The sequence below is a fragment of the Variovorax sp. GW460-12-1-14-LB1 genome (assembly GCF_059423605.1).
This window is the reverse complement of the sequence record NZ_JBWKYF010000030.1, coordinates 1-55,155: the sequence shown is the minus strand read 5'-3', so window position 1 is coordinate 55,155 and position 55,155 is coordinate 1. Positions and strand designations below refer to the sequence as shown.

Annotated in this window: 54 protein-coding genes (1 of these 54 only partly in view); 34 read left to right on the top strand and 20 right to left on the bottom strand. The window is 69.2% G+C overall.

Translation table 11 applies throughout. From position 1 onward, the window contains the following. The 7 genes from AC07Y4_RS16880 to AC07Y4_RS16850 all read left to right on the top strand — a co-directional run. Positions 1-730: the end of an Ig-like domain-containing protein gene (locus tag AC07Y4_RS16880; RefSeq protein ID WP_495274832.1), read on the top strand. 3,992 nt of this gene lie to the left of the window's left edge; the window shows 730 of its 4,722 coding nt (coding positions 3,993-4,722); its start codon lies off the left edge, out of view; the stop codon is at positions 728-730. Positions 731-875: 145 nt separating this feature from the next. Next, positions 876-1,115, top strand: coding sequence for a F0F1 ATP synthase subunit C (atpE, locus tag AC07Y4_RS16875; RefSeq protein WP_062476044.1), 240 nt, complete (start codon positions 876-878; stop codon positions 1,113-1,115). Positions 1,116-1,272: 157 nt separating this feature from the next. Beyond that, on the top strand, positions 1,273-2,478 hold the full coding sequence (locus AC07Y4_RS16870) for an ABC transporter substrate-binding protein (protein WP_487848796.1): 1,206 nt from the start codon (positions 1,273-1,275) through the stop codon (positions 2,476-2,478). A gap of 16 nt (positions 2,479-2,494) precedes the next feature. Continuing rightward, a complete protein-coding gene (locus AC07Y4_RS16865; protein WP_062476050.1) occupies positions 2,495-3,415 on the top strand; it encodes a branched-chain amino acid ABC transporter permease in 921 nt (306 codons plus the stop codon). After that, positions 3,412-4,407 carry a branched-chain amino acid ABC transporter permease gene (locus tag AC07Y4_RS16860; protein ID WP_487848797.1) on the top strand — a complete coding sequence of 332 codons (996 nt, stop codon included), beginning with the start codon at positions 3,412-3,414 and terminating at the stop codon, positions 4,405-4,407. Before AC07Y4_RS16865 ends, AC07Y4_RS16860 begins: the two co-directional genes overlap by 4 nt. Then, positions 4,404-5,159, top strand: a complete 756-nt coding sequence (locus AC07Y4_RS16855; RefSeq protein ID WP_095743273.1) for an ABC transporter ATP-binding protein — start codon at positions 4,404-4,406, stop codon at positions 5,157-5,159. Before AC07Y4_RS16860 ends, AC07Y4_RS16855 begins: the two co-directional genes overlap by 4 nt. Next, on the top strand, positions 5,156-5,884 hold the full coding sequence (locus AC07Y4_RS16850; RefSeq protein WP_070063431.1) for an ABC transporter ATP-binding protein: 729 nt from the start codon (positions 5,156-5,158) through the stop codon (positions 5,882-5,884). The genes AC07Y4_RS16855 and AC07Y4_RS16850 overlap by 4 nt, the downstream gene beginning before the upstream one ends. A gap of 22 nt (positions 5,885-5,906) precedes the next feature. Here the strand turns inward: AC07Y4_RS16850 and AC07Y4_RS16845 are convergent, their stop codons facing one another. From AC07Y4_RS16845 to gtdA, 12 genes are all read right to left on the bottom strand, one after another. After that, positions 5,907-6,515 carry a class I SAM-dependent methyltransferase gene (locus tag AC07Y4_RS16845; protein ID WP_487848798.1) on the bottom strand — a complete coding sequence of 203 codons (609 nt, stop codon included), beginning with the start codon at positions 6,513-6,515 and terminating at the stop codon, positions 5,907-5,909. Positions 6,516-6,532: 17 nt separating this feature from the next. Beyond that, a complete protein-coding gene (locus tag AC07Y4_RS16840; RefSeq protein WP_062476065.1) occupies positions 6,533-7,237 on the bottom strand; it encodes an SDR family oxidoreductase in 705 nt (234 codons plus the stop codon). Between the two features lie 33 nt (positions 7,238-7,270). Beyond that, entirely contained in the window at positions 7,271-7,909 is a 639-nt protein-coding gene (locus AC07Y4_RS16835; RefSeq protein WP_062476068.1) for an SMI1/KNR4 family protein, read from the bottom strand. A gap of 3 nt (positions 7,910-7,912) precedes the next feature. Next, positions 7,913-8,521, bottom strand: coding sequence for a glutathione S-transferase (locus AC07Y4_RS16830; protein WP_095743269.1), 609 nt, complete (start codon positions 8,519-8,521; stop codon positions 7,913-7,915). Between the two features lie 43 nt (positions 8,522-8,564). Then, positions 8,565-9,479 carry an acyl-CoA thioesterase gene (locus AC07Y4_RS16825; protein WP_062476073.1) on the bottom strand — a complete coding sequence of 305 codons (915 nt, stop codon included), beginning with the start codon at positions 9,477-9,479 and terminating at the stop codon, positions 8,565-8,567. A 95-nt stretch (positions 9,480-9,574) separates the two neighbouring features. Further along, the gene (locus tag AC07Y4_RS16820; RefSeq protein WP_487848799.1) at positions 9,575-10,270 is read right to left on the bottom strand and encodes a hypothetical protein; all 696 of its coding nucleotides are present in this window, start codon (positions 10,268-10,270) and stop codon (positions 9,575-9,577) included. A 215-nt stretch (positions 10,271-10,485) separates the two neighbouring features. Beyond that, the gene (locus tag AC07Y4_RS16815; protein ID WP_487848800.1) at positions 10,486-11,847 is read right to left on the bottom strand and encodes an FAD-dependent oxidoreductase; all 1,362 of its coding nucleotides are present in this window, start codon (positions 11,845-11,847) and stop codon (positions 10,486-10,488) included. Further along, positions 11,847-12,824, bottom strand: a complete 978-nt coding sequence (locus AC07Y4_RS16810) for a Bug family tripartite tricarboxylate transporter substrate binding protein (RefSeq protein ID WP_487848801.1) — start codon at positions 12,822-12,824, stop codon at positions 11,847-11,849. Before AC07Y4_RS16810 ends, AC07Y4_RS16815 begins: the two co-directional genes overlap by 1 nt. Before the next feature lie 85 nt (positions 12,825-12,909). Next, positions 12,910-13,890 carry a Bug family tripartite tricarboxylate transporter substrate binding protein gene (locus tag AC07Y4_RS16805; RefSeq protein ID WP_159273553.1) on the bottom strand — a complete coding sequence of 327 codons (981 nt, stop codon included), beginning with the start codon at positions 13,888-13,890 and terminating at the stop codon, positions 12,910-12,912. Between the two features lie 55 nt (positions 13,891-13,945). Beyond that, positions 13,946-15,160 carry a 3-hydroxybenzoate 6-monooxygenase gene (locus tag AC07Y4_RS16800; RefSeq protein WP_487848802.1) on the bottom strand — a complete coding sequence of 405 codons (1,215 nt, stop codon included), beginning with the start codon at positions 15,158-15,160 and terminating at the stop codon, positions 13,946-13,948. A gap of 16 nt (positions 15,161-15,176) precedes the next feature. Further along, positions 15,177-15,881 (bottom strand): fumarylacetoacetate hydrolase family protein, encoded by a 705-nt coding sequence (locus AC07Y4_RS16795; RefSeq protein ID WP_062476089.1) that lies wholly within the window; start codon positions 15,879-15,881, stop codon positions 15,177-15,179. Positions 15,882-15,951: 70 nt separating this feature from the next. Beyond that, a complete protein-coding gene (gene gtdA / locus AC07Y4_RS16790) occupies positions 15,952-17,034 on the bottom strand; it encodes a gentisate 1,2-dioxygenase (protein ID WP_487848803.1) in 1,083 nt (360 codons plus the stop codon). Positions 17,035-17,165: 131 nt separating this feature from the next. On the opposite strand from gtdA, the gene AC07Y4_RS16785 reads away from it, so the two are divergent. From AC07Y4_RS16785 to AC07Y4_RS16760, 6 genes are all read left to right on the top strand, one after another. Then, entirely contained in the window at positions 17,166-18,062 is an 897-nt protein-coding gene (locus AC07Y4_RS16785) for a LysR family transcriptional regulator (RefSeq protein WP_062476092.1), read from the top strand. A gap of 85 nt (positions 18,063-18,147) precedes the next feature. Continuing rightward, on the top strand, positions 18,148-18,597 hold the full coding sequence (locus AC07Y4_RS16780; protein WP_062476095.1) for an acyl-CoA thioesterase: 450 nt from the start codon (positions 18,148-18,150) through the stop codon (positions 18,595-18,597). An 88-nt stretch (positions 18,598-18,685) separates the two neighbouring features. After that, complete coding sequence (locus AC07Y4_RS16775; RefSeq protein ID WP_487848804.1) at positions 18,686-19,162, top strand: phasin family protein; 477 nt, start codon at positions 18,686-18,688, stop codon at positions 19,160-19,162. A gap of 126 nt (positions 19,163-19,288) precedes the next feature. Then, entirely contained in the window at positions 19,289-19,996 is a 708-nt protein-coding gene (locus tag AC07Y4_RS16770; protein ID WP_070063441.1) for a TetR/AcrR family transcriptional regulator, read from the top strand. A gap of 7 nt (positions 19,997-20,003) precedes the next feature. Beyond that, positions 20,004-20,852, top strand: a complete 849-nt coding sequence (locus tag AC07Y4_RS16765) for a tetratricopeptide repeat protein (protein WP_172438466.1) — start codon at positions 20,004-20,006, stop codon at positions 20,850-20,852. Between the two features lie 81 nt (positions 20,853-20,933). After that, entirely contained in the window at positions 20,934-21,194 is a 261-nt protein-coding gene (locus AC07Y4_RS16760) for an acyl-CoA-binding protein (protein WP_487848805.1), read from the top strand. A 93-nt stretch (positions 21,195-21,287) separates the two neighbouring features. Here AC07Y4_RS16760 and AC07Y4_RS16755 read toward each other — a convergent pair whose 3' ends face one another. Further along, entirely contained in the window at positions 21,288-22,535 is a 1,248-nt protein-coding gene (locus AC07Y4_RS16755) for a CaiB/BaiF CoA transferase family protein (protein ID WP_487848806.1), read from the bottom strand. A gap of 307 nt (positions 22,536-22,842) precedes the next feature. Between AC07Y4_RS16755 and AC07Y4_RS16750 the strand changes: the two genes are divergently transcribed. From AC07Y4_RS16750 to AC07Y4_RS16720, 7 genes are all read left to right on the top strand, one after another. Further along, positions 22,843-23,736 (top strand): helix-turn-helix domain-containing protein, encoded by an 894-nt coding sequence (locus AC07Y4_RS16750; protein ID WP_487848807.1) that lies wholly within the window; start codon positions 22,843-22,845, stop codon positions 23,734-23,736. 118 nt (positions 23,737-23,854) lie between these two features. Beyond that, complete coding sequence (locus AC07Y4_RS16745; protein ID WP_062476114.1) at positions 23,855-24,775, top strand: ABC transporter substrate-binding protein; 921 nt, start codon at positions 23,855-23,857, stop codon at positions 24,773-24,775. A 48-nt stretch (positions 24,776-24,823) separates the two neighbouring features. After that, entirely contained in the window at positions 24,824-26,341 is a 1,518-nt protein-coding gene (locus tag AC07Y4_RS16740; RefSeq protein WP_487848911.1) for a sugar ABC transporter ATP-binding protein, read from the top strand. Continuing rightward, entirely contained in the window at positions 26,338-27,318 is a 981-nt protein-coding gene (locus AC07Y4_RS16735) for an ABC transporter permease (protein ID WP_354345382.1), read from the top strand. Before AC07Y4_RS16740 ends, AC07Y4_RS16735 begins: the two co-directional genes overlap by 4 nt. 47 nt (positions 27,319-27,365) lie before the next feature. After that, positions 27,366-28,502 carry an alcohol dehydrogenase catalytic domain-containing protein gene (locus tag AC07Y4_RS16730; protein WP_487848808.1) on the top strand — a complete coding sequence of 379 codons (1,137 nt, stop codon included), beginning with the start codon at positions 27,366-27,368 and terminating at the stop codon, positions 28,500-28,502. Next, positions 28,499-30,025 carry an FGGY-family carbohydrate kinase gene (locus AC07Y4_RS16725; protein WP_487848809.1) on the top strand — a complete coding sequence of 509 codons (1,527 nt, stop codon included), beginning with the start codon at positions 28,499-28,501 and terminating at the stop codon, positions 30,023-30,025. The genes AC07Y4_RS16730 and AC07Y4_RS16725 overlap by 4 nt, the downstream gene beginning before the upstream one ends. A 294-nt stretch (positions 30,026-30,319) precedes the next feature. After that, entirely contained in the window at positions 30,320-31,057 is a 738-nt protein-coding gene (locus tag AC07Y4_RS16720; RefSeq protein ID WP_487848810.1) for an SDR family oxidoreductase, read from the top strand. An 18-nt stretch (positions 31,058-31,075) separates the two neighbouring features. Here AC07Y4_RS16720 and AC07Y4_RS16715 read toward each other — a convergent pair whose 3' ends face one another. Genes AC07Y4_RS16715 through AC07Y4_RS16705 form a run of 3 tightly spaced genes read right to left on the bottom strand, consistent with a single transcriptional unit; the run spans position 31,076 to position 34,582 of the window. Beyond that, positions 31,076-31,390 carry a polyhydroxyalkanoic acid system family protein gene (locus tag AC07Y4_RS16715; RefSeq protein WP_062476134.1) on the bottom strand — a complete coding sequence of 105 codons (315 nt, stop codon included), beginning with the start codon at positions 31,388-31,390 and terminating at the stop codon, positions 31,076-31,078. Next, on the bottom strand, positions 31,383-32,522 hold the full coding sequence (locus tag AC07Y4_RS16710; RefSeq protein ID WP_487848811.1) for an aminopeptidase: 1,140 nt from the start codon (positions 32,520-32,522) through the stop codon (positions 31,383-31,385). The genes AC07Y4_RS16715 and AC07Y4_RS16710 overlap by 8 nt, the downstream gene beginning before the upstream one ends. Continuing rightward, a complete protein-coding gene (locus tag AC07Y4_RS16705) occupies positions 32,522-34,582 on the bottom strand; it encodes a molybdopterin-containing oxidoreductase family protein (protein WP_487848812.1) in 2,061 nt (686 codons plus the stop codon). Before AC07Y4_RS16705 ends, AC07Y4_RS16710 begins: the two co-directional genes overlap by 1 nt. A 58-nt stretch (positions 34,583-34,640) precedes the next feature. On the opposite strand from AC07Y4_RS16705, the gene AC07Y4_RS16700 reads away from it, so the two are divergent. Continuing rightward, positions 34,641-35,774: an ABC transporter substrate-binding protein gene (locus tag AC07Y4_RS16700; protein WP_082818036.1), complete on the top strand. Its 1,134-nt coding sequence runs from the start codon at positions 34,641-34,643 to the stop codon at positions 35,772-35,774. 294 nt (positions 35,775-36,068) lie between these two features. Here AC07Y4_RS16700 and AC07Y4_RS16695 read toward each other — a convergent pair whose 3' ends face one another. The 3 genes from AC07Y4_RS16695 to AC07Y4_RS16685 are packed head-to-tail and all read right to left on the bottom strand — an operon-like array spanning position 36,069 to position 39,617. After that, positions 36,069-37,163, bottom strand: coding sequence for a M14 family metallopeptidase (locus AC07Y4_RS16695; RefSeq protein WP_495274831.1), 1,095 nt, complete (start codon positions 37,161-37,163; stop codon positions 36,069-36,071). Beyond that, positions 37,160-38,368: a M20 aminoacylase family protein gene (locus AC07Y4_RS16690; protein WP_487848814.1), complete on the bottom strand. Its 1,209-nt coding sequence runs from the start codon at positions 38,366-38,368 to the stop codon at positions 37,160-37,162. Before AC07Y4_RS16690 ends, AC07Y4_RS16695 begins: the two co-directional genes overlap by 4 nt. Before the next feature lie 55 nt (positions 38,369-38,423). Continuing rightward, positions 38,424-39,617, bottom strand: coding sequence for a glycerophosphodiester phosphodiesterase (locus tag AC07Y4_RS16685; protein WP_487848815.1), 1,194 nt, complete (start codon positions 39,615-39,617; stop codon positions 38,424-38,426). 110 nt (positions 39,618-39,727) lie between these two features. Between AC07Y4_RS16685 and argE the strand changes: the two genes are divergently transcribed. The 10 genes from argE to AC07Y4_RS16635 all read left to right on the top strand — a co-directional run bounded on the left by argE (position 39,728) and on the right by AC07Y4_RS16635 (position 52,618). After that, positions 39,728-40,894, top strand: coding sequence for an acetylornithine deacetylase (argE, locus tag AC07Y4_RS16680; RefSeq protein ID WP_095950723.1), 1,167 nt, complete (start codon positions 39,728-39,730; stop codon positions 40,892-40,894). A gap of 28 nt (positions 40,895-40,922) precedes the next feature. Beyond that, on the top strand, positions 40,923-42,146 hold the full coding sequence (locus tag AC07Y4_RS16675) for a DUF445 domain-containing protein (RefSeq protein ID WP_487863327.1): 1,224 nt from the start codon (positions 40,923-40,925) through the stop codon (positions 42,144-42,146). Positions 42,147-42,286: 140 nt separating this feature from the next. Beyond that, positions 42,287-43,945, top strand: coding sequence for a Vgb family protein (locus AC07Y4_RS16670; protein WP_487848817.1), 1,659 nt, complete (start codon positions 42,287-42,289; stop codon positions 43,943-43,945). 118 nt (positions 43,946-44,063) lie between these two features. Further along, complete coding sequence (locus tag AC07Y4_RS16665; RefSeq protein ID WP_062472795.1) at positions 44,064-44,840, top strand: MHYT domain-containing protein; 777 nt, start codon at positions 44,064-44,066, stop codon at positions 44,838-44,840. 73 nt (positions 44,841-44,913) lie between these two features. Then, positions 44,914-46,524 carry an acyl-CoA carboxylase subunit beta gene (locus AC07Y4_RS16660; RefSeq protein WP_159273536.1) on the top strand — a complete coding sequence of 537 codons (1,611 nt, stop codon included), beginning with the start codon at positions 44,914-44,916 and terminating at the stop codon, positions 46,522-46,524. Next, positions 46,521-48,470 (top strand): acetyl/propionyl/methylcrotonyl-CoA carboxylase subunit alpha, encoded by a 1,950-nt coding sequence (locus tag AC07Y4_RS16655; protein ID WP_487848818.1) that lies wholly within the window; start codon positions 46,521-46,523, stop codon positions 48,468-48,470. Before AC07Y4_RS16660 ends, AC07Y4_RS16655 begins: the two co-directional genes overlap by 4 nt. A 31-nt stretch (positions 48,471-48,501) precedes the next feature. Further along, complete coding sequence (locus AC07Y4_RS16650) at positions 48,502-49,398, top strand: SDR family NAD(P)-dependent oxidoreductase (protein WP_487848819.1); 897 nt, start codon at positions 48,502-48,504, stop codon at positions 49,396-49,398. A gap of 24 nt (positions 49,399-49,422) precedes the next feature. Next, entirely contained in the window at positions 49,423-50,583 is a 1,161-nt protein-coding gene (locus tag AC07Y4_RS16645) for an acyl-CoA dehydrogenase family protein (RefSeq protein WP_062472787.1), read from the top strand. Positions 50,584-50,594: 11 nt separating this feature from the next. Next, complete coding sequence (locus tag AC07Y4_RS16640) at positions 50,595-51,761, top strand: acyl-CoA dehydrogenase family protein (protein WP_487848820.1); 1,167 nt, start codon at positions 50,595-50,597, stop codon at positions 51,759-51,761. 95 nt (positions 51,762-51,856) lie between these two features. Then, on the top strand, positions 51,857-52,618 hold the full coding sequence (locus AC07Y4_RS16635) for a slipin family protein (RefSeq protein ID WP_487848821.1): 762 nt from the start codon (positions 51,857-51,859) through the stop codon (positions 52,616-52,618). 84 nt (positions 52,619-52,702) lie between these two features. Here the strand turns inward: AC07Y4_RS16635 and AC07Y4_RS16630 are convergent, their stop codons facing one another. Further along, positions 52,703-53,980: a DEAD/DEAH box helicase gene (locus AC07Y4_RS16630; protein WP_487848822.1), complete on the bottom strand. Its 1,278-nt coding sequence runs from the start codon at positions 53,978-53,980 to the stop codon at positions 52,703-52,705. A 48-nt stretch (positions 53,981-54,028) separates the two neighbouring features. On the opposite strand from AC07Y4_RS16630, the gene AC07Y4_RS16625 reads away from it, so the two are divergent. From AC07Y4_RS16625 to rbp, 3 genes are all read left to right on the top strand, one after another. Beyond that, a complete protein-coding gene (locus tag AC07Y4_RS16625) occupies positions 54,029-54,409 on the top strand; it encodes a translation initiation factor Sui1 (RefSeq protein WP_062472780.1) in 381 nt (126 codons plus the stop codon). Positions 54,410-54,417: 8 nt separating this feature from the next. Continuing rightward, the gene (locus tag AC07Y4_RS16620; RefSeq protein WP_056584018.1) at positions 54,418-54,654 is read left to right on the top strand and encodes a DUF3820 family protein; all 237 of its coding nucleotides are present in this window, start codon (positions 54,418-54,420) and stop codon (positions 54,652-54,654) included. 182 nt (positions 54,655-54,836) lie between these two features. Further along, positions 54,837-55,155 (top strand): RNA-binding regulator (gene rbp / locus AC07Y4_RS16615; RefSeq protein WP_495274830.1); only part of this gene is annotated, 319 nt, incomplete at its 3' end.

The following is a 55,155-nucleotide window of genomic DNA, read 5'->3' as shown; positions in this document are numbered from 1 at the left end:
CGTGGACGCGGTGCGCGGACAGACCGTGTTCAACACGGCCCAGTGCGCCACCTGCCACACGGGCGCCACCTTCCGCGACGGCCTGCGGCACGACGTGGGGACCATCCAGGCCTCGTCGGGCAAGGGCAGCAACCAGCCGCTGGCGGGCGTGGGCTTCGACACGCCGACCCTGTCGGGCACCTGGAACACCACCGCGTTCTTCCACAACGGCCAGGCGGCCACGCTGCAGGACCTGCTCACGGGCGGCCACGGCAACGCCTCCAGCCTGCCGGCGAACGACGTGGTGGCGCTGCGCGAGTACGTGCGCTCGCAGGACACCGCCCCGGCGGTGGTCACGCGGCTGCGCTCCGACCTCAACCCGACGATGTGCGTGAACATCAAGGGCGCATCGACCACCAGCGGCGCGACGGCGGTGCAATGGCCGTGCGGCAACGCGGGCAACGAGAAGTTCACGATGACGCCCGTCACCGGCGGCTACGTGCAGTTCATCGCCGAGCACAGCGGCCTGTGCCTGGCACAGAACGGCACGGCGACCACGAACGCGGCCGTGGTGCAGGTGGCCTGCTCGTCGGGCAACACGGCGCAGTGGAGCCTGGTGGGCGGCACGGTGCGCAACCGCGCCTCGGGCTCGTGCCTGGACGTGCCGAACGGCTCGACCACGCAGGACACGGCGCTGATCACCTGGACCTGCAACGGCGGCAACAACCAGAACTGGACACAGCTGCCGTAAGCACCCCGCTTCGCGCCTGAGCCCAGGCCGGCCGTTTCGACGGCCGGCCTTTTTTTCGTCTGGCGCATGACCTCCCGCGTCATGGATTCGATGCACCCGTTCTGGAACAGTGGGTCCATCGATTCATCAACCAGGAGAAAAAACCATGACCGGCTTCAACATCCTCCCGCTCGCCGTTGCCCTGCTGATCGGCATTGCCGCACTGGGTTCGTGCATCGGCATCGCGCTGGTGGGCCAAAAGTTTCTCGAAGGGACGACGCGCCAGCCCGAGCTGGTCGACACGCTGCAGACCAAGTTCTTCCTGGTCGCCGGCGTGACCGACGGGGCCTTCATCATCGCGACCGGCATCGGCCTCTGGTTCGCCACCGCAAGTCCGTTCGGTTGACGTTTGCGTAACCTTTCGCGAGGGTCCGGCGCGGCGAAGGCGACACGGTTCACTGGCACCATTCGTGCTAGTACCGTTGACACCGAATTGTTTACGGCTAAAGTATTTAACTATCAACAGTTCAGTTGTCTCAACCCTTCCCTAGCCGGAGAACCCGATGCGCCCCACGTTCCTGAAATCGCCCGCGCTGCCGCGCACCCTGCTCTCGCTGCTGCTGTGCGGCGCCGCCCTCGGGGCCTCGGTGTCGGCCGTGGCCGCACCGGTCAAGGTGGGTTTGGCCCTTGACATCTCGGGGCCTTTCGCGGCGTTGGGCGCCGAGGCGCGTGACGGCTTCGCGCTCGGCATCAAGCAGCTGAACGGCAAGCTCGGCGGGCAGGACGTGGAGTTCGTGCAGGCCGACATGGCCGGCAGCCCCGACCAGGCCAAGCAGCTGGTCGACCGCATGATCCAGCGCGACAAGATCGACATCTTCAGCGGCCCCATCGGCTCCAACGTGGCGCTGGCCGTGGGCCCGACGCTGTTCAACGCCAAGGTGCCGTACCTGTCGGCCAACGCCGGCCCGAGCCAGTTCGCCGGTGCGCAGTGCAGCCCCTACTTCTTCGGCACCGCCTACCAGAACGACCAGTTCCACGAGGCCGCCGGCAAGTTCGCACAGGACCGCGCGTTCAAGAAGATCGTGCTCATCGCCCCCAACTACCCGGCCGGCAAGGACGCCCTGGGCGGCTTCAAGCGCCAGTTCAAGGGCCAGGTGGCCGACGAGCTGTACACCAAGCTGGGCCAGATCGACTATGCCGCCGAACTCGCGCAGCTGCGCGCGGCCAAGCCCGACTCGATCTACTTCTTCCTGCCCGGCGCGATGGGCATCAACTTCATCAAGCAGTTCGTGGGCGCGGGCCTGTCGAAGGACATCACGCTCGTGACCAGCGGCTTCTCGGCCGACGAGGACGTGATCGGTGCCGTGGGCGAGCCCATGCTCGGCCTGTTCAACACCTCGCACTGGGCGCACGACCTGGACAACGCCGCCAACAAGGCCTTCGTGGCTGCGTTCCGCAAGGAATACAACGGCCGCTACCCGTCGGTGTACGCCGCGCAGGCCTATGACGCGATCCTCGCGATGGACGCTGCCGTGAAGCAATCGGGCGGCAACGCGCAGAACCGCGACGCCGTGGTCGCCGCCCTGAAGAAGGCCAACTACGCCTCGACGCGCGGCACCTTCAAGTACGCGAACAACCACTTCCCCATCGAGAACTTCTACCTGCGCGTGATCGGCAAGGACGCGCAAGGCAAGGTGACGAACAAGCTGATCAACACCGTGCTGACAAGCTACGGCGACAGCTACGCCAGCAAGTGCGCAATGAAGTGATGCGGCTCGTCTTTCCATGAGCGGCATCCTCGTCCTCGAGCAATTGCTCAACGGCATCGGCTACGGCCTGATGCTCTTTCTTCTGGCGGCGGGCCTCACGCTGGTGTTCGGCATCATGGACGTGCTGAACCTGGCGCACGGCTCGCTGTTCATGGCCGGCGCCTACGTGGCGGCCGAGGCGCACACGCGCACCGGATCGTTCGCCGCCGCCATCGTCGTGGCGGTGCTCGTCACCGTGGTGGTGGCGCTGCTCATCGAGGTGCTGCTGATGCGCCGCCTCTACAAGCGCGACCACCTGGCGCAGGTGCTCGCCACCTTCGGCGTGATCCTGGTGGCCGACGACATCGTCAAGATGATCTGGGGCCCCTCGCCCGTGATGGCGCCCACGCCGGCCGCGCTCTCGGGCCCGGTCGAGCTGATGGACGGCCTGCCCTACCCCTCGTACCGCCTCGTGGTGCTCGCGGGCGGCCTGCTGATGGCGCTGGCGCTGTACGTGCTGGTGAACCACACGCGCATCGGCATGCGGGTGCGCGCGGGTGCGTCCGACCGGCCGATGGCCGAGCTGATGGGCGTGCGCGTGGGCCGCATCTTCAACGGCGTGTTCCTGCTCGGCGCGGCGCTGGCCGCGCTGGCCGGCGCGCTCATGGGCCCGATCGTTGCGGTGCAGGTGGGCATGGGCGAAGCCATCCTGATCCCGGCGCTGGTGGTGCTGGTGATCGGCGGCATCGGGTCGGTGCGCGGCGCCTTCGTGGCCGCGCTGCTGGTCGGCGTGGTCGACACCATCGGCCGCGCCTTCGTGCCGATGCTGCTGCGCGCCACGCTGCCGCCCGCCACGGCGGCCGACCTGGGGCCGCTGTTCGCCGAGGTGGCGATGTACGCGCTCATGGTCGTCGTCCTGATCTTCCGGCCCTCGGGCCTCTTCTCCGCCCGCGCATGAAACCCTCGTCACGCACCTTCGGCCTCGGGCTGCTCCTCGTGGCGCTCGCGGCCTTTCCGCTGGTCGCGCCGCTGTTCGGGCTCGACTTCTACATCGGCTTCGTGCGGCGCGTGCTCGTCGTCGCACTGGCCGCCGCGAGCCTGAACTTCATCCTCGGCTTCGGCGGCATGGTGGCGCTCGGGCACGCGGGCTTCATCGGCATGGGCGCCTACACGGTGGTGGCGCTCAGCGACGCCGGCGTGATGTCGGCCTGGATCCTGTGGCCGATGGCCGCGCTGGTGGCCGGCCTGGTCGCCGCGCTGATCGGCACGGTGGCGCTGCGCACGCGCGGCGTGTACTTCATCATGACCACGCTGGCTTTTGCGCAGATGCTGTACTTCGTCGTCGTGTCGCTGCGCAAGTACGGCGGCGATGACGGCTACACGCTGATGTCGCGCCCCACGCTGCTGCCGGGCCTGGACCTGGGCAACGAATCGACCTTCTACTGGGTGGTGCTCGTGGTGGTGGCGCTCGCGCTGTGGTGGCTGCACCGCGCCACGCAGGCGCGCTTCGGCCATGCGCTGATGGGCATCCGCGACAACGAGACGCGCATGCGCGCGCTGGGCTACCCGGTGTTCCGACTGCAGCTCGTCGCCTTTGCCATCGCGGGCGCGATCGCCGGGCTGGCCGGCGCGCTGCTGGCCGGCGGCAACGGCTTCGTGAGCCCGGCCACGATGCACTGGACGCAGTCGGCCACGCTGGTGGTGATGGTCGTCATCGGCGGCCTGGGCCGCAGCTGGGGCGGGCCGGTGGGCGCCGTGGTCTGGCTGGTGCTCGAGGAAGCGCTCAAGCAGCACACCGAGCACTGGCACATGCCGCTGGGCCTGCTGCTGATCGCCGTCGCCCTCTGGGCCCCGCGCGGCCTGGCCGCACTGTCGACGAAACGCCGCACGGCCGCCGCTGCTGCTGCCGCCGTCACGCCGCAAGGCGCCGCAGGGAGCGCCAAGCCATGAGCCTTTTCAGAATCGAAGGGTTGGTCAAGCGCTTCGGCGGCCTGCTGGCGACCGACCATGTGAGCCTCACGGTGGAGCGCGGCGAGGTGCATGCGCTCATCGGTCCCAACGGCGCGGGCAAGACCACGCTGGTGAACCTCATCACCGGCCTGCTGGAGGCCGACGCGGGCCGGCTGATGCTCGACGGGCAGGACATCACGGCCTACAAGGACCACCAGCGCGTGGCCGCCGGCATGTCGCGCTGCTTCCAGGTGACACGCGTGTTCGCCAAGGAAACGGTGCACGACAACCTGATGCTCGCGGCGCAGGCCCATGCGGGCAGCAGCCTGCGCTTCCTGGCGCCGCGCGCCAAGGAACGCGACCTGGTCGACCGCGCCCACGCACTGGCCGACCGCGTGGGCCTGGGCAGCGAGCGCCACCGCATCGCGGGCACGCTGCCGCACGGCGCACAGCGCGCACTCGACGTGGCCTTGGCGCTGGCCGCCGAACCCAAGCTGCTGCTGCTCGACGAGCCGATGGCCGGCATGGGCCCCGACGAGTCGGCGCGCATGGTCGATCTCATCGAATCGCTGCGCGAATCGATGGCCATCCTGCTCATCGAGCACGACATGGACGCCGTGTTCCGTCTTGCCAACCGGCTCACGGTGCTGGTGCAGGGCAAGGTGCTGATGAGCGGCACGGCCGACGAAGTGCGGGGCCACCCCGATGTGCAAGCCGTGTACCTCGGCACCGAAGCGGAAGGACACGCATGAGCACGACGACCACAAAATCCACCCTGCTCGAGGCCACCGCCATCGAAGCCGGCTACGGCGCCAGCCAGGTGCTGTTCGGCATCGACGTGCGCGTCGGCGCGGGCGAAGTGATGGCGCTGCTGGGCCGCAACGGCATGGGCAAGAGCACGCTGCTGAAGGTGCTGACCGGCACCATCGCGCCGATGCGCGGCGGCGTGCAGTTCTGCGGCGCGGCCATCGGCGGCCACCGGCCCGACGCCATCGCGCGGCGCGGCATGGCCATCGTGCCCGAGGGGCGCCATGTGTTCCCCAACCTCAGCGTGGACGAACACCTGCGCGCCTTCGCACGGCCCCGCCCCGGCAGCGCGCCGCGCTGGACCGTGGAAGCGCTGTACAAGCTCTTTCCGCGCCTGTCGGAACGCAAGGCCAACGCGGGCAACCAGCTCTCGGGCGGCGAGCAGCAGATGCTGGCCATTGCGCGCGCGCTGTCGACGCACCCGCGCCTGCTGATCCTGGACGAAGCCACCGAAGGCCTGGCGCCGGTGATCCGCGAGGAGATCTGGCACTGCATCGCCACGCTGAAGTCCGAAGGCGAAGCGATCCTGGTGGTCGACAAGTACGTGCAGCGCCTGCTGCCGTTGGCCGACCGCCACGTGATCCTCGAGCGCGGACGCGTGGTGTGGCAGGGCGACTCGGCCGCGCTCGACGCCGACCGGTCGCTGTGGACGCGCTACCTGGGCGTGTGAGCCGGCGTTCGTCCGCTCGCTGCTAGCGCGGACGGCACGCCAGGAAGTTGGCCCAGGTCACATCGTCGCGGCCGATCCACTGGCTGTCCCATTGCAGGTCAAGGCCCGCCGCCGCCAGCGCGTCGGCGAACGCGTCTTTCGACCAGTACACGGTCTGGTAGTCGCCGAGGGTCTCGCCTTCGCCGATGCGCATGGCCGCGAGAAAAACCCCGCCAGGCGTGAGTGCGTCGAACACCTTGCGCAGCACCGGCGCGATCTGCGCGCGATCGACATGGATCAGCACGCACATCGCAAGGACCGCGTCGTAGGGCCCGCCCAGCGCATCCGTGACGACATTGAGCAGCTCGCCCTTCTTGCCGCGCTCGGCCTGCAGGTCGAGAAACGCCTGGACCGCATCGGTGCGCCTCACGACGCCGCCCAGGGATTCGACGAAGTCGGCGTCCTGCCCCGACCCCGAACCGATCTCGAGCACGGTGCCGCCCGCGGGCACCAGCTGCATCATCCGGCGCACCGCCTCCTCGATCTCGGGCGGCCGGTGGCCCGCGACGATCGCGTTGTAGTCGCGCGCGGACGCTTCGTAGGACGCGATGGTGCGGTCCATGTGCTGGCGCACCGGGGTGGGGACGGTCATGGGCGCCGTGGCCGGGTTCAGACCGAGCGCGTGATGCCGCCGTCCACGCGCAGGTTCTGCCCCGTGATGTAGCCCGCGCCCTCGGAGGCCAGGAAGCCGATGGTGGCGGCGATCTCGGCGCTGCGGCCGTAGCGGCCCATCGGGATGCGCTCGCGGAACACGTCCTTCTCGGGCAGGCTGTCGATGAAGCCGGGCAGCACGTTGTTCATGCGCACGTTGTGCTTCGCGTACTGGTCGGCGAAGAGCTTGGTGAAGGCCGCGAGGCCGGCGCGGAACACGCCCGAGGTCGGGAACACCGGGTCGGGCTCGAAGGCGGCAAAGGTCGAGATGTTGATGATCGCGCCGCCGCCCTGCTTCACCATGTGCGGCGCCACGAGGCGCGCGGGGCGCACGGCGCTCAGGAAGTAGACGTCCATGCCGCGGTGCCAGTCGTCGTCGCTGATCTCCAGGATCGGCGCGCGCGGGCCGTGGCCGGCGCTGTTCACGAGCACGTCGATGCGGCCCCATTCGGCGATGACCTTGTCCACGAGGCGCTGGATGTCGTCGTTCGACTGGTTGGAGCCGGTGACGCCGAGGCCGCCGAGTTCCTGCGCCAGCGCCTCGCCCTTGCCCGACGAGGACAGGATGGCGACGCGAAAGCCGTCGTCCGCCAGCTTGCGCGCCGCCGCGGCGCCCATGCCGCTGCCGCCGGCGGTGACGATGGCTACTTTCTGATCTGACATGGTGGGTTCCTCCTTCGGATGAAACCCCGTAGCCTACCCCTCGATGTCCCAGCGCGCTTTCACGGGGAAAGGCGCGCTGTCCTGCAGGGTGAAGCGCTTCAGGTCTTCCTCGAACTCGGCCTGCGGCATCAGCGAGGGCACCTGCTCGGGCCTGGCGCGCGGGCCCGTCTTGAAAGGCCGCGAGACCAGCGGCTGCCGGCTCAGCGCCTGCAGGTAGGCGGCGGTTTCCGTGCCGTCCATGAAAGCCGTGACGGTGGCCACGTCGGCCGCGATGCGCTCGGCCATCTCGGGCTCGGACAGGTCCCAGTCGCCGAGGTAGCTCAGGTCGACGAAGGCTTCCAGGAATTTCGCGCAGACGAAATCGGCGAACGAGCCGTGGCCGACGCTGCTTTCCTCGTCGTCGTGCCACACGAAGGCCACGCCCACGGCGCCGCCGTCCAGCGGCACGAGGCAGTAGGCGTCGCCCGCGCCCGATTGCGCAAAGGGCAGGAAGCGACGGCCGTCCTGCCACTTGGCGTCGAGCCACTCATCGAGGTCGTTGGCCGCCTGCTCGGCGTCCAGCCACTCGAAGTCGGGGAAGCCGACCAGATCAGGCGGCCCGCTGGCGAGGAGCTGTTGCAGCAGCGGGGGAATTTCGATGCCGGTGCGGCGCGAGAGATCGTCGAACGTCATCGCTCAGGCCGTCGGCAACGTGGCCTGCATCGACGGCCGGTGGTTGAACACGGCGAACCACTTCGCGCTGTTCGGCGCCTGGGCGCGCCAGTCCACCGAGGGAAAGCGGAAGTCCATGTAGCCCAGCGCGCAGCCGAAGGCGATGGTGCCGATGTCGACGCGATCGCCGAACGACGGCGCCGCCGCTTCCAGCCACTCGAGGCCGGTGCGCACCTTGTCGAGCTGGCCGTCGGTCCAGTCGCTCCAGCGCAGCGCCTCGGGGCGCAGCATGGTCTCGTAGCGCGCGAGCAGCGCGGCGCCGGTCATGCCGTCGGCCAATGACAGCTCGGTCAGGCGCGCCCAGCGCGCGGACCCGACGGCCGGAAACAGGCCGCCGGCGTACGCGGTGTCGAGGTACTCGCAGATCACGCGGCTGTCGAACAGTGCCTGGCCGTCGTCGGTGAGGAAGGTCGGCACCTGGCCCAGCGGGTTGGTCGGAAGGATGCGCGCGTCACGCTTCACCGGGCCGGCGGCGCTCGGGAGCTTCTCGATGCGGTCGGCCACGCCCAGCTCGTGGGCCACGACCATGCACTTGCGCACGAAGGGAGACGCGGGAGAGAAGAAGATCTTCATGGCCGGAGTGAGCGAGTAGGTGTTGAAAAAGGAGGCAGGCCGTTCAGCCCGTGATCGGCGTGCGCGGCGATCCCGGCTTGCGGATGCGCAGCATGCCCTCTTGCGCCGCCGAAGCCACGAGGCGGCCGTCGCGCGTGTAGAGGCTGCCGCGACACAGGCCGCGCGCGCCGCCCGCGCTGGGCGAGTCGACCACGTAGAGCAGCCAGTCATCGAAACGGAAATCGCGGTGGAACCACATCGCGTGGTCCAGGCTGGCGGGGCGCACCTGGCCGCTCATGAAGCTCAGGCCGTGCGGCAGCATGGCGGCGCGCAGCAGGCCGTGGTCGGAGGCGTAGGCCAGCAGCGCGCGGTGCACCGTCAGGTCGTCGGGCAGCGGCGCGATGGCGCGCATCCAGATGGCGCTCTGGTTCTCGGTCGGGCGCACCTCGGGCCGCAGCAGGTCTTCGGGATCGACGCGCCGGTACTCGATGCCGTGCGGCTGGATGGCCTTGGAGCGCCAGGGTTCGGGCAGGCGGTCGCCGAGCGCGATGCGCTGGTCGAGCTCGCTGGTCAGGCCCTCGGGGCCTTCGACGGCGGGCATGGGGAACTGGTGCTCGACGCCCTCGTCCACGGTCTGGAACGAGGCCGACATCTCGAAAATGATGCGGTCCTGCTGGCGCGCCACCACATGGCGCGTGGTGAAACTGCGGCCGTCGCGCACGCGGTCGACGCTGTACTCGATGGGCGCGTGCTCGCCGGGCAGCAGGAAGTAGGCGTGCATCGAATGCACCGGGCGCTCGGCGCCCACCGTGAGGCTGGCGGCCATGAGCGACTGGCCGAGCACCTGGCCGCCGAAGACGGCGGGCGTGCCGATGTCCTCGCTCTGGGCCAGGAAGCGGTCGCCGCCCAGGGGTTCGAGCTGCATGAGGGCGACGAGGTCGGCAACGAGGCGGGCGGCAAGGACGGGTTCGGGGGTCATCGGGGGAAGGGATTCGGTGCAGAAAAGCAATCCACGACGATAGCAAAGGCCGGGCCCGCGCGCTGTCGCGGCCCGGTCAGCAGCGCCCGGCGGGCCTACTTGAAGAAGCAGATGTCCAGCATCAGGCGCAGGCTGCAGCCGTGATCGGTGCCGCCGTCCACCATGCGCACCGGCACACCGCCCAGCAGCATCGCGCCGTCGGCGCCGTACGCCAGCGGCGAACGCGCGGCTTGGGCGAACGGGCCGCTGAGCGTTTCCTGCTCGACGTACTTCAGGTACTGGCGCCGCGAGAAATCGACCGTGTCGGCCGACTTCAGCGCCACCGCCGCGTAGCGCTTGCCGTAGACCGTGCCGAAGTAGCGCAGCACCGGCCCGGTGCGGTCGCCGTACTTCACCTCGGCCTTCGCGAAGCCGGTCTGGACGAGGAAGTTGCGGTCCTCGGGGGTCAGGTCGGCGTCGAAGGCCATCAGCACGTACTGGCCTTCGAAGCTCTGGTTGCGCGCCACCTTCAGTTCGCCGATGAGCGCGGGCGTGACCTTGGTGCGGCCGTCCCAGCGCAGCAACGCGGCCACGGACGGGTCGCCGTCGAACACGTAGTGGTACTTGTCGCCGGCGATGGCGACCTTGCGGCCGTCCTTGGCCGCGACGAAGCTCAGCACGCGGTCCTTGCCGTGGACGGGATCGCCCTCGGGGGTGCTGGCGCAGCCCACCTGCAGCAGGCCGAGGGTGGCGCAGGCCAGCGCCAGGAAGAGCCGACGCGCGGGGGTCGACAGCGAAGAAGAAAGAGGCACGGTGTGTCCGGGGTTCGAGTTCATCCAGCCCCGGACTCTAGCGCCGCGCCGCGCTCAGAAGGTGTGAATGAATCCGGCGTGGCCGAGCAGCCTGCCCAGGCGCGCCCCCTCAAGGCGCAAAGCGCAGCCATAGCCGGGCTATGGCGAGCATTTGCAACGCAGAGGGGGCGTGTCTGGGCGGGATGAGCGGGCATGGCGGATTCGTTCACACCTTCTCAATGGTCCAGGTCGACGCCGTCGGCCACCAGCTTTTTCTGCAGCGCCGCCACGTCGATCGCCGCGAAGCGGCCGCTGCCCAGCGACGCCGCCGCCGTGCCCGCCGCCTGCCCCATGACGAAGCAGCCGCCGCTGGCGCGCGCGGCCGACTGGCCCTCGTGCGTCATCGAGGCGCAGCGCCCGGCCACCAGCAGGTTGTCGAGCGTCTGCGGCACCAGCATGCGCCACGGCAGGTGGTTGTAGGCGTTGGCTTCGTCGCGCGGGAAGGCCCACTCGATGCGACCGTCGGCGTGCATTTCCATCGGCCAGGCATTCAGGCCGATGGTGTCGTCGAAGGTGGCCGAGCCGAGGATGTCCTCGCGGCCCAGCGCGTACAGGCCCTGGATGCGCCGCGTCTCGCGGATGCCGACCTGCGGCGCGATCTCCACGATGGCCGAGGGCGCGAAGCCCGGCACCTCGGCCTGCAGGAACTTGAAGTACGCCGCGATCTGGCGCCGGCCTTCGAGCTCGCCGTCGCTGAGCTCGCGCGCATCGACGCCGTTCATCGCGCGGCCTTCTGCGTTGCGGATCTGCGTGACGTTGGCGCGCCATTCGCGCGGGTCCTTGTTGGGCCGCAGGATCGCGCCTTCGCGCGGAAAGCTGTACTTGCCCGGGTGCTGCTGCTCGGCGCGCGCCATGAAGCCGTTGATGGCCGAGAACTCGCCCACCGCTTCCAGCGCGGCCGGTGCGTCGACCTGGCCGATGCGGAACATGGTGGTCGGGAACAGCCCGCTGCCGTGGCCGTCGCCCACTTCGAAGGGCACGCCCGCGAAGGCCGCCACGTCGGCGTCGCCGCTGGCGTCGATGAAGGCATTGGCGCGGATCGCCTGGCGGCCCGACTTGGTCTCGACCACCAGCGCGGCAATGCGCGCGCCGTCGTGCAGCACCGCCGCGGCATACGCGTGGAACAGCATCTGCACGCCGGCCGCTTCGAGCAGCTGGTCGGCGGCCAGCTTGTAGGCCGAGGTGTCGTACGAGCGCACGCAGATGCGCCCGCCCATGCCGTTCTGCGGGGCGTTCATGCCGTTGAAGCCGGCGATGCGGTCGATGAGGTCGTCGACCACGCCGCGCACCAGCTGCGTCATCTCGCCGCGGCGCTTGCCGTACAGGCCCGCGAAGTTGGTCACGCCGCCCGCGGTGCCCATGCCGCCGAGAAAACCGTAGCGCTCCACCAGCAGCGTGCGCGCGCCGTGGCGCGCAGCGCTCACCGCGGCGGCGATGCCGGCGGGGCCGCCGCCGACCACGACCACGTCGAAGTCGCCGAACACCGGCAGCGCGCGCGCCGGTTCGGTCAGGGTGTGTGGTTGCTGCGTCGTCGCCATCACTGGAGCTTGATGCCGCGGGTCGAAATGATCTTGCTCATGATCGCCGCCTCTTCCTTCACGCGCGTGCGCATGCCGTCGGGCGAGGTGCCCACGGCCTGCCAGCCTTGCTCGAAGAGCTTGCGGCGCACGTCGGGGTCTTTCATGACGATCTCGATCTCGCGGCTGATGCGGGCCTGCGCGGTCTTCGACATGTTGGCCGGGCCGAGCAGCGCCACCCACACCTCGAGGTTGAAGTCTTTCACGCCGGCGTCGGCCAGCGGGGCGATCTCGGGCACCAGCGCGCTGCGCCCGCCCGTGAGGCCCACGGCCTTGAGCTTGCCGGCGCGGATCTGCGGCATGGCCACGCCCGGCGGGATCAGGCCCATCTGCACCTGGTCGCCCAGCATGCCGGTGACGACCTGCGGGTTGCCCTGGTAGGGCACGTGCTCGGGCTTGAAGCCGGCCACGCGGCTCTTGAGCAGTTCCATGCCCAGATGGCCGACCGAGCCCACGCCCACCGAGCCGTAGTTCCACTTGTCGCCGGCCTGGCGCGCGGCGTCGAAGAAGGCGGTGCCCGAGGGCAGGCTGTTCTGCGCCACGAGCACCAGCGGCGCGGTGGCGATCAGCGACAGGTACGTGAAGTCTTTCGCGGGGTCGTACGGCAGCTTGGGGTACAGCATCTTCGACGACGTGAGGTTGCCGTTGATGACGATGCCCAGCGTGTGGTCGTCGGTGGCCTTGGCCACCTGGTCGGCCGCGATGTTGCCCGAGGCACCGGCCTTGTTGTCCACCACGACCGGTTGGCCCAGCGCGCGGGACAGCGGCTCGGCGATGGTGCGCGCCGCGATGTCGGGCGTGGAGCCGCCCGGGAAACCCACCAGCAGGCGGATCGGCTTGGTCGGCCACGCGGGGGTGTCGGCGCTGGCGGACAGCGGCAGCGCCGCGGTGGCGGCCAGGCCGCAGGCGATCAGGAGGGCTCTCTTGGTGGCTTGCATGGAAAAAGACAGTTAAAAGGTAAACAAAAATGCAAAGAGAGCCAGCTTAACTGGCGCGCCGAGCCCTGGGCAAGGCGCACCCTCGTCAGTCGAGGCTGATGTTGCCCCGGCGCACCAGCTCCCCATACACCTTCGACTTGGCCTCAGCGTTGCGCTCGATCTCCTCGGGCGACCAGGCCAGCGGCTCGAAGGCGAAGGTGTCGAAGCGGGCGCGGATGTCGGGGTCGGCGATGACCTTGGCCACGTCGGCGTTGATCCTGGCCTTCACGGCCGCCGACACGCCCTTGGGCGCCAGCAGCGACACGAAGGAGTTGACCTCCAGCGAGGCCGGGCCGCCGGCCTCGGCCATGGTGGGCACGTCGGGCATCTGCGGGATGCGCTTGGGCGCGGCCACGGCGATGTAGCGCAGCTTGCCGGCCTTGTAGATGCCCTGGCTCGACGGGATGCTCGCGAAGGCCCACGGCACCTCGCCGGTGCCCACGTTGGAATACAGCTGCGACACCTCGCGGTACGGCGCATGCCGCATGCGGATGCCCGTGAGCGCTTCGAGCTGCTGCGCGCCCAGGTGGCCCGGGCTGCCGACGCCCCACGAGCCGTAGACGATGCCTTCGGGGTTGGCCTTGGCGGCGGCGATCAGGTCGCCCATGGTCTTCCACTTCGACTCGGTGCCCACGGCCACGAAGAAGGGCGTGCGGAACAGCGAGGCGACCGGGTCGAAGTGCTGCAAGGTCACGAAGTTGCGCGACTTGTACAGGTGCGGCAGCGCGGCGATGTGCTCGCTGTCCAGCTGCAGCAGCGTGTAGCCGTCGGGCGCGGCGCGGCGCGCCTGGTCGATGGCGATGAAGCCGCCGCCGCCGGGCCGGTTGTCGACCACCACGCGCTGGTTCCACAGGCGCGAGAGCTTGTCGGACACGAGGCGCAGCACCGCGTCGGGGCCGCTGCCGGCCGCGAACGGGGTGATCAGCGTCACCGGCTTGCTCGGGTAGTCGCTGCCCTGCGCCCAGGCGCCGGAGGCGGCGGTCAGGGCCAGGACGGCGGTCGTCAGCAATGCGCGTGGAAAGTTCATGGGTTGTCTCCTGGGCCTTCGGCCTCGTTGGTAGGGATCGGGTGAAAAAACCGTGTCAGCGCGGCGCGGGCGTCTCGCCCAGGCAATGCTCGGGCCGCCAGGCGTACAGCCATTCGACCGCATCGTAGAAGCGTTCAGGCGTGCGCCCGGTCCACAGGCTGTTGCGCACCAGGCGCTCCACGCCGTGGGCGTGGTACAGGCGCCCCATCTCGCGCACCGACAGCACGACGCGCGCGCAGCGTGCGATGCGGGCCTGTTCGTAGCGCTGGAAGGCGGCGGTCATGTCGAAGTCGCAGGCCTTCACGGCCTCGCCGAGCGTCACGGCGTCTTCGAGCGCCATGCAGGCGCCCTGCGCGAGGTACTGCATCATGGGGTGCGCCGCGTCGCCCAGCAGCGTGGCCGGGCCGTCGCTCCAGCGCTCGACGGGGTCGCGGTCGGCGGTGCTCCAGCGGCGCCACGAGGTCGGGCGGTCGAGCAGCTGGCGCGGGCGCGCATGCACGCCTTCGAAGTACGACAGCACTTCGTCCTTGCTGCCGTCGGTGACGCCCCACTCTTCTTCTTCACGGCTGTGGAAGGTGACGACCAGGTTGTACTGCTCGCCGTGGCGCAGCGGGTACTGCACGAGGTGGCAGTTCGGGCCGGCCCAGACCACGGGCGCGTTCCATTGCAGGTCGGCGGGCATGTCGGCCGCGGGCACGACGGCGCGGTAGACCACGTGGCCCGACACGCGCGGCGCGTCGCCGATGAGCTTGGCACGCACCACCGACTTCACGCCGTCGCAGCCGACGATGGCGTCGGCCTGGAAACGGCGGCCGTCGCGCGTGACGGCCGTGACGCCGTGCGCGCCGATGTCGATCGCCTCGACCTGCGCCGAGGTGTGGAAGCGGATCAGCGGATGCTGCTTCACGGCCTCATGGATCGCGCCGTGCAGGTCGGCGCGGTGGCTCACGGCGTACGGATTGCCGAAGCGCGCGCGGAAGGCCTCGCCGACGGGCACCGAGGCGACTTCACTGCAGTCGACCGCGTCCATCATCACGAGCCGGTCGGTGAACACCGCGCTGCGGCGCACGGCCTCACCCACGCCCAGCGCGTCGAGCGCCGCGAAGGCGTTGGGGCCGAGCTGCAGGCCGGCGCCGATCTCGCCGATGACGGCGCTCTGTTCGAGCAGGTCGATGGCCACGCCCAGGCGTGCGAGCGCGAGCGCGGCCGCCATGCCGCCGATGCCGCCGCCGACGAGCAGCACGGAGGGAGGATGCTTCGAGAGGGTCATGCGCGGGCCGGGAAACTCAGTCGATGCGCACGGTGAGGGACGGCAGGCGCTCGATGCTGACCTTGATCGTCTGGCCCGGCTTCACCGCGCCCACGCCTTCGGGCGTGCCCGTGAAGATCAGGTCGCCGGGCTGCAGCGCGAACAGCGTCGAGAGGTTGGCGATGACCTCGTTCACCGACCAGATCAGGTGCGTGATGTCGCTGTTCTGGCGCACCTGGCCGTCGACCTCGAGCGTGATGGCGCCGGCGTTGATCTCGCCCACGTCGGCCAGCGTGCGCAGCGGCGCGATGGGGGCCGAGAAGTCGAAGGCCTTGCCGATCTCCCAGGGGCGGCCGGCTTCGCGCATCTTCATCTGCAGGTCGCGGCGCGTCATGTCCAGGCCCACGGCGTAGCTGTGGATGTGGCTGGCGGCCTGGTCGACAGGAATGTCCTTGCCGCCCTTGCCGATGGCGACCACCAGCTCGGCTTCGTAGTGGTAGTTGCTCGTGAGCGAGGGGTACGGCACGGCGCCGATAGCGCCTTCGGCCACGGGCACGACCGAGGCGTCGTCGTTCGGCTTGCAGAAGAAGAACGGCGGTTCGCGGTCGGGGTCGAAGCCCATCTCGCGCGCATGCGCCGCGTAGTTGCGGCCCACGCAGTAGACGCGGCGCACGGGGAACTGCTGGTCGGAGCCGACGATGGGAAGGCCGACAATGGAAGGGGGCGTGAAGACGAAGGACATGGAAGCTCCTGCCGCGGGGGACGGCACATCAGACAAACAAGAAAAAGAGGAAAAGAAGGTCGCCGCGCTTTCAGGCGTCTTCGAGAAAGGCTTCGCGCAAGATGCCCATGGCCTGCTGCACGGGGCGGTCGGAAAAACTGAAGAGCACGGTGTCTTCGTTCGGTGACGACAGGCGCAGCGGCGCCCACGAGGGCACGACGAAGGTGTCGCGCGGGCCGAAGTCGAAGCGCTGGCCGGCAATTTCGGCCGTGCCGTGGCCTTCGACCACGCTGTAGACGGTGCCGTCGGTGGCGCGGTGCGCCTGGCCCGCGAAGCCCTTGGGCAGCAGCTGCAGCTGGGTCGAGATGGTCGGCATCGGCGAGCCGCCCGTCAGCGGGTTGATGTAGCGCAGCTTGTGGCCGAGCCAGGCGTCGGGCGCCTCCTGCTTCTGCAACTGGGCCAGCGCCTCGCGGCTGCGCAGGTAGGGGTAGTTGAAGATCGGCGAGGTGGCCGAGGTGTGGTCGTGCCGCACCGGCACCATGTTGTGGCCGAAGCGCGCCAGGCTGTGGCCTTCGGGGCGCGCCACGTGCTGCACCTTGGCGTCGTCGTTCTCGGCGAAGCCGGCGTCGAAGAAGCGCAGCATCGGGATGTCGAGCCCGTCGAGCCAGACCACCGGCTCGGTCACGCCTTCGATGCCTTCGTTGCCGTGGTCGTGCCAGGCCCACGAGGGCGTGATGATGAAGTCGCCGGGGTGCATGGTCGTGCGCTCGCCGCCCACGGTGGTGTAGGCGCCCTTGCCGTCCACGATGAAGCGCAGCGCCGACTGCACGTGGCGGTGCGACGGTGCCACCTCGCCCGGCATGATGAGCTGCAGGCCGGCGTAGATCGACTGCGTGATCGACGCGTTGCCGGGCAGCGCCGGGTTCTCGAGCACCAGCACGCGGCGCACGGCCTCTTCGGCGGTGATGAGGTCGGCCGACTCCATGAGCAGCGGGCGGATCTCGTCGTAGCGCCACAGCGCGGGCACGCACGGGCTCTTGGGTTCGCGCGGCACCAGCACGTGCAGCGACTCCCACAGCGGCGAGAGGTTCAGCGGACGGATGCGGGCGTAGTAGTCGCGGCGCTCGGCAGCATTGGCCGGTGCGCCGGCGGCATGGGAAGAAGCGGGGTTCATGGGGTCGGTGTCTCCGTTGGCGGCATTGTTGACCCGCACCACTATTTCCTCAAGACCGCGTGCCAATACACGGAATTCGAAATTTCGATAATGGTGTCTTTCGCCTTCAAGGCTCCCGCCCGCCTCACCCCATGTCCAAGCTCGATCTCGAATGGCTCGCCGTGTTCGACGAGGTCTACAAGACCGGCAACGTCACCAAGGCCGCCGAGCGCCTGGGCATGGCGCAGGCGGCGGCCAGCACGGCGCTGAACAAGCTGCGCGCGCACTTCGACGACCGCCTGTTCACCCGCACCGCGCAGGGCATGCAGCCCACGCCGCACGCCGAGCGCATCTACCCGAACCTGCGCGAGGCGCTGGCGCAGCTGGCGCAGGCGCAGGGCAACCGCAGCAGCTTCGAGCCGGCGCGCGCGCAGCGGCGCTTTCGCATCTGCATGACCGACATCAGCGAGGTGGTGCTGCTGCCCGGCCTGCTCGACCACCTGCGCCATGCGGCGCCGGGCGTGCACATCGAGACCGAGATCATCTCCACCCACAGCGGCCGCCGGCTGCAGGACGGCGACGTCGACCTGGCCGTGGGCTTCATGCCGCAGCTGGACGCGGGCTTCTACCAGCAGGTGCTGTTCATGCAGAACTTCGTCTGCCTGGCGGCGCAGAACCACCCGCGCATCGGCGCCAAGCTCACGCGCAAGCGCTTCGAGGAAGAGGCGCACGCGGTGGTGTCCAGCTCGGGCACGGGGCACGCCATCGTCGACACCACCATCGCGCGCCTGGGCCTGAAGCGCAACGTGGTGGTGCGGCTGTCGAGCTTCCTGAGCGTGGCGCGCATCGTGGCCCACACCGAGCTGATCGTGGTGGTGCCGCGCATCCTGGGCAACGTGCTGGCCACGCAGGAGCCGGTGAAGGTGCTGGCGCCGCCCTTCACGCTGCCGGCCTACGCCGTCAAGCAGCACTGGCACGAGCGCTTTCATGCCGACCCGGGCAACGCCTGGCTGCGCCGCACGCTGGCCCAGCTGTTCAGCGGCAGCTGAACAGCGGCGGGCGAGCGCCAAAGGACGCCCGGGCGCTCGCATAATCGCGGCTCCCCACCCACAGCCCACAGAAAAAAGGCGCCCCATGTCTTCCATCACCCTCCGATTCCTGGCCGAACCCAGCACCGTCAACTTCGGCGGCAAGGTCCACGGCGGCACGGTCATGAAGTGGATCGACGAGGCCGGCTACGCCTGCGCCACCAGCTGGGCCAAGCGCTACTGCGTCACCGCCTTCATCGGCAGCATCCGCTTTCACCGGCCGATCATGATCGGCGACCTGGTCGAGGTCGAGGCCCGCCTGGCCTATACCGGCAAGACCAGCATGAACATCTCGGTCGAGGTGCGCAGCGGCGACATGAAGGGCGGCGTGATGGAAAAGACCACCGAATGCCTGATCGTGTTCGTCTCGGTCGACTCGCACGGCCGGCCGCTGCCGGTGGAAGCCTTCGTGCCCGGCACGCCCGGCGAAATGGCGCTGGCCGAGCGCGCCAAGGCGCACCTGGACGCCAGCCGCGCCGCCGGCGGCACGCCCTGATCACGGGCGCGGGGATAGGCGGCGCGCCCTAACCACGGCGCGCCCGGGCGGCTAGAGTCGTGTGATTGCATCCCAAGGAACACACCGCATGGCCACCTCCCGAGACGACGACAGCAACGACAAGACCGACCGCATCAAGGACTCGGCCCAGCAGATCTGGCTGGCCGGCCTCGGCGCCTTCGCCAAGATGCAGCAGGAAGGCAGCAAGGCCTTCGAGGCGCTGGTCAAGGACGGCGCCGGCATGCAGAAGAAGACCCAGCAGGCCGCCGAGGAAACCCTGGCCCAGGCGCAGCAGCGCATGGCCGGCTTCGCCAGCGAGTTCGGCACCAAGGCCGCCGGCCAGTGGGGCAAGCTCGAGAACATCTTCGAAGACCGCGTGGCGCGCGCGCTCGAAAAGCTCGGCGTGCCCTCGGCCGCCGACGTGGCCGCACTGCAGGCGCGCGTCGAGGCGCTCGAGGCCCAACTCAAGCAGCGCGATGCCAAGACCTCGCCCGTGCGCGCCTCGCGCAAGACCGCGCCGGCCCCCGCCGCCAAGAAGACCCTGCGCCGCACCAAGGCCGGCTGACATCGTTCTGTAATTGCGGCACTGCACAAAAATTCAGCGCCGCAAAACATGTCCCGCACCGTTCATGGTGCAGCGCACATGCGCTAGAGTGCCCCCAAGACCAAGAGAAACCACGGGGGCACCGACATGGCAAAGAAGGCGCCACGCCGCACTGCGCAACGCATCCTCGAAGCCGCATTGGATTTGTTCAACCGCTTCGGGGAACCGAACGTGTCGACCACGCTGGTGGCCGGCGAGCTGAACATCAGCCCCGGCAATCTCTACTACCACTACCCCGCCAAGGAAGAGCTGATCAACAAGCTCTACGAAGGCTACGAAGCCGAGCTCAACGAGCTGCTGCACGCCAGCGAAGGCGTGCACGACGTGGAGGACGCCTGGTTCTTCATGCACAGCCTGTTCGAGCTGATCTGGCGCTACCGCTTCCTGTACCGCGACCTCAACGACCTGCTGAGCAAGAACCGGCACCTGGAGACCCAGTTCCAGCTCGTGCTCAAGAACAAGGCACGCGCCATCCGCCAGCTGATCGCCGGCCTGAGCCGCGCCGGCCACCTGGACATCGACGCGCACGAGGTCGACACGCTGGCCCAGAGCATGGTCGTCGTGCTGACCTACTGGCTCAGCTACGAGTACGTGCGCAACCCGCGCCAGGCGCTGGAGCCCGCGCACGCGCAGGGCGCGCTGATGCGCGGCGGCCACCACACGCTGCACCTGCTCGCGCCCTACCTCGCACGTGACCAGCGTCGCCACTTGCTGGCGCTGAGCAATGCCTACAACGGCGAAAGCGCCGCCAGCAACCCCAGCCCCGTGCCACCGACTGTCGATATGGCGGCCTAGAACATCCATGCCCCACTCCGATTTCAAACCGCTCTCGCTGCTGTCCGCCGGCCCTGCCGCGGCCACTGCCACCGCCGGCACCGAACCCTGGACGCCCCTTCCCTACCCCGACGTGCCCCGCTACGACGCGCGCAGCCTGCTCGCCCACTGGCAGCGCCTGCACGCCGGCCACGCACTGCCGCCGCCCGCGCCCGACGCGCCGCTGGCCGAAGGCTGGGCGCTGTACCACAGCGGCGAGTTCGAACGCGCCGCCGCCCTCGGCTTGCGCCACGGCCCCGACGGCCTGGCGCTCGCCAACCAGGCGACCGCGATCTACGCCAACTACCTGGAGCCGCGCGAGGCCGTGCGGCTCGCCATGTTCCGCCAGGTGATCGAGCGCGCCGGCGCGCAGGTCGCGGCCGAACCCGACAACTGCCAGGCACTGTACTGGCAGGCCTACGCGCTGGGCCGCTACAGCCAGGGCATCAGCGTGGCGCGCGCCCTGGCGCAAGGCCTGGGCACCAAGCTCAAGGGCGCGCTGGAGCACGTGATCGAGCTGCAGCCCGAGCACGGCGACGCGCACCTCGCGCTGGCCGCCTTCCACGCCGAAGTGATCGACAAGGTCGGCGCGCTGGTCGGGCGCATGACGTACGGCGTGCGCGCCGAAACCTCGATCGAGCTGTTCGAGCGCGGACTGGCGCTGCACCCGCAGTCGGCGGCCGGAATGATGGAGTACGCGCGTGCGCTGCTGATGCTGCACGGCGAGTCGCGACTTGGCGAGGCGAACGGGCTGTACGAGAAGGCGGCCGCGCTGACGCCGGCGGATGCGCGCGAGCGGTTGGATGTGGAGCTGGCGCGCGCCGGCCTGACGGACTGAAGGGCCTGAACGCTTGCTATTGGTACCACTTGGTACCAACCCATTTAAGATGCGCGGTTTCCGACCTTCTTCCCGACCGCCATGTCCGACCTCAACACCCAATTCGAAGCCGCCCAGGCCAACTCCAAGCTGCTGGCCGAGCGCCCCGACAACCCGACCCTGCTGAAGATCTACGCCCTGTTCAAGCAGGCGACCGAAGGCGACAACACCGCCAAGAAGCCCAGCTTCAGCGACATCGTCGCGCGCGCCAAGTGGGACGCGTGGACCGCCCAGAAGGGCGCCACCGCCGACGAGGCGAAGCAAAAATACATCGACCTGATCGAATCCCTGCGCGCAGGCTAGGCTCTCCCCCAGGCTGCGCGCACTTCGTGTCGCTGCGCCAACCCCCTTCCGGGGGCGACACCTGCGGCCCGGCAAAGCCGGTTCCGCGGTGTCTCACGAAGCAGAACCGACGATCCCGCGTTCCTGGAGCGCGGCGATCTGCTCGGCGCTCAAGCCGATCTCCTCCAGCACCGCCTGTGTGTCCGCCCCCAGCGCCGGCGCATTGCGTCGGTGCCCGGCCGGCGTGAGCGACAGCTTGGGCACGAAGCCGGGCACCGCGAGCGCGCTGCCGTCGGGCATCGTCACCTCCTGCAGCATGCCGCGCGCGGCGTAGTGCGGGTCGGCCGCGATGTCGGCGATGGTGTAGATGCGCCCGGCCGGCACGTGCGCCGCATCGAGCGCAGCCAGCACCTCGGTCACCGTGCGCTGCGCGGCCCAGTCGCCGATGGCGGCGTCGAGCATCCCGACCTGCGCCACGCGCCCCGTGTTGCCGGCCAGCGCCGGGTCGGCCGCAAGGTCCGGCCGGCCGATGCAGGCCATGAGCCGCTTGAAGATGCTGTCGCCGTTGCCCGCGACGATGGCGTAGCCGCCGTCCGCGCAGCGGTAGGCGTTGGTGGGCGCAATGCCCGGCAGCGCGCTGCCGGCGGCCTCGCGCACCGCGCCGAATTCGGCGTACTCGGGCAGCAGGCTTTCCATGCAGTTGAAGACCGCCTCGTACAGCGCGACGTCGACCACCTGGCCCCGCCCCTTCGGAAATTCGGCGCTCACGGTGGCGTGGCGGTGCTGCATGGCCATCAGCACGCCGATCACGCCATGCAGTGAGGCCAGCGTGTCGCCGATCGACACGCCCACGCGCACCGGCACGCGGCCCGGTTCGCCCGTGAGGTGGCGCAGCCCGCCCATGGCCTCGGCCACCACGCCGAAGCCGGGGCGGTCGCGGTAGGGGCCGGTCTGGCCGTAGCCGCTGATGCGCAGCATCACGAGCGCGGGGTTGGCGGCCAGCAGCTCGTCGGGCCCGAGGCCCCAGCCCTCCATCGCGCCGGGGCGGAAGTTCTCGACCAGCACGTCGGCCTCGGCCGCGAGCCGGCGCACGATGGCCTGCGCCTCGGGCTGGCGCAGGTCCAGCGCCAGCGAGCGCTTGTTGCGCGACTGCACCTGCCACCAGACGGAGGTGCCGTCCTTCAGCAGCCGCCAGGTGCGCAGCGGGTCGCCTGCGCCGGGCGGCTCGATCTTGACCACGTCGGCGCCGAAGTCGGCCAGCGTGCGCGCCGCGAAGGGGCCGGCGATCAGTTGCCCGAGTTCGACGACCTTGAGGCCGGCCAGCGGACCCGCGGCCGGAAGGGAAAGAGAGCTTTGCGTCATGGCCTGCGAGTGTGCCGTGCCGCCCCGGACACCGCGTCGGGCCGGGAAAACACCTATGAAATCTTGACACGGCGCGACGCGGCTCTTTTGCACTGCAGCAATTGCGCTCCCACACGCGCCACACCCCGAGGAGAAAGGGGTTTGCTGCAGCGCAGCGCGTCGTCGCGCCCTTCACTACCAGGCAGGACCGCGACTCAAAAAAGTATCAGTTGCGCACCCCAACGCTGGTTGTTGGCATCCGGAGCGATTCGTACAGTCCGCCTCACCCCACCCCGGGGCCACCACCACAGAGGAAAGACCGCCGGCCATGCAACCCGATCTGGAAATCGTCGAAGTCCAAGGTGACGAATCGTTCACCGCCTGGGCGCACGGCTATCCGTATCGCACGGTGCGCTGGCACTTCCATCCCGAGTACGAGATCCAGCTGATCGTCGAGACCCAGGGCGTGTACTTCGTGGGCGACCACGTCGGCCACTTCGAGCCGGGCAACCTCGTGTTCATGGGCCCCGACCTGCCGCACAACTGGATCAGCGACGTGCCCGCCGGCCAGAGCGTCGAGCGCCGCGGCATCGTGATCCAGTTTCCGGCCGCGCTGGTGCGCAACATGGCGGCCACCTTCCCCGAGTTCCGCCGCATCGAGCCGCTGCTGGCCGAGTCGGCCTCGGGCCTGCTCTTCTCGGCCGCCACCGCCGCCGCGGCCAAGCCGATCATGGAAGGGCTGCTCGAGGCGCGCGGGCTGCGCCGCGTGGTGCTGCTGCTGTCGCTGTTCGAACTGCTGGTGGCCAGCGACGACCGCCAGCGGCTGGCCAGCCCCGCGTTCACGCCCGACCCGAAGGCCTTCATGTCGCACGCGATCAACAACGTGCTGGCGCACATCGCCGCCAACCTGGGCGACGAGCTGCGCGAACCGATGCTGGCCGAGCTGGTGGGCCAGAGCCCGAGTGCGTTCTCGCGGTCGTTTCGCAAGCACACGGGGCAGTCGTTCGTGCGCTACGTGAACCGGCTGCGCATCGGCCGCGCCTGCGAACTGCTTGCCAACAGCGACAAGCCCGTGCTCGACGTCTGCATGGACGTGGGCTTCAACAACGTGTCGAACTTCAACCGGCAGTTCCTGCTGCACAAGCGCATGCCGCCGACCAAGTTCCGCCATTTCCATCGCATGCAGCTCGCTGCATCGCGCGCCGCCAACAGCCCGCCGTAGCGCCCCCCCCGTGTTCCCCGCGTCGTTCCTGGCGCGGCGCACTCCGCGCCGCGCAGGGCGCCCCTTTGCCCGCGTTTTTTGCAGACCGTCACACAACCAACCTCAAGGAGACAACCCAATGAAGAGCCTTCTCAAAGCCACCGCCCTCGTCGCCGCCCTCGCCTGTGGCACCACCGCCGCACTGGCACAGGCGCCCAAGCAGCCGCTGCGCATCGGCATGACCTTCCAGGAACTGAACAACCCCTACTTCGTGACGATGAAGCAGGCATTGGAAGAAGCCGCCGCCAGCATCGGCGCCACCGTGGTCACCACCGACGCGCGCCATGACGTGGCCAAGCAGATCGGCGACGTGGAAGACATGATCCAGAAGAAGATCGACATCCTGCTGCTGAACCCGACCGACTCGGCCGGCGTGCAGTCGGCGGTGCGCTCGGCCAAGAAGGCCGGCGTGATCGTGGTGGCGGTCGACGCCAACGCGCAAGGCCCGGTCGATTCGTTCGTGGGCTCCAAGAACCTCGACGCCGGCCGCCTGGCCTGCGAGTACCTCGCGAAGAACATCGGCGAGAAGGGCGACGTGGCCATCCTCGACGGCATCCCGGTCGTGCCGATCCTGGAGCGCGTGAAGGGCTGCCGCGAGGCGCTGGCCAAGTACCCCGGCATCAAGGTCGTGAGCACGCAGAACGGCAAGCAGGAACGCGCCACCGCGCTCACCGTGACCGAAAACATCCTGCAGGCCAACAAGAACCTCAAGGGCGTGTTCAGCGTGAACGACGGCGGCTCGATGGGCGCCCTCGCCGCCATCGAAGCCAGCGGCAAGGACGTGAAGCTCACCAGCGTGGACGGCGCGCCCGAAGCCATCAAGGCGATGCAGAAGGCGGGCTCGAAGTTCATCGCCACCACCGCGCAGTACCCGCGCGACCAGATCCGCCTGGCCATCGGCATCGCCCTGGCGAAGAAGTGGGGCGCCAACGTGCCCGCGGCCGTGCCGGTCGACGTGAAGCTCATCGACGCCGAAGGCGCCAAGACCTTCAGCTGGTAAGCCCCACAGGCACCGCCCGTGACCGTCACGTACGAACCACCCCGGGAGATGCTGCGGCTGGAAGGCGTGTCCAAGCGCTTCCCGGGCGTGAAGGCCCTGTCGAGCATCGACCTCTCGGTGCGCCAGGGCGAGGTGCACGCGCTGCTCGGCGAGAACGGCGCGGGCAAGTCGACGCTGATGAAGATCCTCGGCGGCATCCACCAGGCCGACGAGGGCCGCATCGTCATCGACGGCACCGAGTGCCACTTCGCCGGCTACGGCGACGCCATCGCGGCGGGCATCGGCATCATCTTCCAGGAGTTCAGCCTGGTGCCGTACCTGAACGCGGTGGAGAACATCTTCCTGGGCCGCTACCTCACGAATCGCTTCGGCCTCATGGACCAGGCGGCGATGCAGCGCGAAGCCCGAGCGGTGTTCGACGAACTGGGCGTGCAGATCGACCTCGGCGTGCCGATCTGCCAGCTCTCGGTAGCCCAGCAACAGTTCGTCGAGATCGGCAAGGCGCTGTCGTTGAAAGCGCGGCTGCTGGTGCTCGATGAACCCACCGCCACGCTCACGCCCAACGAGGCCGAGCACCTGTTCAAGGTGATGCGCGCGTTGCGTGCCAAGGGCGTGGCGATGATCTTCATCTCGCACCATCTCGATGAAATCTTCGAGGTCTGCGACCGCATCAGCGTGCTGCGCGACGGCGCCAACGCCGGGCATGCCGAGGTGGCCGCCACGACCGTGGACGCACTGGTCGAGATGATGGTGGGCCGGCGCATCGAACAGAGCTTTCCGCCCAAGCCGCAGCCCGCACCGAACAGCCGCAAAGTGCTCGAGGTGCCCGAGATCCAGCTCGTGAAGGACGGCCCGGTCAATCGCTTCGACCTGCACGCGGGCGAGATCCTCGGCTTCGCGGGGCTGGTGGGCTCGGGCCGCACCGAGCTCGCGCTGGGCATGATGGGCGCCGACCGCGCGCACCGCAAGACGGTGCTGCGCAACGGCCGGCCCGTGCGCCTGGACGACCCGACGCAGGCACTCGCGCACGGCATCGGCCTGCTGCCCGAAAGCCGCAAGGTCGAAGGGCTGATCACCGACTTCACGATCCGCTTCAACATCTCGCTGAACAACCTCGGGCGGCACCGCCGCGCGGGCGTGGTCGACACGGCATCGGAGAAACGCTCTGCCGATGAACTCTCGCGCCGCGTGGGCGTGAAGGCGCCGGGCATCGACACCCGCGTGGCCACGCTGTCGGGCGGCAACCAGCAGAAGGTGGTGATCGCGCGCTGGCTCGGCCACGATTGCGATGTGCTGATCTTCGACGAGCCCACGCGCGGCATCGACGTGGGGGCGAAGGCCGAGATCTACCAGCTGATGCGCGAACTCACGCGCCAGGGCAAGTCGATCCTGATGATCTCCAGCGAGCTGCCCGAGATCGTCGGCCTGTGCGACCGCGTCACCGTGTTCTCGGGCGGCGCCATCGTGGCCACGCTCACGGGCGACGCGATCAACGCGGGCGAAATCATGCGCCACGCGACGTCTTCTTCTCCCTCCCTTCCCTCTTCCTCCGGGAGCCCCCCATGACTGCCACCGCCACCCATCCCACGCCGCCGGCACCCGCGGGCGGGTTCTTCACGCAGCTGCGCCGCTCCACGGCCTTCCTGCCGCTGGTTGGCCTTATTGCCATCTCGGTCTTCATGATCGTGGCGACCGACAACTTCCTCTCGGTGAGCAACCTGCAGAACATCGCGCTGCAGTCGTCCATCAACGCGATCATCGCGGTGGGCATGACGGCCGCGATCCTCACGGGCGGCATCGACCTCTCGGTGGGCGCGGTGGTGGCGCTGTCGGGCACGCTGGCCTCGGGGCTGATGGTGCACTTCGGCCTGCCGCCCGTGCTCGCCGTGCCGCTCGGGCTCGGCGTGGGCGCGGTGATCGGCCTGTTCAACGGCTACTGCGTGGCCTACCTGCGCATGCCGCCGATCATCGTGACGCTGGCCACCATGGGCATCGCGCGCGGCATCGCCCTGATCTACACCGGCGGCTACCCGATCGACGGCCTGCCCGAGTCGTTCGCCTTCCTGGGCAGCGGCACGCTCGCGGGCCTGAAGGTGCCGATCCTCATCATGCTGGCCACCTACCTCGTGGCCTACGTGCTGCTCAACATGGCGCCCTTCGGCCGCTACGTGTACGCCATCGGCGGCAACGAGGAAGCCACGCGGCTGTCGGGCGTGCGCGTGTCGCGCTACAAGCTGCTGGTGTATGTGCTCAGCGGTCTCACGGCCGCCATCGCGGGCATCGTGCAGGCCGCGCGCGTCACCAGCGGCCAGCCCGGCGTGGGCGTGGGCTTCGAGCTCGACGCCATCGCGGCGGTGGTGATGGGCGGCACGTCCATCGCGGGCGGCCGCGGCGCCATCGTGGGCACGCTGGTCGGCGCGCTGCTGCTGGCCGTGCTCAACAACGGTCTCAACATGATCGGCGTGTCGCCGTACCTGCAACTGATCATCAAGGGCGGCATCGTCCTCCTTGCGATCTTCATCAGCCGCGAAGCCCGTCGCTGACCTCTTCTCCTCCGCTTCTTCGCACCCCTCCTGATCTCAAGGAATCCATGTCTTATCAAAAGCTCCAACCCGGTGCCACGGGCGCCATCGGCGAACTCGCCGCCATGCAGGCCGTCGTGTGCCACGGCCCGAAGGACTACCGGCTCGAGACCGTCGCGATGCCCGTCATCAGCGCGAACGAACTGCTCATTTCCATCGCGGCCTGCGGCATCTGCGCCTCCGACTGCAAGTGCCACTCGGGCGCGAAGATGTTCTGGGGCGGCGACGGCCAGCCCTCGTGGGTCAAGGCGCCGGTCATTCCCGGCCACGAGTTCTTCGGCTACGTCGAAGCGCTGGGCGAAGGCGCGGCCGAACACTTCGGCGTGGAGAAAGGCGACCGCGTGATCGCCGAGCAGATCGTGCCCTGCGGCAAGTGCCGTTTCTGCACCTCGGGCAAGTACTGGATGTGCGAAGTGCACCACATCTTCGGCTTCCAGCGCGTCGTGGCTGATGGCGGCATGGCCGACTACATGCGCCTGCCGCCGACCTCGCGCGTACACAAGATCCCCGACGGCATCTCGCTGGAAGACGCGGCCATCATCGAACCGCTGGCCTGCGCGATCCACACCGTGAACCGCGGCGAACTCCAGCTCGACGACGTGGTGGTGATCGCCGGCGCCGGCCCGCTCGGCCTGATGATGACGCAGGTGGCAGCACTCAAGACACCGAAGAAGCTCATCGTGATCGACCTCGTGCCCGAGCGCCTGGCACTCGCGAAGCAGTACGGCGCCGACGTCGTCATCAACCCGAAGACCGAAAACGCCGACGCCATCGTCAAGGGCCTCACCGAAGGCTACGGCTGCGACGTGTACATCGAGACCACCGGCGCGCCCATCGGCGTGACGCAGGGCCTGGACATGATCCGCAAGCTCGGCCGCTTCGTGGAGTTCAGCGTGTTCGGCTCGGAGACGAGCGCCGACTGGTCGATCATCGGCGACCGCAAGGAACTCGACGTGCGCGGCGCGCACCTGGGCCCGTATTGCTACCCGGTCGCCATCGACCTGCTGGCGCGTGGGCTCGTCACCTCGAAGGGCATCGTGACGCACGACTTTCCGCTGACCGAATGGGAGCACGCCTTCGCGCTGGCCAACTCGCTCGACTCGATCAAGGTGCTGCTCAAGCCGCAGCCCCGCGCAGTGTCATGAAGTACGTCGTCGGCGTCGACATCGGCACGCAGAGCACCAAGTGCCTGCTGGTCGGCATCGACGGCAAGGTGCACGCGCAGGCGAGCGTGGCCTACCAGCCCGAGACGCCGAAGCCGCTGTGGGCGCAGCAGGACTGCGAGGTCTGGTTCGACGCCGTGTGCGAGAGCGTGCGCGCCTGCGTGGCGCAAGGCGGCATCGCGGCCACCGACATCGCTGCGATGTGTGTGAGCAGCCTCTACGGCGGCGCTGGCATCCCGGTCGACGAGGCCATGCGCCCGCTGCACCCCTGCCTGATCTGGATGGACCGCCGCGCCACCGCCGAAGTCGATGCAGTGAACGCAACGGTCGACGTGGCGCGGCTGCAGGCCATCACCGGCAACGGCGTCGACAGTTACTACGGCTTCACCAAGATGCTGTGGCTGCGCGAGCACCGCCCCGAGGTGTGGGCGAAGACGCACCACTTCCTGCCGCCCAACAGCTACATCAACTGGCGGCTGACGGGCCAGCTCGCGGTCGACCACAGCTCGGCCGGCAACATCGGTGGCGTGTACGACGCGGCGCGGCGGCGCTGGTCGGCGCAGGCGCTCGACATGCTCGGCATTCCGGCGCGCATGATGCCGCCGCGGCTCGTCGAATCGAGCGAGGTGGTGGGCCACCTGAGCGCCGAGTGGGCCGCGCAGTTGGGCCTGCGCGAAGGCATGCCGCTGATGGCCGGTGGCGTCGATGCGGCGGTGGCCACCTTCTGCGCGGGCGTCACCGGCAGCGGCGACCATGTCGCAATGATCGGCACCAGCATGTGCTGGGGCTTCGTGAGCCCGACGGTGGACGCGCGCCACCAGCTCATCACGATGCCGCACGTGTACCGCGGCGCGGACCGCAGCTACGTGTTCGGCGGCGCGATCACGGCCGGCGCGGCCGTCACCTGGTTCCGCGAAGCCTTCTGCCAGGCCGAAGTGGCCGAGGCCGCGCGCACCGGCGAAGACGCACACGCCCTCATCGAACGCCGTGCGGTCGACGTGCCGCCCGGCGCCGATGGCCTGGTCTTCCTGCCCTACCTGATGGGCGAGCGCAGCCCGATCTGGGACGCGCAGGCCAAGGGCGCCTTCCTCGGCCTCTCGCTCGCGCACAGCCGCGCCCACCTGTACCGCGCCGTGCTCGAAGGCGTGAGCTTCGCGCTGCAGCACAACATCGAGGCCGGCCGGCGCAGCGGCCAACCGCTGGACGACCGCCTGATCGTGGTCGGCGGCGCCGCGCATTCCGACCTGTGGATGCAGATCGTGGCGGACGTCACGGGCTACCGCGTGTTCACGATCGAGGAAGAGGTCGAAGCCGCCCTCGGCGCGGCGATGCTCGCGGCGCTCGGTGCCGGGCTGGTCGATGCAGCTACCGCCGAACGCGGCTGGGTCACGCTGGTGGAACGCGCGCGGCCCGAGCCTGCGGCGCAGGCGGTCTACCGGGAGCGCTTCGAGATCTACACCTCGCTGTACCCGGCGTTGCGTGATGCGATGCATCGGTTGGGATGACGCATTCGCCGTTCAGGGCGTCGCTCCCGCCGACGCGGTACCTTGCTCCGCGAATGTCCCCCGGCCTGCGGCCTCCTCCTTAATTTCGCTGCGCAAGGCACCGCATCGACGTGAGCGTGGGCAGTGCGGTCGTTGAGCAGCTGCACACCAGCGCCGCTTCCCGTGCGCAGGACACTGGGTGCTTCCCGCAGCGAAATCAAGGAGGAGGCCGCAGGCCGGGGGACATTCGCGGAGGGAAGTACCCGGTGGCCTGTGCACGCGCCCTGAACCACAACCTTTGATGAGCAGAACACCATGACACCCACCTACGACTTCTCAGGCAAGCGCGCCCTCGTGACAGGCGCCAGCAGCGGCATCGGCCGCGCGGTCGCCGCACAGCTCACCCAATCAGGCGCACAGGTCACCGCCGTGGGCCGCAACGCCGACGCACTGGAAGCATTGCAGGCCGAGTCCAGCTGCCTGCCTTTGGCACTCGACGTGGCCGACGTCCCCGCACTGGAAAAGGCACTCGCCCCGCTGCCCGCCTTCGACCTCGTCGTGAACTGCGCCGGCACCACACGCATCGAGCGCGCCATCGACCTGCAGGCCGGGAGCTTCGACGCCGTGATGGCCGTCAACGCACGCGCCGCGGCGCTCGTGGCCGCGCGCTGCGGCCGGGCCATGATCGCGGCCGGCGTGCGCGGCAGCATCGTCAACGTGTCGAGCCAAGCCTCGCTGGTCGCGCTCGACGCGCACCTTTGCTACAGCGCCTCGAAGGCGGCGATGGACGCCGTCACGCGTGCGCTGTGCCTCGAGTTCGGGCCGCACGGCATCCGCGTGAACAGCGTGAATCCGACCGTCACGCTCACGCCCATGGCCGAGCAGGCGTGGTCCGACCCGGCCAAGAGCGCGGCGGCGCTCAAGAACATTCCGTTGGGGCGTTTCGCGCAGGTCGATGAAGTGGTCGCGCCGATCCTGTTCCTGCTGTCCGACGGCGCGGCGATGGTCAGCGGCGTGGCGCTGCCGGTCGATGGCGGTTACACCATCGCCTGAAGAAGAAAACTCCCTGCCTCAGGCGAAGCGGGTGCCGCCCTGCGGCGCGTCGAGCAGCGCATCGAGGTTGCGCGAGATCTTCTGCTCGATCTGGTCGCTGAAGCTGCTGAACAGGAATCCCAGCGTCGCCTCGAGCCGGAAGGTATCGGCCGTGACCTCCACCGTGCCGTCGATGCCCGCGCGGCTGAACTGGGCCCGGTCGCAGTCGGTGCCCTCGGTGTAGGTGCATTCGAGACCGTAGTCCTGCTCGACCTGATGCACCCATTGGCGCGCGACTTCGCGGGCGCCGGCAATGCCCAGCGTGTGGTTGCGTTCGATTTGGATGTCAGGCACCGTGGTCTCCGTTGTCGTCGTGTGTGCGGCCTTGGCGCGCGTGGGTGTGCAGGATACCCGTGGCGGCCTGCAACGCATTGCGGCGCTCTTCCGTCGTGGGCAGCGCGGCAATGCGCCGCACCGCAGTGTAAAAGCGCGGCCAGTCGCGGCCCTCGCGTTCGAACAGCGCTTCGAAGCCCGGCACCAGGTCGTCGTAGGCGCCCTGCGCACCGAAGGCCGCGTTGTTGGCGCGCGCCACCCAGCCGTCATACGCGTTCTGGCGCGGACCGGTCCATGCCGCCTTCAGCGCGGTGTAGCGCTCGCGGAAGTCGGCCATGGCGGCCTGCTTCTGCGCCTCGACCTTCGTCCAGTCCTTCGCCTTGGCTTCGGGCGATTCGTACACCTGCGTGAGCGCGCGGCGCGTGTTGAGCGCCAGCGCACGGAAGTCCTGCCGCTGTGCATTGAACTGCGCGTACTCGGCGCGCGCCGCCTCACCGGCTTCGCGCTGCAGCCACATCGCGCCACCGATGCGCTCCACGGCCGTGGCGTACGACTCGTTGAACACCGTGTCGCCCGGCACATAGAGCACCTGGTGCGCCAGCTCGTGGAACACGATGCGCGCCAGCTCGCCCTCGGGGTAGCCGATGAAGGTGGACAGCAGCGGATCGCCGCCGGCCCAGTTCATCCAGCCCAGTGTGGAGTAGGCCGGCACGGGGTACACGGCCACTTCGAGGCCATTCGTCTTCTGCGCCTCGGCCTCGGTTTTCGCGGCGGCCTCGTCGTAGTAGCCGCGATAACCCACGCAGCCCGCGACCGGGAAGCACCAGCTCTTGAGCGTGAGCGAGTACGGCGGCGCGGCCACCACGTTCCACACGGCGGCGGGGCGATGCAGGTCGGCATACGAGGTGTAGCTCGCGTTGTCGGGCAGGCCGAGTTCGCTCGATGCGAAACGGCGGATGCGCTGCGCGAGTTCGAGCTTGGCCTTGAGCGGCGCCCCCACGGCCGGATCGGCCAGCCATTCGGGCACGGGCTTGGCCGCGCGCAGGATGTCGAGGTGGCCGCTGGCCGATTGCCAGTAGTAGCCAAGGTCGGCGCAGCCCGTCAGGAAAAGCGCGCCGGCCAATGCCAGCGCGGGCGCGCGCAGCCGTCGCATCACGCCTTTTCGACCTGCACCAGGCAGTCGTAGAAGGTCGGGCCGCGGCCGATGTCGGTCAGGCGCTGGCTGGTCAGTTCGTTGACGTTGGTGCCGTCCATGCCGAGCTTGCGCCACCAGATGCCCATGCCGTGCACCACGCCCTGGCGCGCGCGGCGCGACACCTCGGCGCGGCAGCGGTGCTCGCCGCGCTGGTTGAACACGCGCACCGTCGCGCCGTCCTCGATGCCGCGCGCGGCGGCATCGTCGGCGTGGATCTCGAGCAGCGGCTCGACCTCGATGGCGCGCAGGCTGGTCACGTTGACGAAGGTCGAATTGAGGAAGTTGCGCGCCGGCGGCGAGATCATCGCCAGCGGGAATTCGGTCGAGCTGCCGGCTGGCTCCCAGTTGGGCACGTGGTCGGGCAGGCCGTCCATGCCCATGGCCTGCAGGCGCTCGCTGAAGAACTCGCAGCGGCCCGAAGGCGTGGGGAACCTGCCTTCGGCGAACGGTGCCTCGGCCAGCTTCAGGCTGGTGAAGCCTTGGGTGCGCAGCTGCTCGAAATCGATCGCCTTCTCGGCGAAGGCGGTGCGGCACAACGACTCGTCGCTCTCCGAGAAGCAGGGCTCGTCGAAACCCAGGCGGCGCGCCAGTTCGCGGAACACCCAGGCGTTGCTGCGGGCCTCGCCGCGCGGCGCCACGGCCGGGCGGTTCAGCAGCACGTCGGTGTGGCCGTAGCTGCAGTGGATGTCCCAGTGCTCGAGCTGCGTGGTGGCGGGCAGCAGGTAGTCGGCGTAGTCGGCGGTGTCGGTGCGGAACTGCTCGAGCACCACGGTGAACAGGTCTTCGCGCGCGAAGCCCGCCACCACCTTGGCCGACTCGGGCGCCACCGCCACCGGGTTGCTGTTGTAGACCACGACGGCCTTCACCGGCTTGGCGGTGTCGAGCAGCGCATCGCCGATGGTGCTCATGTTGATGGTGCGCGGCTTGCGGCCGGCCAGCAGGTCGGGGCGCTGCAGCGCGGCGCGGTCGACCGGGTAGTGGCCCGAGCTGCTGAGCAGCAGGCCGCCCGCGCGGTCGCGCCAGGCGCCGACCAGCGACGGCAGGCAGGCGATGGCGCGCGCCGCGTTGCCGCCGCCGCGCACGCGCTGCATGCCGTAGTTCAGGCGGATCGCGGCCGGCTTGGTCGTGCCGTAGGCCTGGGCCAGCGCGACGATCTGTGCCTCGGGAATGCCGCAGACCTCGGCCGCACGCGACGGCGGCCATTGCAGCGCGCGCTCGCGCAGCTGCTCCCAGCCCAGCGTGTGGTTGGCGATGTAGTCGTGGTCGAGCCAGTCGTGCACGATGAGTTCGTGCATGAGCGCCAGCGCCAGCGCGGCGTCGGTGCCGGGCAGCAGCGCGATGTGCTCGTCGCACTTGTCGGCGGTTTCGGTCTTGCGCGGGTCGATGCACACCAGCCGCGCGCCGGCGCGCTTGGCGGCCTGGGCGTGGCGCCAGAAGTGCAGGTTGCTGGCGATGGAGTTGCTGCCCCAGATGAGGATGAGCTTGGCCTCGGCGAAGAACTCGATGCGCATGCCGACCTTGGCGCCCAGCGTGTAGACCATGGCTTCGCCGCCCGCCATCGAGCAGATGGTGCGGTCCAGCAGCGAGGCGCCCAGCTTGTGGAAGAAGCGCCGGTCCATCGATTCGCCCTGCACCAGGCCCATGGTGCCCGCATAGCTGTAGGGGAGAATTGCTTCCGGTTCCGTCTGCAATCCCCGAAGATGCGCGGCGATGTCGTCCAATGCCGTCTCCCACGAGACGGGCTCGAAGCGGCCGCTGCCCTTGGGACCGACCCGTTTCAGGGGCTGCACGAGCCGCTCGGCATGGTCATTGCGTTCGATGTACCGGGACACCTTGGTGCACAGCACGCCGCCGGTGTGCGAGTGGGCGGGGTTGCCTTGCAGCTTCACCGCCACGCCGTCCTTGACGGTGGTGACGAGCGCACAGGTGTCGGGGCAATCGTGCGGGCAGGCGCCCAACACCGTGGAGGGTGCGGTGGCGTCGGGCGTGTCGAGGAGGGAATCCGTTGCGTGGGCCATCGGACAAGTCTAATTTGAGTATCAACACACAGGGCAGAGGGAGGATTTCACCATGACGATGCAATTGAATCGCAGGCATTTTTCGATCGCCACGGCGGCCGCCGCCACGCTGGGCGGCTTCGGCATCGCCCGGGCGCAGGGCGACACGCCGCTGGTGCTGGGCCAGTCGGCGCCGTTCACGGGGCCGGCCGCGCAGCTGGGCATCCAGTTCCACCAGGGCGCCAAGCTGTTCCTGGACCAGTACAACGCCCAGCCGGGCCAGCGCGACGTGGTCATCAAGAACCTGGACGACGGCTACGAGCCCGACCGCTGCGCGGCCAACACGCAGAAGCTGATCGGCGAGGACGTGTTCGCGCTGTTCGGCTACATCGGCACGCCGACCAGCCTGGCCGCGCTGCCGCTGGCGGTGAAGGACAAGGTGCCGTTCATCGCGCCGTTCACGGGCGCGATGTCGCTGCGCGAGCCTTTTCACCGCAACGTGTTCCATCTGCGCGCTTCGTACAACGACGAGACGGCATTGATGGTGAAACAGCTCACCCACCTGGGCATGAAGAAGATCGCGGTCTTCTACCAGAACGACGCCTACGGCAAGGCCGGGCTCGACGGCGTGACGCTGGCGCTGGCCCAGCAGGAACTCAAGCCCGTGGCGCTGGCCACGGTGGAGCGCAACTCGGCCGACGTGGCCGCGGCCGTGAAGACGATCATGGCGAGCCAGCCGGCGGCGGTGGTCCAGGTCGGCGCCTACAAGGCCTGTGCGGCGTTCATCCGCGAGATGCGCAAGGCGGGCTACGGCGGCGTGTTCTTCAACCTCTCGTTCGTGGGCACGCAGGCGCTGGCGGACGAGTTGGGCAAGGAGGCCGCGGGCGTGATGGTCACGCAGGTGGTGCCCTCGCCCTACAACCAGGCGAATGCGCTGGCCCGCGAGTTCACCGAGGCGGTGCGCAAGGCGGGCGGCGGCGCGAGCGCCAATTTCTCGAGCATGGAAGGCTACCTGGCCGCCAAGGTGCTGACCGAGGGCCTGCGCCGCGCACCGGGCGGCAAGGGCACGCGCGACGGGCTGATCGCAGGGCTGGAAAGCATCGAGCGGCAGCAGTTCGGCGGCTTCGAGGTGTCGTTCTCTTCGAAGAGCCATGTGGCTTCGAAGTTTGTCGAGCTGTCGATGCTGACTGCGGACGGGCGGGTGCGGACTTAGTTTTTTCGCGCTCTGGTTCGGGGGGCGTGCCCAGGCCACCGGGTACTTCCCTCCGCGAATGTCCCCCGGGCTTCGCCCTCCTCCTTGATTTCGCTGCGGGAAGCACCCAGTGTCCTGTGCACGGGACGCAGCGCTGGTGTGCAGTCGATCAACAACCGCACAGCCCAACGCTCACGTCGATGCGGTGCCTTGCGCAGCGAAATCAAGGAGGAGGCCGCAGGCCGGGGGACATTCGCGGAGCAAGGTACCGCGTCGGCGGGAGCACGCCAGAGCGCGCGCCCGGGCCGTTCAGGTTCAGCTGCCCAGCCCGTCCACCGCCTGGAACATCGCCTGCCGCGCCTGGCTCACGATCTGGCCGCGCCAGGCGTCGCTGTCCGTATAGAACGCCTCCACCATGCGCGCGCGGATGCCATCGGCCAGATCGGCCGGCGCGTCCGGGTGCTTGTGCAGCCAGTGGTCGGCGCGCAGGGCACCGGTCACTTCGAGCATCGGCAGCGTGCCGTATTCGAGCGCGATGCCGGTGTACTCGGCCTGCGGGCACTCTTCGTACACGGCGTCCCACATCAGGCCACGCAGCAGCGCGGAGGTCGAGGAGCCGTCGTAGATCGAGGTGACGGGCGCCGCCGGCGTGCCCCACCAGGCGTTGGCGCGGGCGTAGGCGACCTTGTCGTCGCGGCAGGCAAAGATGCGCTCGCTCAGGCCGTTGGGGCCGAGGCCCGTGTGCAGGTCGATCCAGGCCAGGCGCTTCGCATGGCCTGCATGGCGGCGCAGCACGCTGCGGATGGTCTTGTTGCTCCAGGTGGGCGCCTTGCCGCCGAAGAACAGGCCGTCGTCGAACTGGTACTGGCCGCTCGTCACGGCCGCCTGGTAGGCGGTGGCGCCGTGCTTGTCGATCCACTTCTCGATCGCGGCCTGGTTGTCCGGCGTCGGCGGCCAGGTGTCGGGCAGCAGCAGCGGATGCAGCCTGGCGTAGGGCTCGTTCACCGGCACGGGCTTCGAGAAGTCGAGGAAGTTGCGGTTCAGGTCGACGTTCTCGTGCGTCACGCGGCGCCCGTACGAAAAGCCGTGCGGGTTCAGCGCATGCACGTACAGCACCGCCACGCCCTGCGCCTTGGCCTTCTCGCGCCACTCGGCGTCGTGCAGCGCGAACACCTGCACGCCGCTGCCGCAGTGGCCTTCGACGCCGTGGCAGGCGCTGGTGACGACGAGCAGCCGCTCGGCGTTGGTATCGCCGTCGAGCGCCACGTCCATCGACAGCTCTTCGCCGTCGCGGCCCTTGAGCGGGTGCGCGTGCGGCTCGACCGTGAGGCCGGCGCTGACGCAGCCCTGCAGGAACTTCTGGCGCGCCTGGGCGTAGCGCGGCGAAAAGGCCTCGCCGATGCCGATCATGCCGCTGCGCCGCCGATGCCGGGCTTCAGGAACTGCTCGGCGATCTGCACCCAGCAGGTGGCGCCCAGCGGGATGAGGTCGTCGTTGAAGTCGTAGCTCGCGTTGTGCAGCGTGCACGGGCCTTCGCCGTGGTGCACGTCGCGGTGCGAGCCGTCGCCGTTGCCGATGAAGGCGTAGGCGCCGGGCTTGGCCTGCAGCATGAAGGCGAAGTCTTCCGAGGTCATGGCGGCCTCCTGCTTGAGCACGTTCTCGGGGCCGACGATCCCGCCCATGACGCGGCGCGCGAAGTCGGCCTCGGCCTCGGTGTTGATGGTCGGCGGGTAGTAGCGCTCGAAGCGGAACTCGCAGGTGGCGTCGTGCGCGGCGCAGATGTGCTCGCTGATCTGCTTCATCTTGGCCTCGATCATGTCGAGCACCTCGAGCGAGAAGGTGCGCACGGTGCCCGACAGCTCACAGTTGTCGGGGATCACGTTGTTGGTCTCGCCGGCGTGGATGGTGGTGACCGAGATCACCGCCGAATCGGTCGGCTTCATCTTGCGCGTGAGGATGGTCTGGAAGGCCTGCACGATCTCGCAGGCGATCGGCACCGGGTCGATGCCGGTCTGCGGCAGCGCGGCGTGGCCGCCCTTGCCGACCACGTTCACATGGAACTTGTTGCCCGAGGCCATCACCGGGCCAGGGCTCACGGCGAACTGGCCGGCCTTCATGCCGGGCCAGTTGTGCATGCCGAACACGGCGTCCATCGGGAACTGCTCGAACAGGCCCTCCTTGATCATTTCGCGCGCGCCGCCGCCGCCCTCTTCGGCCGGCTGGAAGATCAGGTAGACGGTGCCGTCGAAGTTGCGGTGCTTGGCCAGGTGCTGGGCCGCCGCGAGCAGCATCGCGGTGTGGCCGTCGTGGCCGCAGGCGTGCATCTTGCCGTGGTGCTGGCTGGCGTGGGCGAAGGTGTTGAGCTCGGTGACGGGCAGCGCGTCCATGTCGGCGCGCAGGCCGACGGCGCGGGTGCTGGAGCCGTTCTTGACGATGCCGACCACGCCGGTGGTGCCCAGGCCGCGGTGGATGGGAATGCCCCATTCGGTGAGCTTGCCTGCCACCACGTCGGCGGTGCGGACTTCTTCGAAACAGAGTTCAGGGTGGGCATGAAGGTCACGCCGGACGGCCGCGATGCCGGCCGCCTGCGTGACGAGCGAGTCGATGAGTTTCATAGGACACAGTCTAGGCTTTGCGCCCAGCGCCGCAAAGACCGTGCCGGGCAAACCCTCAGCGGCCGATGCTCTTCAGGTACTCGGCGCGCGCGGCCAGTGCGGTGTCGGTGAAGTCGGTGAACACGCCATCGACGCCGAGCTTGTAATAGACCGCGTATTCGTTCTTGCCGTCCTTGTTGTAGTCGGACGCGAGCCGGCGCGATTCGTTACGGAACGTGAAGGGGTGCACGAACAGGCCCGCCTTGTGGGCGTCTGCGATCAGCGTGGTGGGGGCCGTCGAGGTGGCGTCGGCGTCGTTGATCTTGCCGTCCTTGTTGACGTCCACCACCTTGCCGTCGGCGCCCACGGTGCCCTTGACGCTCACGATGTAGCGCTTCCAGGGGCCGATGCCGTCGGCGTAGGTCTTGATCTCGGCCAGCCCGGCGGGCGTGACCATGACGTCGAAGTTGCGCTTGTCGCCGGCCTTGGTCCACTCGTAGGGGCGGTCGACCGGCACGGCGTAGGTCATGGCGCCGGTCTTCATGTCGATGCCGTCGCCGTCGATCAGCTGGATGAGCTTGGTGTTCAGGCCCTTGCTCTTCATGTACTTGAGGCTGCCGGGCTCGAACGACTGCACGTAGATGGGCGCGGTCTTGCTGTTCCAGCCGGCGGCGTTGATGGCGGCGATGACCTTGTCTTCCATGGGCATGCCCAGATCGCGGAAGTAGGTCGGGTTCTTGGTCTCGGGGTAGATCGCGATGGTGCGGCCGGTTTCCTTTGTCTTGGCCTTGGCGAAATCGATGATCTCCTGGAAGGTCACGACCTTGAACTTGCCGTTGAATTCCTGCGGGCGCTCGGGGTCGGTCGAGATGCCGCCCAGGGTCTTGATCTCGGCCAGCGTGAAGTCGTTGCTGAACCAGCCGGTCTGGGTTTCGCCGTCGACCTGGATGGTCTTCTTGCGCGAGGCGAAGCGGGCGTGCTTGGCCACGTCGGTGCTGATCGCCAGGTTGGGGTCGTGGCGGGCGATGAGCACGCCGTCCTTGGTGGAGACCAGGTCCATCTCGATGACGTCGGCGCCCAGTTCGATGGCGCGGGCGTACGACTCCAGCGTCTGTTCCGGCAGGTAGCCCGAGGCGCCGCGGTGGGCGATGACCAGCGGCGGGTTGCCGTCCAGCGTGAGCAGCTTGTTCGCCGCCGGGCCGGTGGTGCCACAGGCGGCCAGGCTCAGGGCGGCCGCGGCGGTCAGGGTGATCTGCAGGGACATGCGCATGTTGTCTTCTCCATCCAAACAAAGAAAAAAGAGGAGGCAGGCTACCCGCTGCGCGTGACAACGCCGATACCCATCTGCGCGGGCGTTCAACTTCCCGGACAATCTGTTGCATGCAGCACACGCTTTCTCCCCAGAGCCTCTTGATGGCGCAAACCTTGGTTCGCATGAACACGGTGAGCGCAAACAGCAACCTCGAGCTGATCGACTTCGCCCAGGCGCACCTGGCCGCCCTCGGCGTGAAGAGCCGCATCACCTACAACGCCGAACGCACCAAGGCGAACCTGTTCGCCACGCTGGGCGAGGGCAAGCCGGCCGGCGTGATCCTCTCGGGCCACACCGACACGGTGCCCTGGGACGGCCAGGCCTGGAGCGTGGACCCGCTGTCGGCCGTGGTGCAGAACGAGCGCCTGTACGGGCGCGGCTCGGCCGACATGAAGAGCTACATCGCGATCGCACTGGCCAACGCCCAGCGCTTCCTCGAGGGCGACGCGCCCTTCGCCGTGCACTTCGCCTTCACCTACGAAGAAGAAATCGGCTGCTTCGGCGTGCGCGAACTCATTGCCGACATGCGCGACGCCGGCATCAAGCCACTGGCCTGCATCGTGGGCGAGCCCACGAGCATGGTGCCGGCCATCGCCCACAAGGGCGTGTACCGCTACAAGTGCTGCGTGCGCGGCAAGGAGGCGCACTCGTCGCTCACGCCGAAGTCGGTCAACGCCATCGAGATGGCGGCGCGCGTGATCGGCAAGGTGCGCGACATGGCCGAAGACTTCGAGCGCAGCGAGCCGCGCTACGACGGCTTCGACGTGCCCTTCAGCACCGCCAGCGTGGGCCAGTTCCACGGCGGCATCGCCGACAACGTGGTGCCGCGCGACGCCGAGTTCCGCTACGAATTCCGCGACCTGCCCACGGCCGACGCCAAGCGCATGCAGTCCGACGTGCTGGCATACGCCGCGAGCATCGAGCCGGCCATGAAGAAGGTGGCGCCCGACGCGGGCTTCAAGTTTGAAACGATCTGCGAGATCCCGAGCTTCCTGGGCGCGGCCGGCGATCCGGTCACGCTGCTCGCGCAGCGCCTGGCCAGCGAAGACCGCACCACGCTGGTGGCCTTCGGCACCGAAGCGGGCCTGTTCAAGAACGCCGGCATCCCCACGGTGGTGTGCGGCCCCGGCAGCATCGAGCAGGCGCACCAGCCCGACGAGTTCGTGAGTCTTGAGCAGCTCGCGCGCTGCGAGCTGTTCATGGAGCGCCTCGCGACCTCGCACACCATTGGCTGAAGACCACGGCAGCGGCGCACTGCAACGCATGAAACGCGTCGCGCTCGGCCTGCTGTGCGCGGCGGCGGCGCTGTATGCGCTGGCCAGCGCGCTGCACGGCCAGCACCCAGCCTGGGGCTACGTGGCGGCCTTCGCCGAAGCCGCGATGGTCGGCGCCATTGCCGACTGGTTCGCGGTGGTGGCGCTGTTTCGCCACCCGCTGGGCCTGCCGATCCCGCACACGGCGATCATCCCGAGCAACAAGGACCGCATCGGCGCCAAGCTCGCGGGCTTCATCTGCGACAACTTCCTGAGCACCGCCCAGGTGCTGGCCAAGCTGCGCCAGTTCGATGCGGCGGGGCGCATCGCCGAGTGGCTGGCCCGGCCTGCCAGCGGCGAGCGGCTCGGCGAATGGGGCGTGGCCGCCACGCGCTACGGCCTGGCCGCCTTCGACGACGAACGGGTGCGCGACTTCATGGGCCGCGCCGCGGCGGCCGGGCTGGCCAAGATCGACCTCTCGCGCCTCACCGGCCAGGCGCTCGATGCGCTCACGGCCGGCGGGCGCCACCAGGCGCTGCTCGACGACGTGCTGCAGCAGGTGGCCGAGCTGCTCGACGGCGACGAGGTGCAGGCGCACATCACCGAGGCCATCGCGCGCGAGATCAAGACGCTGCGCTATGTCGGCCTGGACCAGGTGGCGGCCAAGCTCGCCACGCGCAAGATCGTGGCCGCCATCGCGCGCACGCTGGCCGAACTGGCGGCAGAGCCCGACCACCCAATGCGCAAGCGCTTCGACCATTTCGTGGACGACTTCGTGGTGCGCCTGAAGCTCGACCCCGAGTTCCAGCAGCGCGGCGAGCAGATCCGCGCCGAGCTCATCGCGCACCCCGCGCTGGGCGACTACCTGCACGGCCTGTGGGGCGAGCTGCTGGGCTGGCTGCACGACGACCTGGGGCGCCCCGACTCAACCATCCGCCAGCGCATCGCCACCATGGCCGGCGCGCTGGGCCAGCGGCTGCAGAACGACGCAGCCATCCGCGCCTGGATCAACGAGCAGCTCGAGGCCGCCGCGCCGGCGGCCATCGAACGCTACCGCGAGGACATCCGCCGCTACATCGAGGAGCGCGTGGGCGAGTGGAACGCGCACGAGATGACCGACGAGCTCGAGCGCCACATCGGACGCGACCTGCAGTTCATCCGCATCAACGGCACGCTGGTGGGCGGGCTGGTGGGGCTGCTGATCCACACGGCGACGCAGCTGCTGCGCGGCTGAACAATCACCGGGTGCTGCGGGTTATCCGCAGCGGACGAAAGTCTGCGTCTTGTCCCGCGAGCGACTGCGCGGCCTCCTCCGGCTCCTAGACTGCGGCGCACTGCCGCATCCGTCACAACGCCAACCCAGAGGAGATCGCCATGCCCCGTCGCTCGATCCGCGCTGCCGCGCTGACCGCCGCCCTCGCCCTGCTCGCCGCCTGCAGTTCGCTGTCGCCGCCACCCAAGCGCCCCGCCGCGTGGGCCGCGCCCGAGGTGCTCGTGGCCCCGTCGTCCTTCGCGGGCGTGCACGGCCTGGCCATCGATGCGAAGGGCCGGCTGCTGGCGGGCTCCGTGCTCGGCAACACGCTGTGGGAGGTCGACCGCCAGACCGGCGCCGCCAAGGTGCTGATCGATGCGCCCGAGGGCCAGGCCGACGACATCGCGGTCGGCCCGAAGGGCGAGCTGGCCTGGACCAACTACCTCATGGGCATGCTGCGCTACCGTGAGAACGACAGCGCGCCGCTGCGCGTGCTCGCCAAGGACCTGCCCGGCCTGAACTCGCTCGATTTCGATCGCAAGAACGGCAAGCTCTACGCCTCGCAGGTGTTCCTGGGCGACGCGCTGTGGGAAATCGACCGCGAGGGCAAGCAACCGCCCCGGCTCATCAAGAAGGACATGGGCGGCTTCAACGGCTTCGAGGTCGGGCCCGACGGCCTGCTCTACGGCCCGCTGTGGTTCAAGGGCCAGGTCGTGAAGATCGACCCGGCGAACGGCAACCTGACCGTGATCGCCGACGGCTTCAAGATCCCGGCCGCCGCCAACCTCGACGGCAAGGGCAACCTCTGGGTGGTCGATGCGCGCAGCGGCGAGCTGGTGAAGGTCGATCTTGCGAGCGGCAAGAAGACCGTGGCCAAGCAGCTGCGCCCGTCGCTCGACAACCTCGCCATCGCACCCGACGGGACCATCTACGTCTCGAACATGGCCAACAACGAGGTGCAGGCCTTCAACCCCGCCACCGGCGAACTGCGCACGCTCACCAGCGGCAAGGTGGCGGTGCCGGCCGGCCTGAAGATCGACGGCAACGACCTCTGGGTGGCCGACGTCTTCGGCTTCCGGCAGGTTGACGTGCGCACCGGCGAGGTGCGCGACGTGTTCCGCATGCAGCGCGACCCCGAGCTCGACTATCCCTTCGCGGTCGGGCTTTCGCCCAGGCTGTTCGCGCTGACCTCATGGTTCACGGGCTCGGTGCAGCTGGTCGACCGCCAGACGCTGAAGACGGTCGAGACGATCCACGGCCTGAAGGCGCCGTTCGACGCGCTGCCCATGCCCGACGGCAGCGTGATCTACGCCGAACTCGCCACCGGCAGCATCATGCGCGCCAGTGGGCCGAAGTTTGCAGAGAAGTCAGTGCTTGCTAGCGGACTGAACGGCCCGGTGCAACTGGTGGTCGGCCAGGACGGCGCGCTCTACGTGACCGAGGCGGCGGGCAAGCTGCTGCGCATTCCGCTGGACGCCAGCGCGCCGCTGCGCACCGTGGCCGACGGGCTGGCGCTGCCCGAGGGCCTGGCCCAGACGCCGTGGGGCAGCTTCATCGTGGCCGAGAGCGCGGCGCGCCGGCTGGTCGAGATCGACCCGGCCACCGGCACCCGCCGCACCGTCGCCGAGAACCTGCCCATCGGCCTGGCGGCCGGGCCCGGCCTGCCCCCGCCGTACGTGGTGACGGGGGTGGCCGTGGGGCGCGACGGCACGGTCTACGTGGCGGCCGACAGGAACAATTCGATCTATCGAATTCGGCCTGTCATTCAGGGTAACAATTAGTACAAGTTTCTGTTTACTTTTATAAACACATATTACAAACTGGTCGGGACGCGTCGCAGCGTTCCGATCGCATAGGGCAGTCGGGGTCTGCGAAGCGCTCTTTCCGAAGGGACATCGCATGACTCCACTCGTCGTAGGCCAAGTGCTATCGCCCGAATACTCCCTGGGGCTGGTCGCGCTTTCGTTCGTCATTTCCTTCTTCGGCTCGCTGGTGGCCCTGATCTGCGCCGGGCGCATGGTCGGTGCCGACGGCAAACCCAACCTGGCCATCGTGGCCTGCGCCGCGGTGGCGCTGGGGGGCATCGGCATCTGGTCGATGCACTTCATCGGCATGCTGGCCTACCGGCTGCCCTTCGGCATCGCCTACAACATGCCGCTGACCATCGTGTCGCTGGTGGCGGCCATCCTGATCTCGGGCATTGCGCTGTACCTGGCGGGCGGGCGTGCCAAGTTCAGCCGCTCGGGCTGGCTGGCCGGCAGCCTGCTGGCGGGCCTGGGCGTGTGCGTGATGCACTACATGGGCATGTTCGCGATGAACATGCGGGCCACGATGAGCTTCGACTTCAGCATGGTCGCGCTGTCGGTGGTCATCGCCATCACGGCCGCCGCCGCAGCGCTGTGGCTGGCCTTCAACCTGCGCAAGCTGAGCCACCAGGTGGCCGCCGCCGCCGTGATGGGCGTGGCGGTGTGCACCATGCACTACGTGGGCATGAGCGCGGCCAGCATGATCTGCACGGCGGCCGCCCCGGTCGACGCGCTCTCGCTGGGCGGCAGCTACATGGGCCTCACGGTGTTCGGCACGGCCGGCGCGGTGCTGATCTTCATCTACTGGGTGGTCACGGGCAGCAGCCTCGACGCCGCGCCCGCTGCACAACGGCGCGTGCGCCCCAGCTAGTTGGCGCAAGCGGGCCGGGGGCCCGCCTCCTAAAGTCTGTGCGAAACGACACGCGCGCACCGCACAGACCCCCATGCCCTTCCTCGAATCCCGGCTGCACACCGCCGGAGACGCCTACCAGGCCAACCGCGCCAGCATGCTCTCGCTGCTGGACCAGGTCCGGTCCCACGAAGCCCGCGCCGTGGCCGCCTCCAGCGCCTCGGCCGAGCGCTTCGCCAGGCGCGGCCAGCTGCTGCCGCGCGAACGCCTCGCGCTGCTGCTGGACACCGGCGCGCCTTTCCTGCCGCTGGCCACGCTCGCAGGCCTGGGCCAGGACAACCCCGACCTTTCGAAAAGCGTGCCCGGCGGCGGCCTGATCGCCGGCATCGGGCGCGTGGCGGGCGTGCGCTGCATGATCAGCGCCTCCGACTCCGGCATCGACGCCGGCGCGCTGCAGCCCATGGGCCTGGACAAGCAGCTGCGCCTGCACGAGATCGCGCTGGAGAACAAGCTGCCCTTCATCCAGCTGGTGGAAAGCGCGGGCGCCAACCTCATGCAGTACCGCGTGCAGGACTTCGTGCGCGGCGGCAACATCTTCCGCAACCTCGCGCGGCTCTCGGCCGCGGGCCTGCCGGTGGTGACGGTGACGCACGGCTCGTCGACCGCGGGCGGCGCCTACCAGACGGGCCTGTCGGACTACATCGTGATGGTGCGCGACCGCACCCGGGCCTTCCTGGCCGGGCCGCCGCTCTTGAAGGCCGCCACCGGCGAGATCGCCACCGAGGAAGAACTGGGCGGCGCCGTCATGCACACCCACATCTCGGGCCTGGGCGACTACCTGGCCGAGGACGACCGCGACGCGCTGCGCATCGCGCGCGCCATCCTCGGCGGCATCGACTGGGCACGCGACGAGGCGCCGCGCACCTTCGCGCCGCCGCGCCACGACGCCGAGGAGCTGATGGGCCTCATGCCCACCGACGGCCGCCGGCCGGTGGACATGCGCGAGGTCATCGCGCGCATCGCCGACGGCTCGGAGTTCCTGGCCTTCAGCGAGCACTACGGCAGCGCCACGGTCTGCGGCCACATCCGGCTCGAAGGCCACGCGGTGGGCATCATCACCAACAACGGCCCCATCGATTCCGACGGCGCCACCAAGGCCACGCACTTCATCCAGGCCTGCTGCCAGTCGCGCACGCCCATCGTCTACCTGCAGAACATCACGGGCTACATGGTGGGCCGCGCGCACGAGGAGGCCGGCATCATCAAGCACGGCGCCAAGATGATCCAGGCCGTGACCAGCGCCAACGTGCCGCAGATCACGCTGCACTGCGGCGCCTCGTACGGCGCGGGCAACTACGGCATGTGCGGTCGCGGCTTTGCGCCGCGCTTCTGCTTCAGCTGGCCCAACGCACGCACCGCCGTGATGGGCGGCGAGCAGGCCGCGCAGACCATGGCCATCGTCATGGAGGCCGGCATGGCGCGCAAGGGTGCTGTCGACCGCGAGAAGATCGACGCGATGCAACGCCAGATCGTCGAGCGCTTCGAGCGCCAGATGAGCGTCTTCACCACCAGCGCGCTGCTGCTGGACGACGGCGTGATCGACCCGCGCGACACGCGCGCCGTGCTGGCCGAGGCGCTGTCGATCTGCCGCGACGCCGAGGCGCGCGCGCCGCAACCCATGCAGTTTTCGGTGGCACGGCCATGAGTTCTTTTCAAAAAATCCTGATCGCCAACCGCGGCGAGATCGCCGTGCGCGTGATGCGCACCGCGCGCGCCATGGGCTACCGCACGGTCGCCGTGTACTCGCGCGCCGATGCAGACGCCGAGCATGTGCGCCAGGCCGACGAGGCCGTGTGCGTCGGCGAGCCGCTGCCCGCGCAGAGCTACCTGGCCATCGACGCGATCATTGCCGCGGCCCGCGCCAGCGGCGCCGACGCGGTGCACCCGGGCTACGGCTTCCTCGCCGAGAACGCGGCCTTCGCGCAGGCCTGCCGCGACGCGGGGCTGGTCTTCATCGGGCCATCGCCCGAGGCCATCGTCGCGATGGGCGACAAGGCCGGCGCCAAGCGGCTCATGCAGGCGGCCGGCGTGCCGTGCATTCCCGGCTACCAGGGCGACGATCAAAGCACCGCCACGCTGGCCGCCGAGGCCGAACGCATCGGCTGGCCCGTGATGATCAAGGCCACGGCCGGCGGCGGCGGGCGCGGCATGCGGCTCGTGGCCTCGGCCGGCGCCTTCGCCGAGCAACTGCAGAGCGCGCAGTCCGAGGCGCTGCATGCCTTCGGCGACGCCACCGTGATTTTGGAGCGCGCCATCGTCGCGCCGCGCCACATCGAGATCCAGGTGTTTGCCGACCGCCACGGCCATGCGATCCACCTCGGTGAGCGCGACTGCTCGGTGCAGCGGCGCCACCAGAAGGTGATCGAGGAAGCACCCTCGCCGGCCGTCGATGCCGCGCTGCGCGCGCGCATGGGCGCCACCGCCGTGGCCGCCGCGAAGGCCATCGCTTACGAAGGCGCGGGCACGCTCGAGTTTCTGCTCGACGCGCAGGGCCAGTACTGGTTCATGGAGATGAACACGCGGCTGCAGGTGGAGCACCCCGTGACCGAAGCGGTGACGGGCCTGGACCTCGTCGAGCTGCAACTGCGCGTGGCCGCCGGCGAGCCGCTGCCGCTGACGCAGGACGACGTGCACATCACCGGCCATGCCATCGAGGTACGGCTGTGTGCCGAAGACCCGCAGCAGGGCTTCCTGCCGCAAAGCGGCACGCTCACGGCGTGGCGCCCGTCGCCCGCGCTGCGCACCGAACACGCATTGCGCGACGGCGCCGAAGTGCCGCCCTTCTACGACTCGATGATCGCCAAGCTCATCGCATCGGGCCGCACGCGCGACGAAGCGCGACAACGGCTGCTCGCGGGCCTGCGCGACACAGTCGCGCTCGGCCTGCCGACCAACCAGCCGCTGCTGCAGCGCGCGCTCGCGCACCCCGTGTTCGCAGGCGGCGGTGCGACCACCGCCTTCATCGGCGACCACCTCGACGCGCTGCTCGCCGCCGACACGGCGGCCGACACGCGCGCCGCCCTGCTCGCGGCCCTGCTGCTGCAGACCGGCGCGCGCGGCTGGCCTTCGCCGCTGGCGCACACGCTGCCCAACGCCTTGCGCTTTGCGCTCGACGGGGCGGTGCACACGGCGCGCGTGACACCACGCGGCGCGGCGCATTTCGAGGTCGTGCTGGACGACGCCGCGCCGGCCACGCTCGCGCTGCTGGCGCTGCCGGACGACGGCCCGGTGCGCTTTGCCTGCAACGGCGTGGCCGCGCAGGCATGGGTCGTGCGGCGCGGCGAACGCACGGACGTCCACTTCGACGGTCGCGCCCACCGCCTCGACGACCTCACGCACGTGGCCGTCCCGCGCGCCGGCGCGGGCGGCGGCGACGGCCTGCTGCGCGCCTCGATGAACGGCCGCGTGGTCGCGCTGCTGGCCGCCGAGGGCGACACCGTCGCGGCGGGCCAACCACTGGTCACGCTCGAAGCCATGAAGATGGAACACGTGCACTGCGCGCCGCGCGCGGGCCGCGTCGCGGCGCTGCATGTGGCCGTGGGCACGCAGGTGGCCGCGCGCCACATCGTGGCCGAGATCGCCGAGGCCTGAAGGCCCCTCCCCTTTTTCGAGAACCTGTCGAATGAACGCATCCCACTATCGCTCCGTCTTCGCGCCCGGCCTGTTCGCCGGGCAATGCATCGTCGTCACCGGCGGCGGCTCCGGCATCGGCCGCTGCACCGCGCACGAGCTGGCCTCGCTCGGCGCCCACGTGGTGCTGGTCGGGCGCAAGCCCGAGAAACTCGACGCGGTGCGCGCCGAGATCGAGGCCGCCGGCGGCAACGCCAGCACGCAGGCCTTCGACATCCGCCAGGAAGACGCCGTGCGCGAGGCCGTGAAGGCCATCGTCGCGGCGCACGGGCGCATCGACGGGCTGGTGAACAACGCGGGCGGCCAGTACATCACGCCGCTGGCCGCCATCTCGGCCAAGGGCTGGGAGGCGGTGATCCACACCAACCTCACGGGCGGCTTCCTGGTGGCGCGCGAGTGCTACCTGCAGAGCATGCAGGCGCACGGCGGCGCCATCGTCAACATCGTGGCCGACATCTGGGGGTCGATGCCGAACATGGGCCACAGCGGCGCCGCGCGCGCAGGCATGGTGAGCTTCACCGAGACCGCCGCCGCCGAATGGGCCGTGAGCGGCGTGCGCGTGAACGCCGTGGCGCCGGGCTACATCGCCTCCAGCGGCATGGACCATTACCCGCCCGAGGCCGGCGACATGCTGCGCGCCATGCGCCGCACCGTGCCGGCCGGCCGCTTCGGCAACGAGGCCGAGACCTCCGCCGCCATCGCCTTCCTGCTGGGCCCGGCCGCCGCCTTCATCAGCGGCACCGTGCTGCGCGTGGACGGCGCGCGCCCGCAGGCGCGCATGGGCTGGCCGATGGAACTGCCCGATGCGCAGGCGCAGCAGCGCCCCGCGGTGCGGCCCTACGACGGCTTTCACCTCGCGCAGACACCGCGCGTGTTCCAGGACAAGTAACGAGCGAACGAACGGAGACCAGTGATGCAGTACACCCATGAACACCTCGAGATGCAGAACACCCTGCGCCGGTTCATCGACGAGGAGATCAACCCCCGCGTCGACGAATGGGAAGAGGCCGAGATCTTTCCCGCGCACGAGGTCTTCAAGAAGCTCGGCAACCTCGGCCTGCTGGGCCTGAACAAGCCCGAAGCCTTTGGCGGCGCCGGGCTCGACTACTCGTTTGCGATGGCCTTCGCCGAGGGGCTGGGCCATATCAGCTGCGGCGGCGTGCCGATGGCCATTGGCGTGCAGACCGACATGTGCACGCCCGCGCTCGCGCGCTTCGGCAGCGACGAACTGCGCCGCGAGTTCCTGGTGCCCGCCATCGCGGGCGACACGGTCGGCTGCATCGGCGTGAGCGAGCCCGGCGCGGGCAGCGACGTGGCGGGCCTGAAGACCTATGCGAAGAAGGACGGCGACGACTACCTCATCACCGGCCAGAAGATGTGGATCACCAACAGCCTGCAGGCCGACTGGATGTGCATGCTGGTCAACACCAGCGAAGGCCCGGTGCATCGCAACAAGTCGCTCGTGATGGTGCCGATGAACCTGCCCGGCATCGAGAAGGCCAAGAAGATCCGCAAGATCGGCATGGACTCGAGCGACACCGGCCTCATCTACTTCGACAACGTGCGCGTGCCGCAGCGCTACCGCATCGGCGAAGAGGGCCAGGGCTTCGTCTACCAGATGCAGCAGTTCCAGGAAGAGCGGCTGTGGTGCGCGGCCAGCTCGCTCGCACCGATGGACGACTGCATCACGCAGACCATCGAATGGGCGCAGCAGCGCCAGATGTTCGGCGCCACGCTGGCCGACCAGCAGTGGGTGCAGTTCAAGCTGGCCGAACTCAAGACCGAGGTGGAGGCACTGCGCGCCCTCACCTACCGCGCCTGCGACCTGCATGTGAAGGGCGAGGACGTGCTCGAGCTCGCCTCGATGGCCAAGCTCAAGACCGGCCGGCTCACGCGCCAGGTGGCCGACACCTGCCTGCAGTTCTGGGGCGGCATGGGCTTCACGCTGGAGAACCGCGTCTCGCGCCTGTACCGCGACGGCCGCCTGGGCTCGATCGGCGGCGGCGCCGACGAGGTGATGCTCGGCATCCTCGCCAAGACCATGGGCATCGCCAAGCGCCCGCCGCGCGGCTGACCGGGCACGCCATGGACGCGGAACTGCAGGCCGACCGTGCAGCGCTCGCCGACACGGTGCGCCGCTTCGCCCAGGCCGAGATCGCACCGAACGTGCAGGCCTGGGACGAGGCCGGCGAATTCCCGCGCGCGCTGTACGCCCGCGCGGCCGAGCTGGGCCTGCTGGGCCTGGGCTACCCGGAAGCACTCGGCGGCACGCCGGCCTCGTATGCACTGAAGCTGCCGGCGTGGGTGGCGCTCGCGCGCCACGGCCAGAGCGGCGGCGTGCTCGCGAGTCTGTTCTCGCACAACATCGGCCTGCCGCCCGTGGTGCTGCACGCGAGCGACGCGGTGCGCCACGAGGTCGTGCCCGCCGTGCTGCGCGGCGAAAAGATTGCCGCGCTCGCGATCACCGAACCCGGCGGCGGCTCCGACGTGGCCGCGGTGCGCACGACAGCGAAACGCGATGGCGACCACTACGTGCTCAACGGCGAGAAGACCTTCATCACCTCGGGCATGCGCGCCGACTGGATCACCGTGGCCGTGCGCACCGGCGAAGGCCGCGGCGCGGGCGGGCTCTCGATGCTGCTCGTGCCGGGCGACGCGCCCGGCCTCTCGCGCACGCGGCTCGCGAAGATGGGCTGGCTGTGCTCCGACACCGCGACGCTGCACTTCGACAACGTGCGCGTGCCCGCGCGCTACCTGCTGGGCGACGAGGGCGCGGGTTTTCGCATGGTCATGGGCAACTTCAACGGCGAGCGCGTCGGGCTCGCGGCCGGCGCGCTGGGCTTCGCGCAGGCCTGCCTCGACGAGGCGCTGGCCTGGTCGCGCGAGCGCAAGACCTTCGGCGCCGCGCTCATCGAACACCAGGCCGTGCGCCACAAGCTGGTCGACATGCAGATGCGCATCGCCTCGACCGAGGCCTGGCTCGAGGCCGTGTCCGCCGAGGGCGACGCGCACGAGGCAGCGGGCCGCATCAACGCGCCCGAGTGGGTGGCGCAGGTCTGCCTGCTCAAGAACCACGCCACGCAGACCATGCAGTTCTGCGCCGACCAGGCCGTGCAGATCCTCGGCGGCATGGGCTTCATGCGCGGCACCGTGAGCGAGCGCGTCTACCGCGAGGTCAAGGTCATGATGATCGGCGGCGGGGCCGAGGAGATCATGAAGGAGCTGGCGGCGCGCCAACTCGGGTGGGTGTAGCGGCGGCGCCAACCTTTCTTCCGGCCCGGCCGGAACGCCGCTGCGCAGCGGGTGTCCAACCGTTCAGCACCTTTGCTGAGTCGCGGGAGATCACCATGCTCTCTTTCACTTATGGCATCGGCGCCGTCGCCCTGGTCCTGCTGGCGGCGCTGCTCTTTTCGGCGATATGGATCTTCCGGGAGTACGAGCGCGGCATCGTGTTCACCCTGGGGCGCTTCTCGAAGGTGGCAGGGCCGGGACTGGTGTTCGTGATCCCGGCCATCCAGCAGGTGGTGCGCGTCGACCTGCGCACCGTGGTGCTCGAAGTGCCGACGCAGGACGTGATCTCGCGCGACAACGTGTCGGTGAAGGTCAGCGCGGTCGTCTACTTCCGCATCGTCGATGCGGCCAAGGCCATCATCGAGGTCAAGGACTTCTTCAACGCCACCAGCCAGCTGGCCCAGACCACGCTGCGCTCAGTGCTCGGCAAGCACCAGCTGGACGACATGCTGGCCGAGCGCGAGAAGCTCAACCTGGATGTGCGCGAATCGCTGGACGTGCAGACGGCGTCATGGGGCATCAAGGTGTCGAACGTCGAGATCAAGCAGATCGACCTCACCGAATCCATGATCCGTGCCATCGCACGGCAGGCCGAGGCGGAACGCGAACGCCGCGCCAAGGTGATCCATGCCGAGGGCGAGCTGCAGGCGTCCGAGAAGCTGTTCCAGGCCGCGCGCGTGCTGGCGCAGGAGCCGCAGGCCATCCAGCTGCGCTACCTGGAGACGCTCACGGTGATCGGCTCGGACAAGAACACGACCATCGTGTTTCCGCTGCCGGTGGACCTGATGGCGAACTTGCTCGGCAAGCAGCACGCATAGCGCGCAACGCACGGAAGCGGAAAGCCATTCGAAGCACCCGCCGGCATCCCTTCATGCCGGCTGACGCCTGACGCCTGACGCACGTCAGTCCGCGTCTTCCCCACCGCCCGCCTGTGCGGCCAGCGCGGCCGCCGCGCGCAGCTTGTCCTTCTTGCTCGGCCGCGCACCCTTGATGCCGCCGTTGCCCGAGGTGTCGACCACCACGGGCGCCACCTCGACCGGCTCGAAGCCCGCGATGCGCTCGCGCGGCACGCGCTGGCCCTGGCGCTTCTCGATCAGGCGGAAGTGCGCCTCGGTGGAGGGGCTCACGAAGCTGATCGCCAGCCCGCTCGCGCCCGCGCGGCCGGTGCGGCCGATGCGGTGGATGTAGTCGGTGGGCGAACGCGGCAGGTCGTAGTTGATGACCACGGGCAGCTGCGCGATGTCCAGGCCGCGCGCCGCCAGGTCGGTGGCGATCACCACGTCCCAGCGGCTCTGCTTGAACTGCGCCAGGATGTCGCGGCGCGTGCCCTGCGCGATGTCGCCGTGGAAGGGCACGGCGTAGATGCCGTTGCGGTACAGCTTCTCGGCCACGGTCTGCGCGGCGTGTTGCGTGGCGACGAACACCAGCACGCGGTCCCACGTGCCTTCGTTGTCCTTCAGCAGCTGGCGCAGCAGCTGGGTGCGGCGGGCGGCGTCGACCTCGATGGCGCGCTGCACGATGTCGGGCCGGGTGCCGGGCTCGCCCTGCACGTCGACCAGGGCCGGGTCGTGCAGCATGTCGTCGGCCAGCGCCTGGATGGCGATCGGGAAGGTGGCCGAAAAGAGCAGGTTCTGGCGCCGCGCCGGCAGCAGCGCCAGGATGCGCTGCAGCTCCTCGGCAAAGCCCAGGTCGAACAGGCGGTCGGCCTCGTCGAGCACGAGCGTCGACACGGCGTCGAGCGCGAGCGCGTTGTGCTCGACCAGGTCGAGCAGCCGGCCGGGCGTGGCGACCACGATGTCGGCGCCGCCGCGCAGCCGCATCATCTGCGGGTTGATCGAGACACCGCCGACCGCGACGACGATCTTCAGGCGCTCGGGCAGGTGCCGTGCGAAATCTTCCAGCGTCTCGCCCACCTGGGCCGCGAGTTCGCGCGTGGGCACGAGCACCAGCGCGCGCAGCCGGCGCGACGCCGACGCGGCGGGCTCGGCGGCCAGGCGCTGCAGCAGCGGCAGGGAAAATGCGGCCGTCTTGCCGGAGCCGGTCTGTGCCGAGCCCCGCAGGTCGCGGCCCTGCAAAATGGCAGGGATGGCCGCCGCCTGGATGGCGGTCGGCGCGGCAAAGCCGCTCGCGGCGGCCGCTTGCGCGAGCGCGGGGGTCAGGCCCAGGGTATCGAATGGCATGGAACGGGCACCGGGAAAAAGAGAGAGATCGAAAGAAAGACGGATCGAATGGGAACGATGAAGAACAGCCGCACCGGCAGCACGCTGGTGTACTCCACCGAGGCGGGCGGGCGCATGTGCCCCGACTGCGGCGCCCCGATGGCGCAATGCCGCTGCAAGGAACTCGCGAAGGCCCGCACGGCGGCCACGGACGGCATTGTCCGCGTATCGCACGAGACCAAGGGCCGAAAGGGCAAGGGCGTGACCGTGGTCAAGGGCCTGCCGCTCGACGCGGCGGCGCTGGCGGCCGTGGGCAAGCAGCTGAAAGCGGCCTGCGGCACGGGCGGCACTGTGAAGGACGGCACCGTGGAGATCCAGGGCGATCACCGCGAGGTGGTGATCGCCGCCCTCGTGAAGCAGGGCCACACGGTCAAGCGCGCAGGCGGCTGAAAGCGCGCATGAACCCCGAAGACCTGCAGCGCCTGGTGACGCTCGAAATGCCTTTTGGCAAGCACAAGGGCACGCTGATTGCCGATTTGCCCGGAAATTACCTGACTTGGTTTGCGCGCGAGGGTTTTCCCGCGGGAGAAATTGGCCGGCTGCTCGCTTTGATGCATGAAATAGACCACAACGGCCTGTCCGACCTGCTCAAACCGTTGCGAAACCGCCCGTCGGGTCGGAATGTTTCTCGATAACACAAGATTTCCCCCCTTTTTTAGGAAATCGGGCCGGATAATCCGGCTCACGTGTCTGCGAGCCTCGGCTCCCGTGCACGTAATTTGGTGATCGGTCAGTTTCGCGCCACAGCGCATTAGTTTGTTGTGATTCTGGGACTCCATCGCTTTGTGTTTTTTTGGTTTGAATTAGGAGTCCCTCCATGGGCAAGAAACTTTACGTGGGCAACCTCGCCTACTCCGTGCGTGACAACGACCTGGAACAGGCTTTCGGCGAGTTCGGCTCGATCGTCAGCGCCAAGGTCATGATGGAACGTGACACCGGCCGTTCGAAGGGCTTCGGCTTCGTCGAAATGGGCACGGACGCTGAAGCACTCGCAGCTGTCGAAGGCATGAACGGCGCATCGCTGCAGGGCCGCGCCCTGACGGTGAACGAAGCCCGTCCGATGGAAGCACGTCCCCCCCGCACCGGCGGTGGTGGCGGCTACGGCGGTGGTGGCGGCGGCGGCTACGGTGGTGGCG

Excerpts from the sequence above, each read along its gene's own strand:
- AC07Y4_RS16775 (WP_487848804.1), top strand. The coding sequence starts at position 18,686 with ATGGCCACCTCCCGAGACGACGACAGCAACGACAAGACCGACCGCATC.
- argE (WP_095950723.1), top strand. The coding sequence starts at position 39,728 with ATGCAGCACACGCTTTCTCCCCAGAGCCTCTTGATGGCGCAAACCTTG.
- AC07Y4_RS16870 (WP_487848796.1), top strand. The coding sequence starts at position 1,273 with ATGCGCCCCACGTTCCTGAAATCGCCCGCGCTGCCGCGCACCCTGCTC.
- AC07Y4_RS16810 (WP_487848801.1), bottom strand. The coding sequence starts at position 12,824 with ATGCAAGCCACCAAGAGAGCCCTCCTGATCGCCTGCGGCCTGGCCGCC.
- AC07Y4_RS16645 (WP_062472787.1), top strand. The coding sequence starts at position 49,423 with ATGCAGTACACCCATGAACACCTCGAGATGCAGAACACCCTGCGCCGG.
- AC07Y4_RS16705 (WP_487848812.1), bottom strand. The coding sequence starts at position 34,582 with ATGGCCCACGCAACGGATTCCCTCCTCGACACGCCCGACGCCACCGCA.
- AC07Y4_RS16700 (WP_082818036.1), top strand. The coding sequence starts at position 34,641 with ATGCAATTGAATCGCAGGCATTTTTCGATCGCCACGGCGGCCGCCGCC.
- AC07Y4_RS16675 (WP_487863327.1), top strand. The coding sequence starts at position 40,923 with ATGAAACGCGTCGCGCTCGGCCTGCTGTGCGCGGCGGCGGCGCTGTAT.
- AC07Y4_RS16650 (WP_487848819.1), top strand. The coding sequence starts at position 48,502 with ATGAACGCATCCCACTATCGCTCCGTCTTCGCGCCCGGCCTGTTCGCC.
- AC07Y4_RS16770 (WP_070063441.1), top strand. The coding sequence starts at position 19,289 with ATGGCAAAGAAGGCGCCACGCCGCACTGCGCAACGCATCCTCGAAGCC.
- AC07Y4_RS16695 (WP_495274831.1), bottom strand. The coding sequence starts at position 37,163 with ATGATCGGCATCGGCGAGGCCTTTTCGCCGCGCTACGCCCAGGCGCGC.
- AC07Y4_RS16785 (WP_062476092.1), top strand. The coding sequence starts at position 17,166 with ATGTCCAAGCTCGATCTCGAATGGCTCGCCGTGTTCGACGAGGTCTAC.
- AC07Y4_RS16835 (WP_062476068.1), bottom strand. The coding sequence starts at position 7,909 with ATGACGTTCGACGATCTCTCGCGCCGCACCGGCATCGAAATTCCCCCG.
- AC07Y4_RS16620 (WP_056584018.1), top strand. The coding sequence starts at position 54,418 with ATGAACCCCGAAGACCTGCAGCGCCTGGTGACGCTCGAAATGCCTTTT.
- AC07Y4_RS16655 (WP_487848818.1), top strand. The coding sequence starts at position 46,521 with ATGAGTTCTTTTCAAAAAATCCTGATCGCCAACCGCGGCGAGATCGCC.
- AC07Y4_RS16815 (WP_487848800.1), bottom strand. The coding sequence starts at position 11,847 with ATGGCGACGACGCAGCAACCACACACCCTGACCGAACCGGCGCGCGCG.
- AC07Y4_RS16765 (WP_172438466.1), top strand. The coding sequence starts at position 20,004 with ATGCCCCACTCCGATTTCAAACCGCTCTCGCTGCTGTCCGCCGGCCCT.
- AC07Y4_RS16855 (WP_095743273.1), top strand. The coding sequence starts at position 4,404 with ATGAGCCTTTTCAGAATCGAAGGGTTGGTCAAGCGCTTCGGCGGCCTG.
- AC07Y4_RS16690 (WP_487848814.1), bottom strand. The coding sequence starts at position 38,368 with ATGAAACTCATCGACTCGCTCGTCACGCAGGCGGCCGGCATCGCGGCC.
- AC07Y4_RS16740 (WP_487848911.1), top strand. The coding sequence starts at position 24,824 with ATGCTGCGGCTGGAAGGCGTGTCCAAGCGCTTCCCGGGCGTGAAGGCC.
- AC07Y4_RS16845 (WP_487848798.1), bottom strand. The coding sequence starts at position 6,515 with ATGACCGTCCCCACCCCGGTGCGCCAGCACATGGACCGCACCATCGCG.
- AC07Y4_RS16685 (WP_487848815.1), bottom strand. The coding sequence starts at position 39,617 with ATGCGCATGTCCCTGCAGATCACCCTGACCGCCGCGGCCGCCCTGAGC.
- AC07Y4_RS16830 (WP_095743269.1), bottom strand. The coding sequence starts at position 8,521 with ATGAAGATCTTCTTCTCTCCCGCGTCTCCCTTCGTGCGCAAGTGCATG.
- AC07Y4_RS16860 (WP_487848797.1), top strand. The coding sequence starts at position 3,412 with ATGAAACCCTCGTCACGCACCTTCGGCCTCGGGCTGCTCCTCGTGGCG.
- AC07Y4_RS16635 (WP_487848821.1), top strand. The coding sequence starts at position 51,857 with ATGCTCTCTTTCACTTATGGCATCGGCGCCGTCGCCCTGGTCCTGCTG.
- AC07Y4_RS16625 (WP_062472780.1), top strand. The coding sequence starts at position 54,029 with ATGGGAACGATGAAGAACAGCCGCACCGGCAGCACGCTGGTGTACTCC.
- AC07Y4_RS16640 (WP_487848820.1), top strand. The coding sequence starts at position 50,595 with ATGGACGCGGAACTGCAGGCCGACCGTGCAGCGCTCGCCGACACGGTG.
- AC07Y4_RS16725 (WP_487848809.1), top strand. The coding sequence starts at position 28,499 with ATGAAGTACGTCGTCGGCGTCGACATCGGCACGCAGAGCACCAAGTGC.
- AC07Y4_RS16660 (WP_159273536.1), top strand. The coding sequence starts at position 44,914 with ATGCCCTTCCTCGAATCCCGGCTGCACACCGCCGGAGACGCCTACCAG.
- AC07Y4_RS16850 (WP_070063431.1), top strand. The coding sequence starts at position 5,156 with ATGAGCACGACGACCACAAAATCCACCCTGCTCGAGGCCACCGCCATC.
- AC07Y4_RS16800 (WP_487848802.1), bottom strand. The coding sequence starts at position 15,160 with ATGACCCTCTCGAAGCATCCTCCCTCCGTGCTGCTCGTCGGCGGCGGC.
- AC07Y4_RS16755 (WP_487848806.1), bottom strand. The coding sequence starts at position 22,535 with ATGACGCAAAGCTCTCTTTCCCTTCCGGCCGCGGGTCCGCTGGCCGGC.
- AC07Y4_RS16825 (WP_062476073.1), bottom strand. The coding sequence starts at position 9,479 with ATGACCCCCGAACCCGTCCTTGCCGCCCGCCTCGTTGCCGACCTCGTC.
- AC07Y4_RS16780 (WP_062476095.1), top strand. The coding sequence starts at position 18,148 with ATGTCTTCCATCACCCTCCGATTCCTGGCCGAACCCAGCACCGTCAAC.
- AC07Y4_RS16670 (WP_487848817.1), top strand. The coding sequence starts at position 42,287 with ATGCCCCGTCGCTCGATCCGCGCTGCCGCGCTGACCGCCGCCCTCGCC.
- AC07Y4_RS16750 (WP_487848807.1), top strand. The coding sequence starts at position 22,843 with ATGCAACCCGATCTGGAAATCGTCGAAGTCCAAGGTGACGAATCGTTC.
- atpE (WP_062476044.1), top strand. The coding sequence starts at position 876 with ATGACCGGCTTCAACATCCTCCCGCTCGCCGTTGCCCTGCTGATCGGC.
- AC07Y4_RS16865 (WP_062476050.1), top strand. The coding sequence starts at position 2,495 with ATGAGCGGCATCCTCGTCCTCGAGCAATTGCTCAACGGCATCGGCTAC.
- AC07Y4_RS16720 (WP_487848810.1), top strand. The coding sequence starts at position 30,320 with ATGACACCCACCTACGACTTCTCAGGCAAGCGCGCCCTCGTGACAGGC.
- AC07Y4_RS16745 (WP_062476114.1), top strand. The coding sequence starts at position 23,855 with ATGAAGAGCCTTCTCAAAGCCACCGCCCTCGTCGCCGCCCTCGCCTGT.
- AC07Y4_RS16805 (WP_159273553.1), bottom strand. The coding sequence starts at position 13,890 with ATGAACTTTCCACGCGCATTGCTGACGACCGCCGTCCTGGCCCTGACC.
- gtdA (WP_487848803.1), bottom strand. The coding sequence starts at position 17,034 with ATGAACCCCGCTTCTTCCCATGCCGCCGGCGCACCGGCCAATGCTGCC.
- AC07Y4_RS16735 (WP_354345382.1), top strand. The coding sequence starts at position 26,338 with ATGACTGCCACCGCCACCCATCCCACGCCGCCGGCACCCGCGGGCGGG.
- AC07Y4_RS16710 (WP_487848811.1), bottom strand. The coding sequence starts at position 32,522 with ATGCGACGGCTGCGCGCGCCCGCGCTGGCATTGGCCGGCGCGCTTTTC.
- AC07Y4_RS16730 (WP_487848808.1), top strand. The coding sequence starts at position 27,366 with ATGTCTTATCAAAAGCTCCAACCCGGTGCCACGGGCGCCATCGGCGAA.
- AC07Y4_RS16840 (WP_062476065.1), bottom strand. The coding sequence starts at position 7,237 with ATGTCAGATCAGAAAGTAGCCATCGTCACCGCCGGCGGCAGCGGCATG.
- AC07Y4_RS16630 (WP_487848822.1), bottom strand. The coding sequence starts at position 53,980 with ATGCCATTCGATACCCTGGGCCTGACCCCCGCGCTCGCGCAAGCGGCC.
- AC07Y4_RS16665 (WP_062472795.1), top strand. The coding sequence starts at position 44,064 with ATGACTCCACTCGTCGTAGGCCAAGTGCTATCGCCCGAATACTCCCTG.
- AC07Y4_RS16795 (WP_062476089.1), bottom strand. The coding sequence starts at position 15,881 with ATGTCCTTCGTCTTCACGCCCCCTTCCATTGTCGGCCTTCCCATCGTC.
- AC07Y4_RS16760 (WP_487848805.1), top strand. The coding sequence starts at position 20,934 with ATGTCCGACCTCAACACCCAATTCGAAGCCGCCCAGGCCAACTCCAAG.